This is a genomic window from Thauera sp. 2A1 (genome assembly GCF_009469595.2).
GTDB lineage: Bacteria > Pseudomonadota > Gammaproteobacteria > Burkholderiales > Rhodocyclaceae > Thauera.
On the sequence record NZ_SSXV01000015.1, the window covers coordinates 56,697 to 113,592 of the forward strand.

The 56,896-nt window shown below is 66.5% G+C and carries 49 protein-coding genes (2 of these 49 only partly in view); 36 read left to right on the forward strand and 13 right to left on the reverse strand.

All coding sequences use genetic code 11. The annotated features are described in order from the left end of the window. Both GH664_RS14260 and GH664_RS14265 read right to left on the reverse strand, forming a co-directional pair. A protein-coding gene (locus GH664_RS14260; protein WP_153168748.1) for a 2-hydroxymuconic semialdehyde dehydrogenase crosses the window boundary here: on the reverse strand, window positions 1-245 show its 5' end (the start). 1,216 nt of this gene lie to the left of the window's left edge; 245 of the gene's 1,461 nt are visible here — the first part of the coding sequence; it begins with the start codon at window positions 243-245; the stop codon falls past the left edge of the window. 153 nt (window positions 246-398) lie between these two features. Then, window positions 399-1,331, reverse strand: a complete 933-nt coding sequence (locus GH664_RS14265; RefSeq protein WP_153168749.1) for a catechol 2,3-dioxygenase — start codon at window positions 1,329-1,331, stop codon at window positions 399-401. A 941-nt stretch (window positions 1,332-2,272) separates the two neighbouring features. Here GH664_RS14265 and benA point away from each other — a divergent pair. From benA to GH664_RS14290, 5 genes are all read left to right on the forward strand, one after another. Then, window positions 2,273-3,622, forward strand: a complete 1,350-nt coding sequence (benA, locus tag GH664_RS14270) for a benzoate 1,2-dioxygenase large subunit (RefSeq protein WP_153168750.1) — start codon at window positions 2,273-2,275, stop codon at window positions 3,620-3,622. 19 nt (window positions 3,623-3,641) lie between these two features. Next, window positions 3,642-4,130: a benzoate 1,2-dioxygenase small subunit gene (gene benB / locus GH664_RS14275; protein WP_153168751.1), complete on the forward strand. Its 489-nt coding sequence runs from the start codon at window positions 3,642-3,644 to the stop codon at window positions 4,128-4,130. Between the two features lie 137 nt (window positions 4,131-4,267). Beyond that, window positions 4,268-5,278, forward strand: a complete 1,011-nt coding sequence (benC, locus tag GH664_RS14280; protein WP_153168752.1) for a benzoate 1,2-dioxygenase electron transfer component BenC — start codon at window positions 4,268-4,270, stop codon at window positions 5,276-5,278. A gap of 43 nt (window positions 5,279-5,321) precedes the next feature. After that, window positions 5,322-6,104, forward strand: coding sequence for a 1,6-dihydroxycyclohexa-2,4-diene-1-carboxylate dehydrogenase (locus GH664_RS14285; protein WP_153168753.1), 783 nt, complete (start codon window positions 5,322-5,324; stop codon window positions 6,102-6,104). Window positions 6,105-6,553: 449 nt separating this feature from the next. After that, complete coding sequence (locus GH664_RS14290; RefSeq protein ID WP_153168803.1) at window positions 6,554-8,407, forward strand: MFS transporter; 1,854 nt, start codon at window positions 6,554-6,556, stop codon at window positions 8,405-8,407. A 196-nt stretch (window positions 8,408-8,603) separates the two neighbouring features. Here the strand turns inward: GH664_RS14290 and GH664_RS14295 are convergent, their stop codons facing one another. After that, window positions 8,604-9,560: an AraC family transcriptional regulator gene (locus tag GH664_RS14295; RefSeq protein WP_153168754.1), complete on the reverse strand. Its 957-nt coding sequence runs from the start codon at window positions 9,558-9,560 to the stop codon at window positions 8,604-8,606. Between the two features lie 330 nt (window positions 9,561-9,890). On the opposite strand from GH664_RS14295, the gene GH664_RS14300 reads away from it, so the two are divergent. From GH664_RS14300 to GH664_RS14310, 3 genes are all read left to right on the forward strand, one after another. Beyond that, on the forward strand, window positions 9,891-11,180 hold the full coding sequence (locus GH664_RS14300; protein WP_153168755.1) for an OmpP1/FadL family transporter: 1,290 nt from the start codon (window positions 9,891-9,893) through the stop codon (window positions 11,178-11,180). Window positions 11,181-11,258: 78 nt separating this feature from the next. Continuing rightward, window positions 11,259-13,640, forward strand: coding sequence for a 3-hydroxyacyl-CoA dehydrogenase/enoyl-CoA hydratase family protein (locus GH664_RS14305; protein ID WP_153168756.1), 2,382 nt, complete (start codon window positions 11,259-11,261; stop codon window positions 13,638-13,640). Window positions 13,641-13,653: 13 nt separating this feature from the next. Continuing rightward, complete coding sequence (locus tag GH664_RS14310; protein WP_153168757.1) at window positions 13,654-14,853, forward strand: acetyl-CoA C-acyltransferase; 1,200 nt, start codon at window positions 13,654-13,656, stop codon at window positions 14,851-14,853. A gap of 45 nt (window positions 14,854-14,898) precedes the next feature. On the opposite strand, the gene GH664_RS14315 is transcribed toward GH664_RS14310, so the two are convergent. Continuing rightward, the gene (locus GH664_RS14315; protein WP_153168758.1) at window positions 14,899-15,672 is read right to left on the reverse strand and encodes a YdcF family protein; all 774 of its coding nucleotides are present in this window, start codon (window positions 15,670-15,672) and stop codon (window positions 14,899-14,901) included. Between the two features lie 134 nt (window positions 15,673-15,806). Between GH664_RS14315 and GH664_RS14320 the strand changes: the two genes are divergently transcribed. The 9 genes from GH664_RS14320 (at window position 15,807) to GH664_RS14360 (ending at window position 24,162) form a co-directional block, all read left to right on the forward strand. Then, window positions 15,807-16,388 carry a DUF2802 domain-containing protein gene (locus GH664_RS14320; RefSeq protein WP_153168759.1) on the forward strand — a complete coding sequence of 194 codons (582 nt, stop codon included), beginning with the start codon at window positions 15,807-15,809 and terminating at the stop codon, window positions 16,386-16,388. 43 nt (window positions 16,389-16,431) lie between these two features. Next, window positions 16,432-16,812 carry a RidA family protein gene (locus tag GH664_RS14325; protein WP_153168760.1) on the forward strand — a complete coding sequence of 127 codons (381 nt, stop codon included), beginning with the start codon at window positions 16,432-16,434 and terminating at the stop codon, window positions 16,810-16,812. A gap of 67 nt (window positions 16,813-16,879) precedes the next feature. Continuing rightward, a complete protein-coding gene (gene recG, locus GH664_RS14330) occupies window positions 16,880-19,012 on the forward strand; it encodes an ATP-dependent DNA helicase RecG (protein ID WP_153168761.1) in 2,133 nt (710 codons plus the stop codon). A gap of 198 nt (window positions 19,013-19,210) precedes the next feature. Then, on the forward strand, window positions 19,211-19,780 hold the full coding sequence (locus tag GH664_RS14335; RefSeq protein ID WP_153168762.1) for a chorismate lyase: 570 nt from the start codon (window positions 19,211-19,213) through the stop codon (window positions 19,778-19,780). Next, window positions 19,777-20,658, forward strand: a complete 882-nt coding sequence (gene ubiA, locus GH664_RS14340; RefSeq protein WP_153168763.1) for a 4-hydroxybenzoate octaprenyltransferase — start codon at window positions 19,777-19,779, stop codon at window positions 20,656-20,658. The genes GH664_RS14335 and ubiA overlap by 4 nt, the downstream gene beginning before the upstream one ends. Before the next feature lie 72 nt (window positions 20,659-20,730). Next, entirely contained in the window at window positions 20,731-20,982 is a 252-nt protein-coding gene (locus GH664_RS14345) for a hypothetical protein (protein ID WP_228111527.1), read from the forward strand. 86 nt (window positions 20,983-21,068) lie between these two features. Beyond that, window positions 21,069-21,905, forward strand: a complete 837-nt coding sequence (gene pyrF, locus GH664_RS14350) for an orotidine-5'-phosphate decarboxylase (RefSeq protein WP_153168764.1) — start codon at window positions 21,069-21,071, stop codon at window positions 21,903-21,905. 182 nt (window positions 21,906-22,087) lie between these two features. Next, window positions 22,088-23,578 carry a 4-hydroxy-3-polyprenylbenzoate decarboxylase gene (gene ubiD, locus GH664_RS14355; protein ID WP_153168765.1) on the forward strand — a complete coding sequence of 497 codons (1,491 nt, stop codon included), beginning with the start codon at window positions 22,088-22,090 and terminating at the stop codon, window positions 23,576-23,578. 170 nt (window positions 23,579-23,748) lie between these two features. After that, entirely contained in the window at window positions 23,749-24,162 is a 414-nt protein-coding gene (locus GH664_RS14360) for a YccF domain-containing protein (protein ID WP_153168766.1), read from the forward strand. 7 nt (window positions 24,163-24,169) lie between these two features. Here the strand turns inward: GH664_RS14360 and dacB are convergent, their stop codons facing one another. Continuing rightward, the gene (gene dacB, locus GH664_RS14365; RefSeq protein ID WP_153168767.1) at window positions 24,170-25,624 is read right to left on the reverse strand and encodes a D-alanyl-D-alanine carboxypeptidase/D-alanyl-D-alanine-endopeptidase; all 1,455 of its coding nucleotides are present in this window, start codon (window positions 25,622-25,624) and stop codon (window positions 24,170-24,172) included. 205 nt (window positions 25,625-25,829) lie between these two features. Here dacB and GH664_RS14370 point away from each other — a divergent pair, with 205 nt between their 5' ends. After that, window positions 25,830-26,174, forward strand: a complete 345-nt coding sequence (locus GH664_RS14370) for a hypothetical protein (protein WP_153168768.1) — start codon at window positions 25,830-25,832, stop codon at window positions 26,172-26,174. 48 nt (window positions 26,175-26,222) lie between these two features. On the opposite strand, the gene lysA is transcribed toward GH664_RS14370, so the two are convergent. Both lysA and GH664_RS14380 read right to left on the reverse strand, forming a co-directional pair. Beyond that, on the reverse strand, window positions 26,223-27,485 hold the full coding sequence (gene lysA, locus GH664_RS14375; RefSeq protein WP_153168769.1) for a diaminopimelate decarboxylase: 1,263 nt from the start codon (window positions 27,483-27,485) through the stop codon (window positions 26,223-26,225). Next, a complete protein-coding gene (locus GH664_RS14380) occupies window positions 27,482-27,676 on the reverse strand; it encodes a lipoprotein (RefSeq protein WP_153168770.1) in 195 nt (64 codons plus the stop codon). Before GH664_RS14380 ends, lysA begins: the two co-directional genes overlap by 4 nt. A 45-nt stretch (window positions 27,677-27,721) precedes the next feature. Between GH664_RS14380 and cyaY the strand changes: the two genes are divergently transcribed. Next, on the forward strand, window positions 27,722-28,048 hold the full coding sequence (gene cyaY, locus GH664_RS14385; protein WP_153168771.1) for an iron donor protein CyaY: 327 nt from the start codon (window positions 27,722-27,724) through the stop codon (window positions 28,046-28,048). A 12-nt stretch (window positions 28,049-28,060) separates the two neighbouring features. Here the strand turns inward: cyaY and GH664_RS14390 are convergent, their stop codons facing one another. Beyond that, window positions 28,061-30,469 carry a penicillin-binding protein 1A gene (locus GH664_RS14390; protein ID WP_153168772.1) on the reverse strand — a complete coding sequence of 803 codons (2,409 nt, stop codon included), beginning with the start codon at window positions 30,467-30,469 and terminating at the stop codon, window positions 28,061-28,063. Between the two features lie 172 nt (window positions 30,470-30,641). On the opposite strand from GH664_RS14390, the gene GH664_RS14395 reads away from it, so the two are divergent. From GH664_RS14395 to GH664_RS14445, 11 genes are all read left to right on the forward strand, one after another. Further along, the gene (locus tag GH664_RS14395) at window positions 30,642-31,718 is read left to right on the forward strand and encodes a pilus assembly protein PilM (RefSeq protein ID WP_153168773.1); all 1,077 of its coding nucleotides are present in this window, start codon (window positions 30,642-30,644) and stop codon (window positions 31,716-31,718) included. Further along, the gene (locus GH664_RS14400; protein WP_153168774.1) at window positions 31,715-32,317 is read left to right on the forward strand and encodes a PilN domain-containing protein; all 603 of its coding nucleotides are present in this window, start codon (window positions 31,715-31,717) and stop codon (window positions 32,315-32,317) included. Before GH664_RS14395 ends, GH664_RS14400 begins: the two co-directional genes overlap by 4 nt. Further along, window positions 32,314-32,991, forward strand: a complete 678-nt coding sequence (locus tag GH664_RS14405) for a type 4a pilus biogenesis protein PilO (protein ID WP_153168775.1) — start codon at window positions 32,314-32,316, stop codon at window positions 32,989-32,991. The genes GH664_RS14400 and GH664_RS14405 overlap by 4 nt, the downstream gene beginning before the upstream one ends. Then, complete coding sequence (locus GH664_RS14410; protein WP_153168776.1) at window positions 32,988-33,506, forward strand: pilus assembly protein PilP; 519 nt, start codon at window positions 32,988-32,990, stop codon at window positions 33,504-33,506. Before GH664_RS14405 ends, GH664_RS14410 begins: the two co-directional genes overlap by 4 nt. Further along, a complete protein-coding gene (gene pilQ, locus GH664_RS14415; RefSeq protein ID WP_153168777.1) occupies window positions 33,503-35,668 on the forward strand; it encodes a type IV pilus secretin PilQ in 2,166 nt (721 codons plus the stop codon). Before GH664_RS14410 ends, pilQ begins: the two co-directional genes overlap by 4 nt. A gap of 109 nt (window positions 35,669-35,777) precedes the next feature. Then, complete coding sequence (locus tag GH664_RS14420) at window positions 35,778-36,311, forward strand: shikimate kinase (RefSeq protein WP_153168778.1); 534 nt, start codon at window positions 35,778-35,780, stop codon at window positions 36,309-36,311. Continuing rightward, complete coding sequence (gene aroB / locus GH664_RS14425) at window positions 36,299-37,381, forward strand: 3-dehydroquinate synthase (protein ID WP_153168779.1); 1,083 nt, start codon at window positions 36,299-36,301, stop codon at window positions 37,379-37,381. Before GH664_RS14420 ends, aroB begins: the two co-directional genes overlap by 13 nt. 45 nt (window positions 37,382-37,426) lie before the next feature. Further along, complete coding sequence (locus GH664_RS14430) at window positions 37,427-38,551, forward strand: deoxyguanosinetriphosphate triphosphohydrolase (protein WP_153168780.1); 1,125 nt, start codon at window positions 37,427-37,429, stop codon at window positions 38,549-38,551. 264 nt (window positions 38,552-38,815) lie between these two features. Then, the gene (locus GH664_RS14435; RefSeq protein ID WP_153168781.1) at window positions 38,816-43,498 is read left to right on the forward strand and encodes a glutamate synthase-related protein; all 4,683 of its coding nucleotides are present in this window, start codon (window positions 38,816-38,818) and stop codon (window positions 43,496-43,498) included. Continuing rightward, window positions 43,499-44,962: a glutamate synthase subunit beta gene (locus GH664_RS14440; RefSeq protein ID WP_153168782.1), complete on the forward strand. Its 1,464-nt coding sequence runs from the start codon at window positions 43,499-43,501 to the stop codon at window positions 44,960-44,962. It begins immediately after the preceding gene. Window positions 44,963-45,039: 77 nt separating this feature from the next. Continuing rightward, window positions 45,040-45,789 carry a sulfite exporter TauE/SafE family protein gene (locus GH664_RS14445; protein WP_228111530.1) on the forward strand — a complete coding sequence of 250 codons (750 nt, stop codon included), beginning with the start codon at window positions 45,040-45,042 and terminating at the stop codon, window positions 45,787-45,789. An 86-nt stretch (window positions 45,790-45,875) separates the two neighbouring features. Here GH664_RS14445 and GH664_RS14450 read toward each other — a convergent pair whose 3' ends face one another. Both GH664_RS14450 and GH664_RS14455 read right to left on the reverse strand, forming a co-directional pair. Further along, window positions 45,876-47,066, reverse strand: a complete 1,191-nt coding sequence (locus GH664_RS14450) for an acetate/propionate family kinase (RefSeq protein WP_153168784.1) — start codon at window positions 47,064-47,066, stop codon at window positions 45,876-45,878. Beyond that, a complete protein-coding gene (locus GH664_RS14455; protein ID WP_153168785.1) occupies window positions 47,063-48,475 on the reverse strand; it encodes a bifunctional enoyl-CoA hydratase/phosphate acetyltransferase in 1,413 nt (470 codons plus the stop codon). The genes GH664_RS14450 and GH664_RS14455 overlap by 4 nt, the downstream gene beginning before the upstream one ends. A gap of 194 nt (window positions 48,476-48,669) precedes the next feature. Here GH664_RS14455 and glmU point away from each other — a divergent pair, with 194 nt between their 5' ends. The 5 genes from glmU to GH664_RS14480 all read left to right on the forward strand — a co-directional run bounded on the left by glmU (window position 48,670) and on the right by GH664_RS14480 (window position 53,996). Then, window positions 48,670-50,031 (forward strand): bifunctional UDP-N-acetylglucosamine diphosphorylase/glucosamine-1-phosphate N-acetyltransferase GlmU, encoded by a 1,362-nt coding sequence (gene glmU / locus GH664_RS14460; RefSeq protein WP_153168786.1) that lies wholly within the window; start codon window positions 48,670-48,672, stop codon window positions 50,029-50,031. Window positions 50,032-50,133: 102 nt separating this feature from the next. Continuing rightward, window positions 50,134-51,960, forward strand: coding sequence for a glutamine--fructose-6-phosphate transaminase (isomerizing) (glmS, locus tag GH664_RS14465; RefSeq protein ID WP_153168787.1), 1,827 nt, complete (start codon window positions 50,134-50,136; stop codon window positions 51,958-51,960). A gap of 71 nt (window positions 51,961-52,031) precedes the next feature. Further along, the gene (locus GH664_RS14470) at window positions 52,032-52,460 is read left to right on the forward strand and encodes an antitoxin Xre/MbcA/ParS toxin-binding domain-containing protein (protein WP_153168788.1); all 429 of its coding nucleotides are present in this window, start codon (window positions 52,032-52,034) and stop codon (window positions 52,458-52,460) included. Further along, window positions 52,460-52,915 (forward strand): RES family NAD+ phosphorylase, encoded by a 456-nt coding sequence (locus tag GH664_RS14475; RefSeq protein WP_153168805.1) that lies wholly within the window; start codon window positions 52,460-52,462, stop codon window positions 52,913-52,915. The genes GH664_RS14470 and GH664_RS14475 overlap by 1 nt, the downstream gene beginning before the upstream one ends. A 379-nt stretch (window positions 52,916-53,294) precedes the next feature. Further along, complete coding sequence (locus tag GH664_RS14480; protein WP_153168789.1) at window positions 53,295-53,996, forward strand: PEP-CTERM sorting domain-containing protein; 702 nt, start codon at window positions 53,295-53,297, stop codon at window positions 53,994-53,996. 22 nt (window positions 53,997-54,018) lie between these two features. On the opposite strand, the gene GH664_RS14485 is transcribed toward GH664_RS14480, so the two are convergent. Together GH664_RS14485 and GH664_RS14490 are read right to left on the reverse strand one after the other, a co-directional pair. Further along, window positions 54,019-54,357, reverse strand: coding sequence for a zinc ribbon domain-containing protein YjdM (locus GH664_RS14485; protein ID WP_153168790.1), 339 nt, complete (start codon window positions 54,355-54,357; stop codon window positions 54,019-54,021). 196 nt (window positions 54,358-54,553) lie between these two features. Beyond that, on the reverse strand, window positions 54,554-55,087 hold the full coding sequence (locus GH664_RS14490) for a hypothetical protein (RefSeq protein ID WP_228111528.1): 534 nt from the start codon (window positions 55,085-55,087) through the stop codon (window positions 54,554-54,556). Between the two features lie 77 nt (window positions 55,088-55,164). Between GH664_RS14490 and GH664_RS14495 the strand changes: the two genes are divergently transcribed. Further along, window positions 55,165-55,791, forward strand: a complete 627-nt coding sequence (locus GH664_RS14495) for a ParA family protein (protein WP_153168791.1) — start codon at window positions 55,165-55,167, stop codon at window positions 55,789-55,791. An 18-nt stretch (window positions 55,792-55,809) separates the two neighbouring features. Here GH664_RS14495 and GH664_RS14500 read toward each other — a convergent pair whose 3' ends face one another. After that, window positions 55,810-56,896: the 3' portion of a D-serine ammonia-lyase gene (locus tag GH664_RS14500; RefSeq protein WP_153168792.1), read on the reverse strand. It continues 254 nt past the right edge of the window; the window shows 1,087 of its 1,341 coding nt (coding positions 255-1,341); its start codon lies off the right edge, out of view — the gene reads right to left on this strand; it ends in the stop codon at window positions 55,810-55,812.

The window sequence follows — 56,896 nt, forward strand, 5'->3', positions numbered from 1 at the left end:
TCGAAGCGGCGGTTGATCTCATCGACGACGGCGTCGAGCATGGAACAGCGCTCGACCACGGAAAGCTTGCCCCACGGGCCCTTCAGCGCCGCCTTGGCCGCGGCGACGGCCGCATCCACTTCGGGTTTGCCCGCCTCATGAACCACCCCGATCAGGGAGTTATCGACCGGGTTGCGTTTCTCGTACGTCTTTCCGCTGACGTTGGTGACGTACTCGCCGTTAATGAAGTTCTTGATGTCTTTCATGCTCAGGTTTCCCAAAGTTGATGTTTAAGGCGGCATCGCAGGCTGCGGCCGATTGGACGCCGCGGCCTTCCTTCGGAACTCCGCGGCGTCGTGGTCGGGCAGCCGCAGGACACCACGTGAAGCGTTGGTGCCCAGGGTCGCCCGTGGCGTGAATCAGGAGAATACGGACAGGAACTTCTCGTTCAGTACGCGATCGTGATAGAAAATTGCCTTGCCGAGCTGGTCATCGGTCCAGGTGATCGTCGGCTTGTCCGGGTACCAGTGGTAGCCGCCGGCGAACACTTCGTTGCGGTTGCCGCTCGGATCGAAGAAGTAGATCGTCTCGCCGCGGGTGATGCCGTGGCGGGTGGGGCCGATGTCGATGGACACATCCTTCTTGGAGATGATGTCGCCGGCACGCAGCACTTCGTACCAGTTGTCGAGCAGGAAGGAGGCGTGGTGCAGCTTGCCCTTCACCGGCTGGCGGATGAAGGCGACGTCGTGGGCCTTGTTCGAGCAGGTCAGGAAGGCACCGATGGGGAACTTGTCCGGGCCGGCTACCACCAGCTCGGCGATGCCGAAGCCGAGGACTTCGGTAAACAGCTTCATGGTGCCATCGAGGTCGTCGCCGTACAGCAGGCAGTGGTCGAAGCGCGACGGCGCCATGCCCTTGAGGCCGTCCGGCCAGGCATCCGGGTTGGTGTCGGGCATACCGTTGCCAACCTTTTCCTTCTCGGCATACAGCTCCATCACGTGGCCGGTCGGGATCGTGAAGCGGAAGCGCTCTCCGGTCTTCAGGTGCTCGCCAGCGGGGATCCAGCTCATGTCGGTGGCCAGGCCGGACGCTTCGACATCGGCGGCCAGCTTCTTCAGCGTGGCGGGCGAGTCGACACGCCAGCCGAGGTAATCCATGCCGGCTTCGTCGGCTTCACGCAGCACCACGCTGTGGTGGTCGTGTTCGTCCCAGGCCTTCAGGTAGACGCGGCCCTTGTCGTCACGGCCGGTTTCGATCAGGCCGAGAACCTCGACGTAGTGATTGAGTGCCGCAGCCATGTCCAGCACGCGTATGACGATGTGGCCGGGGCGGAGAACGCCAGTGAGTGCCATTTTCAACTCTCCTCTCTGATGGTGGGCGGTCGGTCCGTGTGGGCCGCCGCCAATGAATCGACATCCCCGGGCGAGGGGCTTGTCGCGAAACGCTGCAAATCGAAATCCTTCGCCATCTTCCCTGAGCTGCCGGGGTCGATGTCGATCTGGGGGAACGCGCGGCACGGAAGAACCATGAACCCGGCTTCCTGCTGGCGGGCCGCGCACAAGCGGTTCAACTCAAGCTGTGCCCATGACGTAAGCCGGAGCTGAGCTCGAGGCCGCGCGGCAGCCGGCATGAATGCACCCCGGTCCGGCACTCCCGATTTTCCTTGACGAATACCCATTTCGGGGCATTCTCCAAACTTGGCGGAACTGGCAATCGGGAACAGGAATTGCCGCGAGCGTGCAATTCTTCCCGAACCGATTTCGCGTTTTCCCCCAAGCCACATCTTTTTCCATTGCCGCAGCCCCGGCTCCTCTTAATGAGAGTCGATGCAGAAATGCACTGGTTTTTATTTGATAAGTGAAAGACTGCTAATTCAATCCGAGTCCTCACAGCTATCCGAGCATACTCCTGCCTTGACGTCAGTTGTCATGGGTATCCTCTTGGGGTGAACCCTTACGAGCCTGTGCGATTTCCGCAAATTTGCGAAATTTCATGCGCTTACGGCTTCTGACGTCTGCCTCAACGGCAATATCTCGAGATTTTATACTTGAGAACCGGGTGCTCCGCAAGAGATTTCTGCATAAAAAAATTCCATGCTTCCGGCTCTTCCTTGCGCTCCTTGTCGAATCGCATTTCTTTATTGCTTGTTCTTTACGTTTGCGTTAACTGGACATTCCATTTCTTCATCGATCGCATGCAAAAAACGGATATTGATCGTGCAGGAAATGGATATCATCCGACCTCAGGTGGCACTAATCTGCCGACCTGCCAGACAACGAAGGAGACTCCGGCCATGCACGTAACGAACGAGTATTTGGATTCCCTGCTCGAGAAGAACAAGGAAGAGGGCCTTTTCCGCTGCAAGCGGGAAATGTTCACCAACGAAGAGCTGTTCGAGCTCGAGATGAAGCACATCTTCGAGGGCAACTGGATTTATCTCGCCCACGAAAGCCAGTTGCCGAAGGTGAACGACTACTACACGACCAAGATCGGTCGTCAGCCCATCTTCATCACCCGTAACAAGGACGGTCAGCTCAACGCCTTCATCAATGCCTGTGCCCACCGCGGCGCAACGCTGGCCCGCTTCAAGCACGGCAACAAGGCGACCTATACCTGCCCGTTCCACGGCTGGACGTTCAACAACTCGGGCAAGCTGCTGAAGATCAAGGATCCGAGCGAAACCGGTTATCCCGACAGCTTCAACACCGACGGTTCGCACGACCTCAAGAAGATCGCGCGCTTCGAGTCGTATCGTGGCTTCCTGTTCGGCAGCCTGAATCCCGACGTCGCGCCTCTGGAAGAGCACCTCGGCGAGTCGAAGAAGATCATCGACATGATCGTCGATCAATCGCCGGAAGGTCTGGAAGTGCTGCGCGGTTCTTCCACCTATGTGTATGAAGGCAACTGGAAGCTGCAGGCCGAGAACGGCGCTGACGGTTACCACGTGACCGCGGTGCACTGGAACTACGCCGCGACTCAGGCTGCGCGCAAGGAGCGTGACGCCGGCGGTGATGGCATCAAGGCGATGAGCGCCGGCGGCTGGGCGAAGAAGGGCGGCGGTTCTTACTCGTTCGAGAATGGCCACATTCTCCTCTGGACGCGTTGGGACAACCCGGAAGACCGCCCGCTGTATCCGGTGCGTGAGCAGCTCGCCGAGCGCGTGGGTGCGAACACGGCCGAATGGATGATCAACAACTCGCGCAACCTGTGCCTGTACCCGAACGTCTACCTGATGGATCAGTTCAGCTCGCAGATTCGCGTGCTTCGTCCGCTGTCGGTCAATAAGACCGAAGTGACGATCTACTGCATTGCGCCCAAGGGTGAGAGTGCCGAGGCCCGCGCCCGCCGCATCCGCCAGTACGAGGACTTCTTCAACGCCTCGGGCATGGCTACGCCGGATGACCTGGAAGAGTTCCGCGCGTGCCAGGAAGGCTTCAATGGCAGCTACTTCGTCTGGAACGACATGTCCCGCGGCGCCGAGCACTGGGTCGAAGGTGCGGACGACGAAGCCAACAAGATCGGCCTGAAGCCCATCCTCAGCGGTGTCAAGACGGAAGACGAAGGCCTGTACGTTGCCCAGCACACCTACTGGCTTGAGCAGATGAAGAAGGCGCTGGCGGCTGAAGAAGCTGCCGCCAAGTAATCCTGAGGAGACGAATTAAATGAGTATTTCCTACGAGACCGTTTGCGCCTTCCTGTATCGCGAAGCCCGTCACCTCGACGAATGCGATTGGGATAGCTGGCTGGCATGCTACGACGAGAAGGCCACCTTCTGGATGCCGGCGTGGGACGACGACGGCCAACTGACGGAGGATCCGCAGAGCGAGATCTCGCTGATCTATTACCCGAACCGTGGCGGCCTGGAAGACCGCGTGTTCCGTATCCGCACCGAGCGCTCGAGCGCGACGATTCCGGATACGCGGACGTCGCACAACATCTCCAACGTGGAAGTGGTCGAGCAGAGCGGCAACGTCGTCAAGGTCCGCTTCAACTGGCTGACGTCGAGCACCCGCTACAACCACACGGACATGTTCTTCGGCTCCAGCTTCTACACGATCGACTTCTCCGGCGCGAATCCGCTGATCAAGGACAAGAAAGTCGTGTTGAAGACCGACTACATCCGTCACGTCATCGACGTCTATCACATCTGACGCAAGCGCCGGGGCTCAGGCTCAGGCCAAGTCAGCGACCGGCGACAGCTCTCACCCGGGGTTGTCGCCGGTTTTCGCCTGAACCACACCATGATTGCGGTGTCGCTTCGGGCTCATCTCCAGCAGAGGGGGTTAACATGACTCACAAGATCGCACTGAACTTTGAAGACGGTGTCACCCGCTTCATCGATTGCAAGTCGACCGAGACCGTTGCCGACGCAGCGTATCGTCAGGGCGTCAACGTTCCGATCGACTGCCGCGACGGCGCCTGTGGCGCCTGCAAGAGCTTCGCCGAATCGGGCAAGTTCGAAATGGGCTTCTACATCGAGGACGCGCTCAGCGAAGAAGAAGCCGGCCTCGGCTATGTGCTGACCTGCCAGATGCATCCGAAGAGCGACTGCGTGGTGCGCATTCCCGCTTCGTCCGAAGTGTGCAAGATCAAGCAGAGCAGCATCACCGCCACCGTCAAGGAAGTTCGCCAACTCTCGCCCAGCACGATCAACCTGACGGTGCAGGGTGAAGGCATCGACAAGCTGTCCTTCCTGCCGGGCCAGTACGCCAACCTCGGCGTGCCCGGCACCGAACAGCACCGCGCCTATTCGTTCAGCTCGATGCCGAAGGGCGGTGAAGTGTCGTTCCTGATCCGCAACGTGCCCAACGGCCTGATGAGCGGCTATCTCACCGGCAAGGCGCAACCGGGCGACGAGATCAAACTGGCCGGCCCGCTCGGCAGCTTCTACCTGCGCGACATCCAGCGTCCGGTGCTGATGCTCGCCGGTGGTACGGGCCTTGCGCCCTTCCTCGCCATGCTCGACAAGGTCGTGGCTGCCGGTGGCAGCGCGCACCCCATTCACCTGATCTACGGTGTCAATACCGACGCCGACGTGGTCGAGATCGAGAAGCTCGACGCCTTCGCCAAGCTGCTGCCCAATTTCACCTATGCGGTGTGCGTGGTGGCCGAGGACAGCGCCTACCCGAAGAAGGGCTACGTCACCGCCCACATCGAGCCGACGCACCTGAACGAAGGCAACGTGGACATCTACCTGTGCGGCCCGCCGCCGATGGTCGAGGCGGTCGCCCACAACCTGCGCGAACGCAAGGTCGAGCCGGTGAGCTTCCACTACGAGAAGTTCGCCGCCAGCGTCTGAGCAGGTGCCGATCCACGCAACCCAACCATTCAGGTGATTCGTCATGCAGCAGAACAAGCGTTTTGACAACAAGGTCGCGGTCATCACCGGCGCGGCGCAAGGCATCGGCCTGCGCGTGGCCGAACGCATGGCCGACGAAGGCGGCCTGCTGGTGCTGGTCGACCGCGCCGAGTTCGTCCACGAGTTGAACGACACGCTCGGCAAGGTCACCCAGGTGCTCACGCTGACGGCCGACCTCGAGCAGTTCGCCGACTGCCAGCGCGTGATGGACGAGGCGGTCAAGCGCTTCGGCCGCATCGACATCCTGATCAACAACGTTGGCGGCACGATCTGGACGCGGCCCTTCGAGCACTACGACGAGAAGCAGATCGAGGCCGAAGTGCGCCGCTCGCTGTTCCCGACGATGTGGTGCTGCCGCGCGGCGCTGCCCTACATGCTCGAGAAGGAACAGGGCGTCATCGTCAACGTGTCCTCGGTGGCCACGCGCGGCGTCAACCGCGTGCCGTATGGCGCCGCCAAGGGGGGCGTCAACGCGCTCACCGCCTGCCTGGCATTCGAGAACGGTGAGCGCGGCATCCGCGTCAATGCGGTGTCGCCCGGCGCGACGGAGGCCCCGCCGCGTCGCGTGCAGCGCAACACCTCCAAGCAGACCCGTCAGGAAAAGACCTGGTACAAGCAGATCTACACCCAGTCGATCGACACCAGCCTGATGAAGCGCTTCGGCACCACCGACGAGCAGGCGGGAGCGATCCTGTTCCTCGCCTCGGACGATGCCTCCTACATCACCGGCGTGGTGCTGCCGGTGGGCGGCGGCGATCTCGGTTGAGGCTGGGCACCTTCGAAATCGATTCATTACAGGCAGCGCGGATGCCCCGGACCTAGGAACGGGGCCTCAACGTAGGGCTGCACGGTTTCCGGTGCGCGATGCGCACTGGAGGGGAAACTGTGCGTGAAACGCGCAGCCGGGCATCTGCAGGCTTGTTTTCGGTTCTTCGCGCGAGTTGCGGAAATTGAGATCGACCGGGCGAATGTCTGTAGCTCGGCAATCGCCGCTCAAGACCGATGCCCTTCGACTTGTACGTCATGCGAGGGGCGCCGTTGGCGATGGTCTTCCGGGAAGACCATGTCGCGGATCCATCCCGGGATCGAGCCGAAGGCTTGCTTGCGGTATCTCTGTTTGAAGAGCTTCCGAGTCGTCGCACGACTCGAATCATTTTTACCTGAGGAGACATGATGTCAAATTCAACTGCTGTTCCCGCTGTGGACAGCCCGGAGATGTTGCGCAAGCGGCGCAGCACCATCATCTGGGTGATCGCCATCTGCTTCGTCGGGCTGATCTTCGACGGTTATGACCTCGTCGTCTACGGCGCCGTCCTTCCCGGTTTCATGGGCCCGGACTCCGCCAAATGGATCGGCGACCATGCCCTGACACCGAAAGACGCCGGCGTGCTCGGCTCGTACGCGATGATCGGCATGATGCTCGGCGCGCTCGTCGCCGGCACGTTGGGCGACCTGATCGGCCGCCGCAAGGTCATGCTCGCTTCGATCGCCTGGTTCTCGATCGGCATGGCCGTTACCTCGATGGCCGAGACGCTCACCGCCTTCGGCATCTGGCGTTTCATCACCGGTCTCGGCGTAGGCGCGCTGGCCGGCACCACGGGCGCGATGGCAGCCGAATTCGCCCCTCCCGGCAAGAAGAACCTGGCCACCGCCTTCACTTACACGGGCATTCCGCTCGGTTCGCTGCTGTCGGCCCTGCTGGCGATCTTCCTGTTGCCGATCATCGGCTGGCGGGGCATGTTCCTGATCGGTGCGCTGCCGCTGGTCACCCTGCTGCCGCTCGCCTTCTGGAAGCTGCCCGAGTCCGTGGCGTGGCTGGCCTCCCGCGGCCGGCTGGACGAGGCTCGCCGCGTCTCCGCGCGCACGGGCGTTCCCATCCCCGAGGCGGAGATCAAGCCGCAGCAAAGCGTGGTGGCCAAGTCGTCCGACGAGCGCGCGGGTTGGGCCGGTCTGTTCACCGTCTATTTCGTCCCCGCCATCATCATCGGCTTCATCTCGGCGTTCTGCCTGCTGCTGGTCTATTCGCTGAACACCTGGCTGCCGAAGATCATGCTCCCGATCATGGGGCCGAAGGGTTCGCTGGCCCTGCTGCTGGTCCTCAACGCCGGCGCCATCTTGGGCACGCTGATCGGTTCCCGGCTGGCCGACAAGCACGGACCGCCGCGCATCGTGGCGCTTGGCTTCGTGGTCGGCGCGCTCGCCATGGGTGCCGTCGGTCTGATCGCGGCGAACATCAATGTCCCGCCGGTTGCCAAGCCGGGCGAGGTCCAGCAGCTCGCCGAGGTCAGCACGGTGGTGGTGGTGCTGCTCCTGTCCACGATCGCGATCGTCGGTCTGGGTACCTCGGGCACGCAGTGCCTGATCTACGGCCTGGCCGCCAACTATTACCGCACCAACGTCCGCGGTGCCGGTGTCGCCTGGACCGCAGCGTTCGGCCGTATCGGCGGCATCGTCGGGCCGGTCTTCGGCGCCTTCCTGGCGGTCACGTTTGCCGGCGAGTTGCACAGCATCTTCTACGTGCTGGGTGGCATCAGTCTCGTCGGTCTGATCCTTACCGTGATCCTGCCGAAGAGCAAGGCCGCAGCGGTTGCACAGACGATGGCGCCGACCACCGCGCCTGCGGCTGCCGTGCCCGCCGGCAAGTCCCGTCTCTACGGCACCATCATGGCGGTGGTCGACCAGACCGGAAACAAGCTGACCCGCGCGCGGATCTCGGAGTTCGTGTCCCTGACCGGCCAGAAGGTTCACCTGGTGTACCTCGCTCCGGAGCATGTCATGGCTGCCGAGGTCGGCGACACCGACAAGGCCGTCGATCCGAAGCACGTCGCGAACCTGCAGCAGTATGTGAACGAGGTCAACGCGCAAGGTATCCCGGCCGAAGGCCGGATTCTGACGGCGACGCTGTTCGACCGCGGCAGAGCCGTGGTCGACCTGGCCGAGCAGCTGCGGACCGACCTGATCATCCTCAATACCGAGGAAGGTGGCCAGCGCGCCAAGGCCGAGCTTGCGCAAGAGGTCGCCAAGCAAAACCCGCAGATGGCGGTGCTGGTCGCGCGCTCGACGCAGTAGTTGCACTGCATCACCAAACCTGCCCCGGTCGTTGCGGTCGGGGCAGGTTGCGGTGTGCCTGGCGTCGGTGCGAGCCTGGAGAACGACGTCCTCCCGAAACCCGACAGCGGGAACAAGAAAGAAGAGCGACGCACGCCGATGGGCGAAGCGTCGCTTTTTTTTATGCGGCAGCCGGTGCTCGAGGAGGGGACGCCTTTCAGCGACGCTTGAGGGTGTCGGACGGCAGGACGCCGAAAGTCGCCTTGTAGAACTCGGAAAAGCGGCCCAGATGAGTGAAACCGTAGTCGAGAGCGACCGCGGTGACGCTGCGCACCGGATTCGCGGGGTCGATCAGCGTGGCATGGATGCGCTCGAGCTTGCGTCGCTTGATGTAGTTTTTCGGCGTGGTGTCGGTGTAGCGCTCGAACAGCAGATACAGCGAGCGCAGGCTCATGTGAGACACGCGCGCGAGCTCCTCCACCGAGATATCGCGCTTGATGTTTTCGTCGATGTACTGGACCAGGCGCTCGAAGGAGCAGGACTGAAGCGTCGGGAATTCGCGCCGGATGTTGTGCTTGAGCAGCGTCAGCAGCTTGTTGGCGACGATCCAGTTGTAGTGCCCGAAGACCTGCGCCGGCGATCCAGCCTCGGATTCCGCCTCCTGGCACAGCAGCACCAGCAGGTTCATCAGGCTTTCGATCTCATGCAGCTGGTAGCGGATCGGAATGAACTTGATGCCTTCGCGCGGCCTGAGCCAGCCCTGTTCGATGCAGACGTCGTCGAGCAGCGAGGCCGGGATCTTCAGGATGAACTTCTCGCAGTCGTCCGAGTAGGTGAGGTCGATCGGATCGTCCGGATTGAGCAGCAGGATGTCGCCCGACGAAAAGTCGTGGCTCTCCCGCGAGATCTCGTAGCGGCAATGGCCGCGCAGGATGATCTGCAGGTGGTAAACGTCGGCGAGTCCGGTCGATACGACGCGGACGGGACCGCCGTAGGTGATGCGGCACAGGTCGATCAGGCCCGCCTTGCGATGGCGCAGCCCCGCCACCCGGCCCGCGCTTCCCGGCAGCCGGATCCGATGCACTCCCACATGGCGATTGACGTAATCGGAGACTTCGAAGGGGTCCGCCCCGTCGAAGACCAGGCTCCTTTCGTCAAGCAGGCGATATTTCATTGGGCTCCACCGCGTCTCCTCCCGTCCCGGAAGCCGCGCGTGCCGGTAACGAAAGCAGCGCGTAGCTCAGGAAAGCGACAGGATTTTTTTCTTACACTTATATCACTATAAGCTGCTGGACGGATCATTTCGATACCTGTGCCGGAGGCCTGCATCGGTCCCGCTTTCGGGCATCCCCGCGCGCCCGTGGGGGGCGCTGGCGTCTGTCGGGCGGGCATCCTTCGGGGAAACCCGGATTGGCGCAGACGGCATGCTGCCTGATGGTTCCACGTCACGCAGCGCGGAGCTGCTGCCTTTTTCGAAGAAGAAACAGATAGCGAGGGATGACAGATGCAGCGATTGACAATTTTCGGCCGGGTGGCCGGCGTGCTGGCGCTGGCCGCGTCCGGCGCCGCCTCGGCAGCGGGTTTCCAGCTTCTCGAACAGAATGCGAGCGGGATCGGGAATGCCTACGCGGGGTCGGCCGCAGTCGCCGAGAACGCCAGCACGATCTTCTTCAATCCGGCCGGCATGACGCAGTTGCCCGCGCGCGCGCTGTCGATCGGGCTCGCCGCAGTCAAGCCGAGTTTCAAGTTCAGCAACGACGGGTCGCAGACCGGCGTGCTGACCGGCAACACCAGCGACGCGGGCGGCTGGGCGGCGATTCCCAACGCCTACTTGTCGTGGGCGCTGAACAAGGACGTCTATGTAGGCGTCGGCCTGGGCGCACCTTTCGGCCTGATGACCGAGTACGACAACGACTGGGTGGGCGCGGCGCATTCGACCAAGTTCGACATCAAGACCTACAACATCAATCCCTCGATCGCCTGGCGGGTGAGCGAGCTGGTGTCGCTCGGCGCGGGGGTGAGCTGGCAGCGCATGGAGGTGGAGTACGTCAGACGGGCGGGAACTATCGTTCCTCCGACACAGCCTCTCCCCCTTCCGTTGACCTTTGCCACCCTGGATGCTGCGAATGACGCCTGGGGCTGGAACGTCGGCCTGCTGCTGAAATTGAGCGCCGCGACCAAGGTCGGTCTGTCGTATCGATCCAGCATCGATCACGAACTGAAGGGCGAGCTGACATTGAAGGGGCCGTCGCCCGCCTTCAATGCTGCGCGCAGTTCGCACGCGAAGGCGGATGTCGAACTGCCCGACACCTTCATCCTGAGTGCGACGCATAAGCTCGACAGCCGCTGGGAGCTGTTGGGCGACATCTCGCGCACCGGCTGGAGCAGCATCAAGGAGGTCGACATCGTCCGCAGTTCAGGGGGCAGCAGCGGCGAGGTCGCTCAGATCCTGGGAACCGACTTCAGGGACACCTGGCGCTATGCCCTGGGCGCGAACTACCAATACAACGATGCCTGGAAGCTGAGGTTCGGCGTCGCCTATGACGAAACGCCGGTCAGAGATGCGCGTCGGCGCCTGACGTCATTGCCTGACAACGATCGCACCTGGTTTTCCGTCGGCGCGCAATGGCGCGCAACGAAGGACTCCACGCTGGATCTTGGCGTCGCGTATTTGTACATACCGGACACCAGGATCGAGAACCGCGACGCTAAGGATCGACTCAAGGGGCTCGTCAAGGGCAATTACGATTCAAGCGTCTGGATTCTCGGCGCACAATATTCCATGTCGTTCTGATCTGTCGCGCAGCTTCCGCGCTGTCGTGGAGCGGGGCCCGGGGCCCTGGCGGGCCCCGTTCTTCATCTGGAGGGCAGCATGAGTCGTTTCATGATTCGCAAGGTCGCCGTTCTCGGCGCCGGCGTGATGGGGGCGCAGATCGCTGCGCATTGCGCCAACGCCGACGTGCCGGTGCTCCTCTTCGACCTGCCGGCGAAGGAGGGGCCGCCCAACGGCATCGTGACGAAATCGCTCGCCACGCTCGCCAAACTGGATCCGGCGCCGCTCGCCGCGAAGGACAGGGCGCAACATATCGAAGCGGCCAATTACGCCAGCGACCTGGGGCGGCTGGGCGAATGCGACCTGGTGATCGAGGCCATCGCCGAGCGCATGGACTGGAAGCTCGATCTGTATGCCAAGGTTGCGCCTCACCTGAAGCCCGGCGCCGTGTTTGCCTCCAATACTTCGGGCCTGTCGATCGAGGCGCTCGCTGCCGGCATGCCGGCCGACCGGCGCGTGCGCTTCTGCGGCATCCATTTCTTCAACCCGCCGCGCTACATGCCGCTGGTGGAACTGATCCCCGCCGCCGCCACCGACCCCGCCATGCTCGACGCGCTGGAGGCCTGGCTCACCACCCGGCTGGGCAAGCACATCGTGCGCGCCAAGGACACGCCCAACTTCGTCGCCAACCGCGTCGGCGTGTTCTCCATCCTCGCGGTGCTGCACCATACCGCGCGGCTGGGGCTCGGTTTCGACGAGGTCGATCTGCTCACCGGGCCGCGCATCGGCCGGCCCAAGAGCGCGACCTTCCGCACCGCCGACGTCGTCGGGCTCGACACCGTCGCGCATGTCATCGACACCATGCAGGCGACGCTGGCCGACGATCCGTGGAGCGGACATTTCCGCACGCCCGACTGGCTGCGTGCGCTGATCGCGCGCGGCGCGCTCGGCCAGAAGGCGGGCGCCGGCATCTATCGCAAGGAAGGCAAGCGCGTCCTGGTGCTCGACCTGCACCGCCAGGACTACGTCGACAGCGGCGGCGAAGTCTTCCCGGATATCGAGGAGATCCTCAAGCTGCGTGATCCGGCGGAGAAGTTCGCCGAACTGGCGGCGCATCCGCATCCGCAGGCGCAGTTCCTGTGGTCGATCTTCCGCGATGTCTTTCACTATTGCGCGGTGCATCTGGGCGACATCGCCGACAATGCGCGCGACATCGACCTGGCGATGCGCTGGGGCTTCGGCTGGGCGGTGGGGCCGTTCGAGACGTGGCAGGCCGCCGGCTGGCAAGACATCGCCCGGTTGATCCAGGAGGATATCGACCACGGCCGTGCGATGGCGAGGGTGGATCTTCCCGCGTGGGTGCGGGAGCGTGAGGGCGTTCACGCGCCCTCGGGATCGTGGAGCGCGGCCGAGGGCGTGCTCAAGCCGCGCACCACGCTGCCGGTGTACCAGCGCCAGTTCTACCCTGACCGCGTGCTCGGCGAAGCACCGGCCGATCGCGGCGAAACCCTGTGGGAGAACGGCGGCGTGCGCCTGTGGCGGCGCCCGGATCAGGACAGGGGCATCGGCATCCTGTCCATCACCTCGAAGATGCACGCCATCGGCGACGAGGTCATGGACGGCATCCTGGAGTCGATCGCGCGCGCGGAGGTCGAACTGGATGGTCTGGTGATCTGGCACGAGGCGCCGTTCGCCGTCGGCGCCAACCTGCAGCAGGTGGCGCAGGCCTGCCACGCGCACCAGTTCGACCTGCTCGAGCGCATGGTGGCGCGCTTCCAGCACACCGCCCTGCGCATCCGCCACGCGCAGGTGCCGGTAGTGGCAGCGGTGCAGGGCATGGCGCTGGGCGGCGGCTGCGAATTCCTGATGCATGCGGCGCACCGCGTGCTGGCGCTGGAGAGCTACATCGGGCTGGTGGAGGCGGGCGTGGGCCTGATCCCGGCCGGTGGCGGCAGCAAGGAGTTCGCCCTGCAGGCCCACGCGATGGCGCAGCGCGCCGCCGGCGGCGACGTCTTCCCCTACATCCAGAATGCCTTCCAGACCATCGCCATGGCCACGGTGGCCAAGAGCGCGCTGGAGGCGGTGCAGCTCGGATTCGCCCGCGCCAGCGACGACATCGTGTTCAATGCCGGCGAACTCTTGTACGTGGCGATGCGCCGCGCCCGCGCGCTCGCCGAGGCGGGCTGGCATCCACCGCTGCCGCAGCGCGCGGTGACGGTCGCCGGTCGCAATGGAATCGCCACCTGCGAGCTGATGCTGCTCAACATGGCCGAAGGCGGCCAGATTTCGGCGCACGACTACCGCGTCGCCCGCGCCGCTGCCACCGCGCTGTGTGGCGGGGAGGTCGACAGCGGCACCCAGGTCAGCGAGCAGTGGATCCTTGACGTGGAGCGCGCGCAGTTCGTCGAACTGCTGAAGACCGAGAAGACGCAGCAACGCATCGTGCACATGCTCGAGACCGGCAAGCCCTTGCGCAACTGAGACGGAGACGACCATGAGCAGACAGATCCAGGAGGCCTACATCGTCGCCGCGTTGCGCACGCCGGTGGGCCGGCGCAACGGTGCCTTCCGCCATGTGCGCCCTGACGACATGCTGGCGCATGTGCTGCGCGCCGTCGTCGCCCAGGTGCCGGAGCTCGACCCGCGCGAGATCGGTGACGTCATCGCCGGCTGCGCGATGCCCGAGGCCGAGCAGGGCATGAATGTCGCCCGCATCGGCCTGCTGCTGGCCGGCCTGCCGGCGGGTGTGCCGGGAATGACGATCAACCGCTTCTGTGCCTCCGGCCTGCAGGCGGTCGCCGATGCCGCGGCGCGCATCCGGCTCGGCGAGGCCGACGTCATGATCGCGGCCGGCACCGAGAGCATGAGCGCCATGCCGCAGATCATGGGCAACAAGGTGAGCATCAACCCCGAGATCTTCTCCCGCGACGAGAACCGCAGCATCGCCTTCGGCATGGGCCTCACCGCGGAAAAGGTCGCGACGCAGTGGAAGGTCAGCCGCGAGGACCAGGACGCCTTCGCCCTCGAATCACACCGTCGCGCCTGTGCGGCGATCGCCGCCGGGCAGTTCGCCGGCGAGATCGCGCCCTACACCGTACGCAGCCATGTGCCCGGCGAGGGCGGCGTGGTGCGCATCGTCGAGCGCGTGGTGCAGCAGGACGAGGGGCCGCGCGCCGACGCCTCTGCCGCAGGCCTGGCGAAACTGAAACCCGTCTTTGCCGCGCGCGGCTCGGTGACCGCCGGCAACAGCTCGCAGATGTCAGACGGCGCCGCTGCGGTGCTGCTGATGAGCGAAGCGGGGCTCAAGCGCAGCGGGGCGAAGCCTATCGCGCGCGTTGCCGCCCATGCGGTGGCCGGTGTGCCACCGGAGGTCATGGGCATCGGCCCGGTGGAGGCGATCCCGCGCGCGCTCGCACGCGCCGGGATCACGCAGGACGACGTGGGTTGGTTGGAGCTGAACGAGGCCTTCGCTGCGCAGGCGCTGGCGGTGATGCGGCAGCTCGGGCTGGACCCGGCGCGCGTCAATCCGCAGGGCGGCGCGATCGCGCTCGGCCATCCGCTGGGCGCCACCGGCGCGATCCGCGTCGCCACCCTGATGGCGGCGATGCAGCGCGATGCTAGCCTGCGCTACGGCATGATCAGCATGTGCATCGGCACCGGCATGGGGGCAGCTGGGGTCTTCGAGCGTGTCTGAACTCGACGCGAACAGGAGGCACGTGGCAGGCCGAGAGCATCCTGTTCAGCGTGTCAGGCGGTAGGCGATCAGGCCCAGCCATTCGTGCACGGCATACCAGCCGGCATAGGCGGTATTCTGGTTGGGCAGCAGCGCCAGCATGCGGTCCTTCGATTCGTGGCTGCCCAGCCAGGCGGTCGGAGCGGGCACCACGTCCAGGCCTTGGGCGGCGAATTCGGCAAGCGCGCGCGGCATATGTACCGCGTGGGTGACCAGCAGCACGCGGTGCACGCCCGCTGTCTTCAACTGCAAGGCCGACAGCCGGGCGTTGTCGCGCGTGTCGAGCGAAGCCGCCTCGACCCAGCGCGGTGTGATGCCGAAATCCTCGACCAGGCTCTGCTTCATCAGCAGCGCTTCGGCGACGTCGCCGGTCGGCGCGCCGCCGCTCACCAGCACCGGCAGGTCCGTTTCGCGCGCCAGGCGTGCGCCGTAGCGCAGACGCTCGAGCGCGAGCCGGTTCACCGTCTCGCCGCCGAACTCCGGCGCGTAGTCGCGCTTGCCGGCGCCGAGGATGACGATGGCCTGGGCGCTGCGGGCGACGTCCGGTGACAGCGGCGGCGCCGTCTCCAGCGGGCCGAGCAGCAGGCCGACGGCCGGCGGGAACGCCAGCAGCAACTGCAGCGCGATGCCGGACCAGGCCAGCCTCAGGCCCAGGCGCGGTCGGGGGCGCAACAGCAATAGCCCCGCCATGATGACGAGGAGGGGCAGCAAGGGCGGCAGCAGGGCCAGCGCGACGAGCTTCTTGAGCCAGAACAGCAGCAGCGAGGGGTCAAACGGCATCGGGTTTGTCCGGGCAGGGGGCGGCCGCTATTATCGGTGCGTTCCGTTTTCCTCTCGCATCCGATGAGTCTACCTGTCCGCATCTGCCGCTCGTCCATGTCGCGCGCAGGCTGTTCCCGCACCGGGCGGGGCGCATGACGGCGAGTCTTCTCGCCGCCGCCGGAGTGTTGCTGGCGCTGGCTGCGGCGTTCGGCGCGTGGTGGTATGCGCGGGCGCGCGGCCTGGTGCCGACGGCCGCCCGATCGCCGGGCACCGCCGGGAGCTCGCCGCCGGCCGGCAGCGAACCGGAAGACCCTGTCCGGGAGCACGGTCAGGGGGATGACAAGGGGGGTGACGAGGGCTTCGACTACGCCCCTGAGCTGAGGCCGCGACCGGCCCCGCAGGCCGACGAGGCCACGTTCCGCAATGCTTTCGACTGGCAGCACGTGCGGCGCGAACTGGAGCGGCTGAAGGCCCGCTGCGATGCGCAGGATCGAGTCATCGCCGGCCTGCGCGCCGAGGTCGAAGACTTGCGCGATCGCCTCGCGTCGCCGGCGCCCGCCGCGACGCCGGCGGTCGTTTCGACCGCGATTTCGCCCGAGTACGATGCGCCCCTGGTATATGCGCGCCAGGGGCTGGATGCCGCGGCCATCGCCGAGCGATGCGGCATCACCCTGGCGGAAGCCCAACTGGTGTGCGCAATGGCGGGCGCGCGTCCGCAGACGGGCAAAGGTTAGAATCCCGCATTCCCCAAACTCCCTAACTCCCGAGGACGAATCCATGAGCCGCAGCATCGTATCCACGCCCAACGCCCCGGCCGCCATCGGCACCTACTCGCAGGCGGTCAAGGCGGGCAGCACCGTCTATATTTCCGGACAGATCGGCCTCGATCCCGCCTCCATGCAGATGGTCGAAGGCTTCGAGGCGCAGACCGTGCGCGTTTTCGAGAACCTCAAGGCGGTCGCCGAAGCGGCTGGCGGCTCGCTCGCCGACGCGGTCAAGCTGACGATCTTCCTCACCGACCTGTCCAACTTCGCCAAGGTCAACGAAGTGATGTCGCGCTATTTTGCCGAGCCCTATCCGGCGCGCGCCGCCGTCGGCGTGAAGGAGCTGCCGCGCGGCGCAGTGGTCGAGGCGGACGCCATTCTCGTGCTGGGCTGAGGCAGCCTACGGCGGATGGCGCCATGCCTGCCTGCCGCCCGTCCGCCGATCGACCTTCCGCTCCACTTTGCCGTCCGCGCTCGATCTCCCGTCTGCCAGCCAGGCGTCGCCGCCGGCCGCCTCCAGGCCGGCCGCGCACGGCTGGGCCGGCGTCGGCGAGCAGCTTGCCGGCCGCCTGGCCAGGCTCGACATTCACCGGGCGGAAGACCTCGTCCTGCACCTGCCGTTGCGTTACGAGGATGAGACGCGGCTGACGCCGATCGCCGTCGCCCGCCCCGGCTTCCCGGCGCAGGTCGAGGGTGAGGTGGTGTCCTGCGAAGTGACGCTGCGCCCGCGGCGTCAGCTCGTCGCCCGTGTGCGCGATGCTTCCGCGACGCTGGTGGCGCGCTGGCTCAACTTTTACCCGTCGCAGCAGAAGCTGCTTGCAGTCGGCAGCCGCGTGCGCCTGTTCGGCGAGGTGCGTGGCGGCTTCTTCGGCGACGAGATGGTGCATCCGCGCGTCAGGCGGGTGGAAGCGGACGAGGGCCTGCCCGAGGCGCTGACCCCGGTGTATCCGACGACGGCAGGGTTGGGCCAGGGCACGCTGCGCAAGCTGATCGACCGCGCGCTGGCGTCGTCGCCGCTGGACGACCTGCTGCCGCCGGCGGTGTGCGCCGCGCTGCACCTGCCGTCATTCGCCGATGCCCTGCGCGCGCTGCATCATCCGGCGCCGGACGCCGATCCGGTGGCGCTCGAGCAGCGTGAGCATCCTGCCTGGCGTCGCATGAAGTTCGAGGAACTGCTGGTGCAGCAGCTCTCGCTGCGCCGCGCCTACAACGCCCGCCGTGCGCGCGGTGCCGTGTCGCTGCAGCCACGCGACGAGCTGACGGCCGCCTTGCTGGCACAGCTTCCCTTCCGACTGACGGGCGCCCAGGCGCGCGCCGCCACCGAGATCGCCGTTGATCTGGCCGCGGTACACCCGATGCAGCGGCTGCTGCAGGGCGACGTCGGCAGCGGCAAGACCATCGTCGCCGCGCTGGCGATGCTGCAGGCAGCCGAGAACGGCTATCAGGCGGCGCTGATGGCGCCCACCGAGATCCTCGCCGAACAGCACTGGAAGAAGTTGGCTGGCTGGCTGACGCCGCTCGGGCTGCATGTGGCCTGGCTGTCGGGCAGCCGCAGGAAGCGCGAGCGCGAGGCCGAACTCGAACGCCTGCGCAGCGGCGAAGTGCTGCTGGCGGTCGGTACGCACGCGCTGATCGAGGACCCGGTGACGCTGCCGCGACTCGCGTTGGCCGTCGTGGACGAACAGCACCGCTTCGGCGTGCGCCAGCGCCTGGCGCTGCGCGAGAAGGGAGCCGCCGGTGCGGGCGGCGCCGGCGAAGGCGGGCCTGGCCTGCGCCCGCACATGCTGATGATGTCGGCCACGCCCATCCCCCGCACGCTGGCGATGACGCACTATGCCGACCTCGACGTGTCCATCCTCGACGAGCTGCCGCCGGGCCGCACGCCGATCCGCACCCGGCTGGTGTCCGACGCGCGTCGTGACGAAGTCGTTGCCCGGCTGCGCACGGCCTGCCGCGAAGGCCGCCAGGCCTACTGGGTGTGCCCGCTGATCGAGGAATCCGAGGCGCTGCAGTTGCAGACCGCGCTCGACACCTTCGAGACGCTGACCGCCGCGCTGCCCGACCTGCGCATCGGCCTGCTGCACGGCCGGCTGAAGGCCGACGAAAAATCGGCGACCATGGCCGCCTTCGCGGCGCATGAGCTGGACGTGCTGGTCGCCACCACCGTCATCGAAGTCGGTGTCGACGTGCCCAACGCCAGCCTGATGGTCATCGAGCACGCCGAGCGCTTCGGCCTGGCGCAACTGCACCAATTGCGCGGCCGGGTGGGGCGCGGCAGCGCCGAGTCGGTGTGCATCCTGCTGTACGCCCAGCCGCTGTCGCAGACCGGGCGCGAGCGCCTGAAGGTGATCTACGAGAACACCGACGGCTTCGAGATCGCCCGCGCCGACTTGCGCATCCGCGGCCCCGGCGAGTTCGTCGGCGCGCGCCAGAGCGGCCTGCCGCTGCTGCGCTACGCCAGCCTGGAAGACGACGTCGATCTGATCGAGCCGGCACGCGCGCTCGCCGGGCAGATGCTGCGCGACATGCCGCAGGCGGCCGATCGGCTCATGGCGCGCTGGCTGGGTGGGCGGGAAGCCTTGCTTCGAGCCTGACGCAGAGTGCAGCGCCCACTGCGAGTTGCGCCGTGGCGGGTGATCGTGGAGAGGGCGAGGACTGTCTGAGCGACCGCAGGGAGCGAGTTCCGCAGCCCTCGGAACGAACACCCGCCATGGCGCAACGGCGATGAGGCGAGGAGTCCGTGCCCCTGCGTTGCGCTTGATAGAATGCCGCACCCCGAATTCAAGCCTCAAATGCGACCCAGCCTTCATCGTGAAACCTGGCTGCCGACGCCGCCGCGCGCCTCCGTGCCGCCGTCGCTGTGGCCCTGGCTCACCGACCCCGCTTCGCTGACCTCACGCATCCGCGCGCGCTGCACCCGCTTCTCCGTTCGCGTGCTCGAGCAGCGCCTTGGCGCCGCGCGGCTCGACGAGGCAGCCTTGCTCGGCCTGCGCCCCGGTGAGCGGGTCTGGGTGCGCGAGGTGCTGCTGCTTGCCGACGGCCGCCCGGTGGTGTTCGGCCGCTCGCTGCTGCCGCGCCGCAATGTGCGCGGCGCCTGGAACCTGTTCCACGGCATGGGCGCCCGCCCGCTGGGGGCGGCGCTGTTCGCCGATCCGGCGATCAGTCGCTCGCCGCTCACCTGCAAGCGCTTCGATGCGCGCGATGCGCGTTATCATCGGGCCCGTTCCGCGCTCTCCCTGCACGCAGCGTCGGCTTCCCTGCCGTGCGACCTGTGGGCGCGCCGCTCGCTGTTCCGCCGACACGACCGCGCGCTGATGGTGAGCGAATTCTTCCTCCCCGCGATATTCGACCTGCCCCGATGACCAACACCATGACACTCAGCGCGAAATTGCCTCTTTACGCACGCCTGATGCGGATCGACAAGCCGATCGGCACGCTGCTGCTCCTGTGGCCGACCCTCTGGGCGCTGTGGATCGCTGCCGACGGCTGGCCGCCGCTGCACGTGCTGGTGATCTTCACCCTCGGCACCTTCCTGATGCGCTCGGCCGGCTGTGTGATCAATGACTATGCCGACCGCGACTTCGACGGCCACGTCGAGCGCACGCGCAGCCGCCCGCTGGCGACGAAGTCGGTCAGCACGCGCGAGGCCCTGCTGCTGGCCGCCGGCCTGTCGCTGGTCGCTTTCGTGCTGATCCTGCCGCTGAAGCCGCTGGTGATCTGGCTGTCGCTGCCGGCGCTGTTCCTCGCTGCGAGCTATCCCTTCACCAAGCGCTTCTTCGCCATCCCGCAGGCCTATCTCGGCATCGCCTTCGGCTTCGGCATCCCGATGGGTTTTGCCGCGATCCTCGGCGAAGTGCCGGCGATCGCGTGGGTCATGCTGCTGGCCAACATCTTCTGGGCGGTGGCCTACGATACCGAGTACGCGATGGTCGACCGTCCCGACGACCTCAAGATCGGCATCAAGACCTCGGCGATCACCTTCGGACGCTTCGACGTCGCCGCGGTGATGCTGTGCTACGCGGCAAGCTTCGGCCTGCTGGCCGCAGTCGGTGTCGCTGCCGCGCGCGGTCCGTGGTATTTCGCGGGCCTGCTCGTCGCGGCCGCCATCGCCGGTTACCACTACACGCTGATCCGCGAGCGCGATCGCGCAAACTGCTTCAAGGCCTTCCGCCACAACAACTGGGTGGGCGCGGCGATCTTCGCCGGCGTATTTCTCGACGACCTGATACGCGGTATGTGAGTGTCGTGCAACGATGACGCGCGTGGCCGGTCAACCGCTAGCGGGCATGTGCCCGCCTCCGAGGAGATCGCCATGAACACGAAGATGCGCATGGTGGCAGGTGCCTTCGCTGCCCTGCTGTCGTCAGCCGCGTTTGCCTTCCACTGCCCGCAAGAGATGAAGAAGATCGACGATGCCCTGGCGAAAAATCCACCGCTCAGCGCGCAGCAGCTCGCTGAGGTGAAGGAGTACCGCATCAACGGCGAGGTATACCACAAGGCCGGCGAGCATCAGAAGTCGCTCGACACGCTGGAAAAGGCGAAGAAGATACTAGGTATCCAGTGAGTTGCAGCCGGGGCGTGCCCGCTGCAACGAGCGTGTCCGGGGGCGTTCCGGCTTATCATGGCGGCCGCATTCAACCAGGAGCTCGCATGCACTTCATGACCGCCCTGACGGCCGCCTGGCAGCAGCGCAACAGCCTGCTGTGCGTCGGCCTCGACCCCGACCCCGCCAGGTTTCCGGCCCACCTGCAGGGTCGCCAGGACGCCATTTTCGAGTTCTGCAAGGCCATCGTCGACGCGACGGCCGATCTCGTGTGCTGCTTCAAGCCGCAGATCGCCTATTTCGCCGCCCGTGGCGCCGAGGACCAGCTCGAGGCGCTGATCGAGCACATCCACGCGAAACACCCCGCGATTCCGGTGATCCTCGACGCCAAGCGTGGCGACATCGGCAGCACCGCCGAGCAGTACGCCATCGAGGCCTTCGAGCGCTTCAAGGCCGACGCGATCACGGTCAATCCCTACATGGGCCGCGACTCGATCGATCCCTACCTGGCCTACCCGGACAAGGGCGTGATTCTGCTCTGCCGCACCTCCAACCCGGGCGGCTCCGACCTGCAGTTCCTCGAGGTCGAGACGCCCAGGGGCCGGATGAAGCTGTATGAGCACGTCGCCCGCACCGTCGCCGAGGACTGGAACGCCAGCGGCAACTGCGGCCTGGTGGTCGGCGCCACCTTCCCGGCGGAGATCGCGCGCGTGCGCGATCTCACCGGTGACATGCCGCTGCTGGTGCCCGGTATCGGCGCCCAGGGCGGCGACATCGCCGCGACGCTGGCCGCCGGGCGCACGGCGAACGGCAACGGGCTGATGATCAACTCCTCGCGCGCGATCCTGTACGCAGGAGTCAAGGCGAATGAGGGCGAGGACTTCGCCGAGGCCGCGCGCAAGGTGGCGCTCGACACCCGGGATGCGATCAACGCGCACCGCTGAATGCGGCGGAATCGGCCGCGACCTTTCGTGCCACGAACGCAGCCGCGGGAGCGGGCTTGACCGCGAAGCCTCCGTGCTCAACCGCCGCCGTCACGACCAGGCCCCACCCATCGACCGACCCTGCCGCCGCAGGGGGCGTGGCAGTCATGCGCTGGACGCGGCCAACTTCTGGAAATCCCTGAATGAAATACGATGACCTGCGCGACTTCATCACCCAGCTCGAAGCCCGCGGAGAACTCAAGCGCATCTCGATGCCAGTGGACACGCATCTCGAGATGACCGAGATCGCCGATCGTGTGCTGCGCGCCGGCGGCCCGGCGCTGCTGTTCGAGAAACCGGTCACCAAAGGCGTGCCGCAGGCGATCCCGGTGCTCGCCAACCTCTTCGGCACGCCGCAGAGGGTGGCGATGGGCATGGGTGAGGACGTCGCCGACGGCAACTGGAGCACGCCGCTGCGTGAGGTCGGCAAGCTGCTCGCCTACCTGAAGGAGCCCGAGCCGCCCAAGGGTCTGAAGGACGCCTGGGACAAGCTGCCGGTGCTGAAGCAGGTGCTCAACATGGCGCCCAGGGAGGTCCGCTCCGCACCCTGCCAGCAGGTGGTGTGGCAGGGCGATGAAGTCGACCTCGCCAAGCTGCCGATCCAGCACTGCTGGCCGGGAGACGCCGCGCCGCTGATCACCTGGGGCCTGGTGGTGACGCGCGGGCCTCACAAGAAGCGCCAGAACCTGGGCATCTACCGCCAGCAGGTGATCGGCCGCAACCGCGTGATCATGCGCTGGCTGGCGCATCGCGGCGGCGCGCTGGATTTCCTCGAGCACCAGCGCGCGCATCCGGGCGAGCCTTTCCCGGTGTCGGTGGTGCTGGGCTGCGACCCGGCGACCATCCTCGGCGCGGTGACGCCGGTGCCGGACACGATCTCCGAATACCAGTTCGCCGGCCTCTTGCGCGGGGCCAAGACCGAGCTGGTGAAGTGCCTCGGCAACGATCTGCAGGTGCCGGCCTCCGCCGAGATCGTGCTCGAAGGTGCGATCCAGCCCAATGACATGGCGCCCGAAGGCCCCTACGGCGACCACACCGGCTACTACAACGAAGTCTCCGACTTTCCGGTGTTCACCATCGAGCGCATCACCATGCGGCGCGATCCGATCTATCACAGCACCTACACCGGCAAGCCGCCCGACGAGCCGGCGATGCTGGGCGTGGCGCTCAACGAGGTCTTCGTGCCGCTGCTGCAGAAGCAGTTCACCGAGATCGTCGATTTCTACCTGCCGCCGGAAGGCTGCTCCTACCGCCTCGCGGTGGTGAGCATCCGCAAGCAGTACCCCGGCCACGCCAAGCGGGTGATGTTCGGCATCTGGAGTTTCCTGCGCCAGTTCATGTACACGAAGTTCATCATCGTGGTGGATGATGACGTGAACATCCGCGACTGGAAGGAAGTGATCTGGGCGCTCACCACCCGCATGGACGCCACGCGCGACACCACGCTGGTCGATAACACGCCGATCGACTACCTCGACTTCGCCAGCCCGGTTGCCGGGCTGGGCAGCAAGATGGGGCTCGATGCGACCAACAAGTGGCCGGGCGAGACCAGCCGCGAGTGGGGTCGCCCGATCGTCATGGATACGGCGGTGAAGCAGAAGGTCGATGCGATGTGGAGCGAGCTCGGTCTGTAGCAGGGGGCTCGAGCTCGGGCGGGCACTATTCGAGCCCAAGCGCGCTCCTACGGCAACCCCTGCCTCGGTGGTGCGGGTCGGAGCGCGCTCGAGCGCGACCGGTACGTCGAATCGCGGTCAGGCCCTCCCCTGAAGGCCACCGCAGCCTCCCAATGAACAAAGGAAAACCGATGAGCAACCCCCATCCCGCCCCGCTCGAGGCCGGCCAGCCGTCCGAGAACATGGTGACCCTCACCCATCTGATCTACGCGCTGCATGCCTTCGCGGTGTTTTCCGGCGTGGTGGGATCGGCGACCATCATCGGCAGCTTCGTCGCCAGCCTGCCGTCGATCGCGGCCATCGTGCTGAACTACTGGAACCAGTCGGCGGTGCGCGGCACCTGGCTGGAGAGCCACTTCCGCTGGCAGATCCGCACCTTCTGGTTTGCGGTGCTGTGGATCCTGGTGTCGGTGCTGATGATGGTGACCATCATCGGCATCCCGTTTGCCCTGCTGCTGATCGGCCTGGCTGGCCTGTGGGTGCTCTACCGCGTGGTGCGCGGCTGGCTGGCGTTGATCAACCGCGGCACGATGCCGATGGATTGAGCAGTGATCAGGGCGAGGGTCGCAGGCCGCGGGCCCACACCCATTCGAGCAGCGCGTCCTGCGCTGCGGCGGAGTTCGCCGCCTCAGGGTGGTTGACCATCATGACCACTACATGGCGTTCGCCGCCGGCGTCCAGCACATAGCCGGCCATCGCGCGCACGCCGTTCAGCGTGCCGGTCTTGATGTGGGCCTGGCCGTTGGCCGGGCTGCCCGCCAGCCGCTTGCGCGCGGTGCCGTCGACGCCGGCGACCGGCAGCGCGGCGATGTATTCTGGCATCCACGGTCGTCGCCATGCAGCCTGCAGGAGCTGGCCCAGGCTCGCGGCGCTGGCGCGGGCGATGCGTGACAGGCCGGAGCCGTTTTCGATCACCAGGCCGCGGGTGTCGATGCCTGCCGTATCGAGCGTGTCGGCAGCGATGCGTGCGCCGCGCGCCACCATGTCGCCCGCCGCCCGCCCGTCGGCCGCAGGCGCGGCGCCCAGCGTCGCTAGCAATTGGCGCGCGATGACGTTGCTCGACCACTTGTTCATGTCGCGCACAATCTCCGCCAGCGGGGGTGATTCTTCCGTCAGGCGCGTCTCGGCCTCGCTCGGCGTGCTCCCCGCACGTACCTTTCCGTTCAGCGTGCCGCCGATTTCCTGCCACAGGCCGGCGACCAGCGCCGTGCCGAAATCGGCCGGTGGCAACGGCGCTGCGCTCCAATCGCGCGGTCCGCAACTGGCCGGCAGGCTGCCTGCCAGCACCAGGCGCGGGCCGGGCTCGAGGCGGGCGTCGAGGTCGCGATACCAGACGACGCACGGCCCGTCGGACGTGACCAGGCGGTTATCGATCACCAGCCCGGCGAGCGGCGGCTCGGTCGCGACGGATACTGCCTCCGAGGCGCGCGTTGCCGGGGTGAGCGCGAGCTGCAGCGTGTTCCAGTTCAGCAGCAGGCCGTCCGGGCCGCTGTTGTAGGGGCGCAGGCCACGGCCGTCGAAGGCGGCGGGGTCGTGCGGCGGCAGTGACAGGGCCGACGCGTCGAGCACGATGTCGCCCTTCACCGAACGGATGCCGAGCGCGCGCACGCGGCGCAGCATCTTCCACAGGCGGTCGTAGCCAAGCACCGGGTCGGCGCCGCCGACGATGTACAGGTCGCCGTCGAGGACGCCGCCATTCACCCGTCCGTGGCTGGCGATGCGCGTGCTCCAGGTGCGCGCGGGTCCAAGGCGCTCGAAGGCGGCGAAGGCGGTCACCAGCTTCATCACCGAGGCCGGGTTCATCGGCTGCGCCGCATTCACGGCCAGTGCTGGACGGTCGCTGCCGACGGGCTGAACCCAGATCGACACCGCGTCGATGGGCACCTTCGCCTGCTCCAGCGCGAGCCTGACGGTCGGAGGCAGCGGCTCGGCGGCAGCGAGCAACGTGACGCACGCCAGCAGTGTCGCGGTCAAATGGCGGAACAGGTGGGCGGTGCCGCGGAGCATGGGGAAAATCATCGCGAGGCGGGGGGCAAATATGGCCGCAATTGTGGAGGATGCCTCGATTCAGGGATGCTGCGGTGCCGCAAACGGCTTCCCATGCGCAATACTATACGGCATGGAAAACCGCGACGGACGAGCAGGCCGTCCGGCGCCCGCCCGGTGTTGGAGCTTCTGGCTTTTCGTCGGGCGCCTTGAGGATGTGGACATCATGAGCGGCTTCGGGCACTACGATCGCACGGCACGGGAAGTGGAACAGGAGATGATCAAGCGCGGCATCGCGCTGGGGCTCGATTGGGACAACGTGGCGACGATGCGCACGCTCGCCCGCGAGGCGCTTTCTTGCACTAGCGAATGCCGCCTGGGGCTGCTGCGCCATCCGGACTACGCGCAACGCGGCAAGGGCGAGCTGTTCGCGCTGTCCGAGCTGATGCTCAACACCATGCGCCAGAGCGCCCTGATCGGCGTGCACACCAGCGGCGGTCCGGTGTGGAAGGCGTTCGGGCGGGCCCTGTACGAGGAGGCGGCGCGCAGCAAGGAAGGCGCTGACGCGTGACGCGGGGGCCGGCTACTCGGTCCGGCCCGCAGTCGGGTGAGATTGCGCTCAGGGCAGCGGCTGTTCTGCGGCGAAGAGGTTCTCGACCGTTTCTCGTTCGCGCACGAGGTGGACCCGATCACCGTCCACCATGACTTCCGCCGCGCGTCCGCGGGTGTTGTAGTTCGAGCTCATCGTCATGCCGTAGGCCCCGGCCGAAAGGATGGCGAGCAGGTCGCCCTCGGCCACGGCCAGGCTGCGATCGTGGGCCAGGAAGTCGCCGCTCTCGCAGATCGGGCCGACGATCTCGTAGCGCTGCGGCGGCAGGGTGCGCTCATGCACGGCGACGACCTCGTGATAGGCGTCGTACAGCGCCGGTCGCGCAAGGTCGTTCATGGCCGCATCGACGATGGCGAAGTTCTTCTCCTCGCCCGGCTTCAGGTACTCGATGCGGGTCAGCAGCAGCCCGGCGTTGCCGACCAGCGAACGCCCCGGCTCGAAGCACAATTCCTCCTTGCGGCCTTCGAACGCGGCCAGTAGCGGCGCCAGGTATTCGGCCACCGCAGGCGGGGTCTCGTCCCTGTAGCGGATGCCCAGCCCGCCCCCAAGGTCGATGTGGTCCAGCGCGATGCCTTCGGCCGCGAGCTGGTCGACCAGGGCGAGCAACTTCTGCGCTGCCTCGACCATGGGCGCGGCATCCAGAAGCTGCGAGCCGATGTGGCAGGCGACGCCGTGGATGCGCAGGTGCGGCAGTTGCGCTGCGCGCCGGTAGAGCGCCGGCGCGTCATCGAAGGCCACGCCGAACTTGTTGCTCTTGAGGCCGGTGGAGATGTAGGGGTGAGTCTTGGGGTCGACGTCGGGATTCACCCGCAGCGCGATCGGCGCCGTTCTTCCGGCATCACCCGCCACTTCGTTCAGGCGCTCGAGCTCGGCCGCCGATTCGACGTTGAAGCAGCGGATGCCGGCTGCCAGCGCCTGGCGCATCTCCGCACGGCTCTTGCCCACGCCGGAGAACACCACCTTGCCGGCGTCGCCGCCGGCAGCGATCACGCGCGCCAGCTCGCCGCCCGAGACGATGTCGAAACCGGCGCCCAGCCGTGCAAACACCGACAGCACGCCGAGGTTGGAGTTGGCCTTCACCGCATAGCAGACGAGCGAGCGGCGGCCGCCCAGGGCCTGGCGATAGGCCTCGAAGGCGGCCGTCAGCGCAGCACGTGAATACACGTAGGCGGGCGTACCGTAGCGGGTCGCGATGTCCTGCAGCGCGACGTCCTCGAGGGCCAGCGCGCCATTGACGGCGTGGAGGGTGGGCGTGGGGTAGGGGTGGCTCATCGGGGTCTCAACGCAGGCGGAAGCCCGTCCTCCGGCGTGACGAAGCGTTTGCTATCATCAGCGCCCGCCTGCGGAGCGGCCGTGCCGGCCTGCCCCCTGGACGCAGGCGCCGGCATGTACAGCGGGCCCTTGATGCCACAGGCGGAAAGCAGCATGCAGCCGAGCACGATCACCAGAAACTTCGCTTGCATCGCCGTTCTTCGGGAAAAAGCGGAATGCTAACAGAAGGAGCCAGCATGGATGAGTCCGCATTCAACGCCCTCGCCGAGGCAGAACTCGCGCGCATCGAGACCGCGCTCGAGGACTGCGGCGCGGACATCGATATCGAACCCAAGCCCGGTGGCGTGCTCGAGATCGAGTTCGACAACGGCAGCAAGATGATCATCAACCGCCACACGGCGGCGCGCGAGATCTGGGTTGCGGCGCGCTCGGGCGGGTTCCACTTCCGGCCCGAGGCGGGGCAATGGCTCAACACGCGTGACGGTGCCGAGCTCTACGCGATGTTGTCGAAGCTGGTCAGCGAGCAGGGCGGCACCGCGATCAATGTGAGCCGCGGCGCCTGAGTCCGAGCGGGCTCAGCGCCCGATCGGCACCGGCACGCGGTCGACAACCGGTGCCGGCGCCTGCATTGCCGGCACGTCGCGCCGCGGCGCGGAATGCGCGGCCGGCGCCGGCGGTATCGCCTCTTCGGGCGCCTCCGTCGCCGGCGTTTCGTCGGTGAACATGTCCTTCAGCCAGTCCGGCACGGGCGGCGGCGCGGGCGGCTTGTTCTCGGCATAGATGTAGTCCTGCCGGCTGCCGTCGCCCGAGGGTACGGCCAGCAGGCCGCTGGGAAGTGGATGCTCGCGCTGCGGAACGTCCTGCAGCGCGACGCGCATGTAGTCGATCCAGATCGGCAAGGCCGCGGCGCCGCCGGTCTCGCCGCGGCCGAGGTTGCGCGGCTGGCTGTAACCCATCCACGTCACCGCCACGATGTTGCCGCCGTAGCCGCAGAACCAGGCGTCGAGATAGTCGTTGGTCGTGCCCGTCTTGCCGGCGAGATCGCTGCGGTTGAGGACGCGGGCGCGTGTCGCGGTGCCGGAGCGGACGACGTCCTGCATCATCGAATCGAGCAGCCAGGCGTTGCGCTCGTCGATCACGCGCGGTGCGCTCTCGCCGGCGATCGGCGGATCGGTGCGCGCGATCACGCGGCCATTGCCGTCGTGGATCTCCTTGATCACGAAGGGCTCGACGCGATATCCGCCATTGGCGAACACCGCATAGGCCGAGGCCATCTCCCATGGCGTGACCGAACCCGCGCCCAGCGCCATCGTCAGGTAAGGCGGATGCTTGGCCCCATCGAAGCCGAAGCGGGTGATGTAGTCCTGCGCGTAGTCGGGCGAGATCGCCTGCAGCAGCCGGATCGACACCATGTTCTTGGAACGCGCCAGGGCGCTGCGCAGCGTCATCGGGCCGCTGTACTTGCCGTCGTAGTTCTTTGGCTCCCAGGCCTGGCCGCCGGTGGTGCCGGCGGGGAAGGAGATGGGTTCGTCCCTCATCACGCTGCCCGGGCCGAAGCCGCGCTCGAACGCCGCGGAATAGATGAAGGGCTTGAAGCTGGATCCCGGCTGCCGCTGGGCTTGGGTGACGTGATTGAACTTGCTGCGGTTGTAGTCGAAGCCGCCGATCAGCGCCCGCACCGCGCCGCTGCTGGCGTCGATCGACACCAGGGCGCCCTGCGCCTCGGGCAGTTGCGTGATCTCCCAGCCCTTGCCGCCATTCACCGCGTGGATGCGCACGATCGCGCCGCGGCGGATGCGCCGGGTCTGCGGCGCCTTGTCGGCGAGCATCGGCGCAACAAAGCGCAGGCCGGTGCCCGAGATCGTGATGCGTTCGCCATGGCGGTACAGCGCGACCTGCTTCGGTGATGCCTCCAGCACCAGCGCGGCAAGCAGCTCATCGTAGTCGGCAGCGTCGCCCATCAGGTCGTCGAGCTGCTCGTCGTCGAGCTTGCCCGCAGGCAGGTCGACGAAGCTTTCGGGCCCGCGGTAGCCGTGGCGGCGGTCATAGTCGGCGACGCCCTCGCGCAGCGCGGCATAGGCCGCTTCCTGGTCCTTGCGCGTGATCGTGGTGATGATGCTGATGCCCAACTCGTAGGCGCGGTCGCCGAACTGCTCGACGGCGATCTGGCGCGCCATCTCGGCGACATAGTCGCCATGCAGCACCGGTTCGCCGCCATTGTTGGTCGCGCGGCGGCTGGTGACGGGCTGCGCTATAGCGTGGCGGAAAGCCGCCTCGTCGATGAAGCCGGCCTCGACCATGCGGCGCAGCACATAACGCTGGCGCAGCGTCGCGCGCGCAGGGTTGACGATCGGGTTGAAGGCCGATGGCGCCTTGGGCAGCCCTGCCAGCATCGCCGCCTCGGGCAGCGTGATCTCGCCGAGCGATTTGCCGAAGTAGGTCTTTGCGGCGACCGCGAAGCCGTAGGACCGCTGGCCGAGATAGATCTGGTTGAGGTAAAGCTCGAGGATCTCGTCCTTCGACAGGCTGCGCTCGATCTTCAGCGCGAGCAGGATTTCATAGAGCTTGCGATTGAAGGTCTTCTCGCGCGACAGGAAGAAGTTTCGCGCCACCTGCATGGTGATCGTCGAGGCGCCCTGGCCACGTCCGCCCGAGGTCACGTTGGCGATCGCTGCGCGCACGATGCCGAGCGGGTCGATGCCGGGATGTTCGTAGAAGCGCTCGTCCTCGGCCGCGAGGATGGCCTGCTTGAGGACGGGCGGCACGTCGGCGATATGCACCACGCTGCGGCGTTCCTCGCCGAATTCGCCCAGCAGGTAGCCGTCGGCAGTGAGCACCCGCAGCGGCACACGCGGGCGATAGTCGGTGAGGGTTTCGAGCGACGGCAGGTTGGGCCACGCGAACAGCGAGATGGCGACCAGCGTGGCGATGCCGAGGATCGCGAGCGAGATCAGCGCCGCAACCGGATAGAGGACCCAGCGCATTGGCAGTCCACAAGAAAAATCGGGTCGCTAGTATAAAGGAAGCCTTGCGGCGAGCCGTTACAGAACTCTGGCCGTGAAGTGTTGCGCTTTACACCCATGGTGGTTGTTGTTAGCATCCGACAAAAATGATTACAAATTGCGCGTAACATAAAGAAATTTAAGGGTTTTCTTTGTGATTGAGCTCTCCCTCTTCGGTTCCAGGGCGCACCAGCTTGCCGGACTCGATATCTCATCTTCATCGGTCAAGCTTGTCGAGCTGTCCGGAGGGGACAAGGACGGTTACAAAGTCGAGCGCTACGCGATCGAGACCCTGCCGCGCGATGCGGTGGTGGACGGCAACATCGCCAATCTCGAAGCAGTCAGCGAAGCGGTGGTGCGGGCGCTGCGTCGCTTCGGCCCGGGCGTGCGCAACGTCGCGATGGCGCTGCCGGCATCCTCGGTCATCACCAAGAAGATCATCCTGCCCGAGGGTCTGCGCGAGCAGGAAATGGAACTGGCGGTCGAGTCGGAGGCCAACCAGTACATTCCTTTCGCGCTCGATGAGGTGAACCTCGACTTCCAGGTCATCGGGCCCGCGCCCGGCAGCCCCGGCGAGGTCGAGGTGCTGATCGCCGCCTCGCGCAAGGACAAGGTCGAGGACCGCGTGGCCATCGCGCAGGCGGCCGGGCTGAAGGCAACGGTCGTCGATGTCGAGTCGCTCGCGATCGAATCGGCGCTCGAGCTCGTCAGCGCGCAGTTGCCCGGCGGCGGGCGCGACAAGGTGATCGCGCTCATCGATGTCGGCGCCAGCGTCATGAACGTGACCATGCTGCGCAACCGCGTCCCGGTGTACTCGCGCGAGCAGGCCTTTGGCGGTAATCAGCTCACCCAGGACATTTCCCGCCAGTACGGCATGAGCGTGGACGATGCCGAGGCGGCGAAGCGCGCGGGCACGCTGCCCGAAGCCTATGCGCGAGATCTCATGCGCCCCTTCATGGACAGCCTTGCGCTCGAGGTCTCGCGTGCGCTGCAGTTCTTCTTCACGTCCACCCAGTACAACCAGATCGACCATCTCGTGCTCGCCGGTGGCTGCGCCATCATGCCCGGGCTGGCGCAGGTGGTCGGTGCCCGCACGCAGATCGAGACCGTCATCGCGAACCCCTTCGCGAAGATGACCCTGTCTTCCAAGGTGCGGCCCAAGAACCTGCTTGCGGATGCGCCCTCGCTGATGGTGGCTTGCGGCCTGGCCTTGCGGAGATTCGACGCATGATACGGATCAACCTCCTCCCGCACCGCGAGGAAAAGCGCCGGCAGCGACGCAAGCAGTTCTATTCGCTGTCCGCAGCGATGGTGGTGCTGGGCGCGCTGATCGGCTTGCTGGTGCACACGATCTACGCGCAGTACATCGGCGCGCAGGAAGAGCGCAACGCCTTCCTCAAGTCCGAGATCGTCATCCTCGACCAGCAGATCGCGGAAATCCGCCGCCTGCGCGAGCAGATCGATGCGCTGCTGGCGCGCAAGCAGGTGATCGAATCGCTGCAGAGCACCCGCGCCGAGACGGTGCATCTGTTCAACGAACTCGCGCAGGTCATGCCGGAAGGCGTGTACCTCAAATCGGCCAAGCAGAACGGCCCGCGCATCACCCTGGTGGGTTACGCGCAGTCGAACGCGCGCGTCTCGCATCTGATGCGCAACGTCGATGGCTCGGCCTTCCTCGAGCAGCCGGCGCTGGTCGAAGTCAAGTCTGCTACGGTGAACAATCGTCGCGTGAGCGAATTCACCCTCAACGTCAGCATCAAGCAACCCAAGCAGGAACAGGCGGCGGCGAAGACCGCTGCGCCAGCGGCGGGCAAGGGAGTGGCGAAATGAACGCGAACGCCGCGCGGGGCAGTTTGCGCAACCTCGACCTGAAGCGCCTGGCGCAGGACTTTCGCGGGCTGGATGCAAGGGACCCAGGCGTTTGGCCGCTGGCGCCGCGCGTCGCCGTCTTCGTCGGCTTGCTGGTGGCCACTCTCGCTGCCTTCTGGTGGTTCGACTGGCGCGAACAGGCGCTGACGCTGGAGCAGCGCCAGGCCGAGGAACTCAGCCTGCGCGAGGAATGGGTCAACAAGAAGCGGCAGGCGGTGAACCTCGATGAACACCGCCGTCAGCTTTCCGAGATCGACCGTCAGTTCGGCGCGCTGCTCAAGCAACTGCCGAACCGGGCCGAGATGGACTCGCTGCTGTCGGACATCAACCAGGCAGGGCTGGGGCGCGGCCTGCAGTTCGATCTGTTCAAGCCGGGCTCGGATGTCATCAAGGATTTCTACGCCGAGATGCCGATCGACATCAAGGTGATCGGCATCTATCACGACCTCGGGGAGTTCGCCAGCGACGTCGCGCAAATGCCGCGCATCGTCACGCTCAACAATGTGGCGCTGGAGGCGGACAAGGACGGCAGGCTCAAGCTGGACGCCAAGGCGATCACCTACCGCTATCTCGACGAAGAAGAACTTGCGAAGAAGCGGGCAGCCGAGAAGGCTGCCAAGGGGAAGAACAAGTGAGGCGCACCGTGACCATCCTGGCATGCTGCCTTGGCCTGGGAGCGTGTTCGGGCGACGAACAGCAGGACATCCGGGCCTGGATGGACGAGCAGGCCAAGACCATGCGTGGCAGCGTCAAGCCGCTGCCCGAGATCAAGCCCTATGCGGTGGTGGCGTATTCCGCCTCGACCCTGGTCGAGCCATTCCGCGCCAGTCGCATCGAGCCGGAGAAGGCGCCCGGTGGGGTGCGGCCGGACACGCAGCGGCGCAAGGAGCCGCTCGAGGCCTATCCGCTGGAATCGCTGAAGATGGTCGGGGTCATGCGGCAGAACAAGGCGGTGAATGCGCTGATCATGGCGGACAAGAGCCTGTATCAGGTCAAGGTGGGGAACTATATGGGCCAGAATTTCGGCATCGTCACGAGCATCTCCGACACGTCGATGGCGCTGCGGGAACTGGTCGAGGACGTCAACGGCGACTGGGTCGAGCGCACGAGTACGCTGATGCTGCAAGAGCGCCAGGAGGGCAGGAAATGAAGAACCGCATCGGAGTGCTGGTGGCGGCGCTATGTGTCGCATTTGCGCCGGCTCAGGCGGCTCGCGCGCAGCAGGTTGCACAGCAGACGCAGTCGCTGCCCAACCAGATCGAATCGCTCGAGGTCGCCGAGCAGGGCGGTACGCTCTACGTCAAGCTCGGTCTCAAGCAGCCGCTCGCCGCGGTGCCGGCAAGTTTCAGCGTGGCCAACCCGGCCCGCATCGCGTTCGACTTCCCCGCCACCGGCAACGGTCTGGGCCGCACGCTGCAGAGCATCGAGCAGGGCGACCTGCGCAGCGCCAACATCGTTCAGGCCGGCGACCGCACGCGCCTGGTGTTGAACCTGGTGAAGGTCAGCCCGTACGAAACGCGCATCGACGGGCGCAATCTGATCATCGCCATTGCGCCGGCCGGTGCGAGCGCGGCCCCGGTCACCGCGGTTGGCCAGTCGTACGGCAATTTCGCCGAAGCGCGGGCCGCAGCGGTTGACGGCAGCAATGTCCGCGACATCAACTTCCGCCGTGGCAAGAATGGCGAAGGTCGCGTCGTGGTTGACCTGTCGCGCCCGGACGCCGGTATCGACATCCGCCAGCAGGGCGGCAACCTGGTCGTCGAGTTCCTCAAGACCTCGCTGCCGGAGCACCTGCGCCGCCGCTCGGACGTCACCGACTTCGCCACGCCGATTACTTCGATGGTGGCGCAGCAGCAGGGCGAGAATGCCCGCCTGGTGGTGACGCCCAACGGCATGTGGGAGCACAACGCCTACCAGAGCGACAACCAGTTCGTGCTCGAGGTCAAGCGCATCGTCGAGGACCCCAACAAGCTGGTGCAGGGCAACCGCGGTCAGTACCAGGGCGAGAAGCTGTCGCTGAACTTCCAGAACATCGACGTGCGCTCGGTGCTGCAAGTCATCGCCGACTTCACCAATTTCAACATCATCACGTCCGACTCGGTGCAGGGCAACCTGACGTTGCGCCTGAAGGACGTGCCCTGGGACCAGGCCCTCGACATCATCCTGCAGGCCAAGGGGCTGGACAAGCGCAAGGACGGCAATGTGATCTGGATCGCGCCGAGCGACGAGCTCGCTGCGCGCGAGAAGATGCAGCTCGAGGCCAAGGCGCAGATCGGCGACCTCGAGCCGGTGCAGACCGAGAGCTTCCAGATCAACTACCACAAGGCCAAGGAGATCGAGGACTTCATCACCAAGCGCAAGGACCAGTCGCTGCTGTCCAAGCGTGGAAGCGTGACGCACGACGACCGCACCAACAAGGTCTTCGTCAGCGACGTCAGCGGCCGGCTGCGCGAGGTGCGCAAGCTGATCTCGGAGATCGACGTGCCACCGCGCCAGGTGCTGATCGAGGCGCGCATCGTCGAGGCGAACAAGACGTTCGCGCGCGACTTGGGAGTGCGGTTGGGCTTTGGCAAGAGCACCCCGGTCAACCTTGGCGGCGGCGGCCGGCTGGGTTTCGGCAAGTCCGAGTTCGCGAGCGTCGATCCGACCACCGGGAAGATCAGCACCGCGACCGACCAGGCGCTCAATGGCATGGTTCAGCGCATAGGTGAGACCGCCACCAGTGGCGCAGCGGTTCCTGTCTCGGGCGCCTATGGTTCGGTTGCGCTGACGCTGTTCAACAAGGGGCTGACCCGTTTCCTGAACCTCGAGCTGCAGGCGCTCGAGTCCGACGGCCGCGGCCGCGTGGTGTCGAGCCCGCGAGTGCTCACCGCCAACCAGGTCGAGGCCTCGATCGAGCAGGGTACCGAGATTCCCTACCAGCAGGCGACGAGTTCCGGCGCCACCAGCGTGTCGTTCAAGAAGGCGGTGCTGTCGCTGAAGGTCACGCCGCAGATCACGCCGGACGGACGGCTGCAGTTGAAGGTCGAGGTCAACAAGGACCGTCCGCTGTTCGAGAACGCGCTGCTCGGCGTGCCGCCCATCGAGACCAAGAACGTCAAGAGCGAGGTGCTGATCGACAATGGCGGCACGGTCGTGATCGGCGGCATCTACGAGGAAGAAGAGACCACCAACATCGACCGCGTGCCGGTGCTGGGCGAACTGCCGGTGGTGGGCGGCCTGTTCCGCACCACGCGCAAGGACTCCAACCGCAAGGAGCTGCTGGTGTTCATCACGCCGCGCATCGTTGCCGACGCGCTGACGCTGCGCTGAGCGGCCTGATGCGGGCGCGCCGTTCGGCGCCCCGCACTGCTGATACAATGCCGGGCGGGCACCCCACGGGTGCCCGCCCCTTTTTTGATCACCTTCCGGCGAATCTGGCGTGAGTTGTCTGATATTGATCGGCATGATGGGAGCCGGGAAAACCACCGTCGGCAAGGAACTGGCGCGCCGCCGCGGCGTGCGCTTTGCCGATGTCGATCACGAGATCATCGCCCGCACCGGGGTCAGCATCCCGACCATCTTCGAGATCGAGGGCGAGGTCGGTTTCCGCAGGCGCGAATCCCAGGCGCTGGACGAACTGACACGCGAATCGGAGATCGTCATCGCCACCGGCGGCGGTTCGGTGCTCGACCCGGCCAACCGTGCGCTGATGTCGCAGCGCGGCGTGGTGGTGTACCTCAACGTGCCGCCGCAGATCCTGTGGGAGCGCACGCGCAACGACCGCAACCGCCCGCTGCTGCAGGTGGAAGACCCGCGTGCGCGCATCGAGGAGCTGCACCGCGCGCGCGATCCGCTGTATCGCGAGGTCGCCGACATCGTCATCGATGGCGGGCGCGGCAACCCCGGCACGATGGTGCGACAGATCGAGAAGGCCGTGCTCATGCTGGACAAGAAATTCCCATGCGAACCCTGAACGTAGCCCTCGGCGATCGGGCCTACCCGATCCACATCGGCCCGGGCCTGCTGACCCGCGCTGACCTGCTGCTGCCGGCGCTGAAGACGCCGCGTGCGATCATCGTCACCAACGACCTCGTCGGCCCGCTTTACCTGCAAACACTGCGCGCCACGCTGGAAGGCGCCGGCGTGCGCGTGTCATCGGTGGAACTGCCCGATGGCGAGTCGCACAAGGACTGGATGACGCTGAACCTGATCTTCGACGCCCTGCTCGAAGGGCGGTGCGAGCGCTCGACCACCCTGATTGCGCTGGGCGGTGGCGTCGTCGGCGACATGGGTGGTTTCGCCGCGGCGACCTACCAGCGCGGCCTGCCTTTCATCCAGGTGCCGACGACGCTGCTGTCGCAGGTGGATTCGTCGGTCGGCGGCAAGACGGCGATCAATCACCCGCTGGGCAAGAACATGATCGGCGCCTTCTACCAGCCGAGACTCGTGCTGGCCGACACCGCGACGCTGGGCACGCTGCCGCCGCGGGAGCTGGCGGCGGGCGCGGCCGAAGTGATCAAGTACGGGCTGATCCGCGATCGCGAGTTTTTTGTCTGGCTCGAGGCCAACCTCGAGCGCGTCATGGCGCGCGACCCGGAGGCGCTGGCCCATGCCATCGAGCGCTCCTGCCGCAACAAGGCGGAGGTGGTGGCTGCCGACGAGACCGAGCAGGGTGAGCGCGCGCTGCTCAACCTCGGCCACACCTTCGGCCATGCCATCGAGACGGGCATGGGTTACGGTGAATGGCTGCATGGCGAGGCGGTGGCCGCCGGCACGATGATGGCCGCCGAACTGTCGCGCCGCCTGGGCTGGCTGGGCGAGGCGGACGTCGCGCGCATCGGCGCCTTGTTCGAGCGCGCCGGGCTGCCGGTGTGGGGCCCGGTGCTGGGCGTCGACCGCTACCTCGACCTGATGTCGCACGACAAGAAGGTCGAGGCCGGCCGCCTGCGCCTGGTGCTGCTGCGGTCGATCGGCCAAGCGGTGCTCCATGCCGACGCACCGCGCGAGGACATTGCCGCGGCGATTGCGGCGCGCTGCCGCTGAACCCGGATTGCGGCGCCTGCCGCACCCACGCTGGAGGATGGCCGCATGATGCAGCTTGCCCCGTACGCGGTGACCGAAGCGAATTCTCGCGGCCGCCTGCATGACGAACCCGCGCCGGTGGCGCGTGGTCAGTTCCAGCGCGATCGCGACCGCATCGTGCATTCCACTGCCTTCCGCCGGCTGGAGTACAAGACGCAGGTTTTCGTCAATCACGAAGGCGATCTGTTCCGCACCCGGCTCACGCACAGCATCGAAGTCGCCCAGCTCACTCGCGGCATCGCGCGCGAACTGGGCCTGAACGAGGACCTCGCCGAATCCATCGCGCTGGCCCACGACCTTGGCCATACGCCCTTCGGCCACGCCGGCCAGGAGGCGTTGAACGCCTGTATGAAAGATCACGGCGGTTTCGAGCACAACCTGCAGTCGCTGCGTATGGTGGACCTGCTCGAGGACCGCTACGCCGCCTTCGACGGGCTCAACCTGATGTTCGAGACACGGGAGGGCATCCTCAAGCACTGCTCGCGAGGAAGTGCTGCGCAGTTGGGCGAGCTGGGCCGGCGCTTCCTGGAGGGCACGCAGCCCTCGCTCGAGGCGCAGCTTGCCAACCTCGCCGACGAGATTGCCTACAACAACCACGACGTGGACGACGGCCTGCGCTCCGGACTGATCACGCTCGAGCAACTCGAGGCAGTACCCATCTTCGCCGCCAAGCGGCGCGAGGTGGAGGCGCTGTGGCCGGGCCTCGGCGGGCGCAGGCTGATCAACGAGACGGTGCGCCGCATGATCCACACCATGGTGATCGACCTCATCGGCCAGACGCGCGTGAACATCGCCGCCGCGGGCGTGCACAGCCTCGCCGACGTGCGCGCCGCGGAGCGCCTCGTCGCCTATTCGGATGCGCTGCTGCCGCGCCTGCGCGAACTGAAGGTCTTCCTGCGTGACGAGCTGTACCGCCACTACCAGGTGCTGCGCATGACCAACAAGGCGCGTCGCATCGTCAGCGACCTGTTCGTCGCCTTCATGGACGACCCTCACATCCTGCCCCCGCAATACCAGGCCAAGGCGCGCGACGACAAGCCGCGGGCGATCGCCGACTACATCGCCGGCATGACCGACCGCTACGCGATGAAGGAGCACCGGCGGCTGTTCGCGGTGGGTGAAATTCACTGATGCGGGGTTTGTGTTTCAGGAAGATTGCCGCAATGCAAAAAAATCTTGAACCCTGCCCGGGTCGGGCGTATAGTTTTTTTGTCAACAGTCAGCGCGTCGGCGCTTCTTTAAAAGCCCGATGGCCTCTTCTGTTATGCACCACTGTGGTGCAGCCATAAAGCCGGTGCGCGCGCGCCCGGCTTTTTTGTGCGCGTTCGGTTTTGTTTTTTTCGGTCCCTCGGGGCCCCTGCGCGTGATCTTGCGTGTCGTTTGAGGAAGAAAGAGATGGATCTGCCCCAAAAGCAGGGTCTGTACGACCCCGCCAATGAACACGATGCCTGTGGCGTGGGTTTCATCGCCCACATCAAGGGCGAGAAACGTCATGACATCATTCTCCAGGGCCTCGAGATCCTGAAGAACCTCGACCACCGTGGCGCCGTCGGTGCCGACCCGCTGCAGGGCGATGGCGCGGGCATCCTGATCCAGATTCCCGATCAGCTCTTTCGCGAGGAAATGGCGAAGCAGGGCGTGGCCCTGCCGCTATCCGGCGAGTACGGCGTCGGCATGGTCTTCCTGCCCAAGGAGGCCGCTTCGCGCCTCGCCTGTGAAGAAGAGATCGAGCGCGCGGTCGTCGCCGAAGGCCAGGTCGTGCTGGGCTGGCGCGACGTGCCCGTCAACCGCGACATGCCGATGTCGCCGACGGTGAAGGCGATGGAGCCGGTGATCCGGCAGATCTTCATCGGCCGCGGCGCGGACGTCATGGTCACCGAAGCGCTCGAGCGCAAGCTCTATATCGTGCGTCGTCGCGCCGCGAACGCCATCGCCGAGCTCCAGCTCAAGCACGGCAAGGAGTTCTACATGGTCTCCATGTCGGCCCGCACCGTGAACTACAAGGGGCTGCTGCTGGCCAACCAGGTCGGCGAGTACTACGCCGACCTGCTCGACCCGCGTGCCGCTTCGGCGCTCGCGCTGGTGCACCAGCGCTTCTCGACCAACACCTTCCCGAAGTGGGACCTGGCGCACCCGTTCCGCTACATCGCTCACAACGGCGAGATCAACACCCTGCGCGGCAACTACAACTGGATGCGCGCGCGCGAGAAGGGCGTGCATTCGCCGCTGCTCGGTGACGACCTGCAGAAGATCTGGCCGCTGATCTACCCCGGCCAGTCCGACTCGGCCTCCTTCGACAACGCGCTCGAGCTGCTGGTGATGAGCGGATACTCGCTCGCCCACGCGATGATGATGATGATCCCGGAGGCCTGGGAGTCGCACACGCACATGGACGAGAAGCGTCGCGCGTTCTATGAATACCACGCGGCGATGATGGAGCCGTGGGACGGCCCCGCCGCGGTGGCGTTCACCGACGGCCGCCAGATCGGCGCCACGCTGGACCGCAACGGCCTGCGCCCGGCGCGCTACCTCGTCACCGATGACGGCCTGGTGGTGATGGCGTCCGAATCCGGCGTGCTGCCCATCCCCGACAGCAAGATCGTCAAGAAGTGGCGCCTGCAGCCGGGCAAGATGTTCCTGATCGACATGGAGCAGGGCCGCATCATCGGCGACCAGGAGCTCAAGGAGTCGCTCGCCAACGCCAAGCCCTACGCCGACTGGCTGCGCCGCATCAACATCAAGCTGGACACCCTGGAAGCGCCGGCCATCCTCGACGCTGCCGCAGCGGACGAGCGCGTCGCGCCGCTGCTCGACCGCCAGCAGGCCTTCGGCTACACGCAGGAAGACATCAAGTTCATCCTCGAGCCGATGGGCAAGTCCGGCGAGGAGGGCACCGGCTCGATGGGCAACGACTCGCCGCTGGCGGTGCTGTCGTCCAGGAACAAGCCGCTGTACAACTACTTCCGCCAGTTGTTCGCGCAGGTCACCAACCCGCCGATCGACCCGATCCGCGAGCAGATGGTGATGTCGCTGGTGTCGTTCATCGGCCCGCGCCCGAACCTGCTCGAGATCAACGAGATCAACCCGCCGTTCCGCCTCGAGGTGAGCCAGCCAGTGCTCGATTTCGAAGGCATGGCCAAGATCCGCAACATCGCGCGCTACACGCAGAACAAGTTCCGCTCCGCCGAGCTGGACATCTGCTACCCGGCCGAATGGGGCAAGGAAGGCGTCGAGGCGCGCCTCGCTTCGCTGTGCGCCGATGCCGAGAACGCGGTGCTGGGCGGCACCAACATCCTGATCGTGTCGGACCGCAAGCTGACGGCCGACCGCGTCGCCATTCCCGCGCTGCTCGCGCTGTCGGCGATCCACCAGCGCCTGGTGGAAAAGGGCCTGCGTACCCGCACCGGCCTGGTGGTCGAGACCGGTTCGGCGCGCGAAGTGCACCACTTCGCCGTGCTTGCCGGCTATGGCGCGGAAGCGATCCACCCCTACCTCGCGCTCGAGACCCTGGCGCACCTGGCCGACGACGCGGAGGCCGCGGCCAAGTACGTCAAGCACTTCGTCAAGGCGATCGGCAAGGGCCTCATGAAGGTCATGTCCAAGATGGGCATCTCGACCTACATGTCCTACACCGGCGCGCAGATCTTCGAGGCGGTGGGCCTCAAGCAGGCGCTGCTCGACAAGTACTTCACCGGCACCACCAGCCAGGTGGAGGGCATCGGCGTGTTCGAGGTGATGGAGGAGTCCATCCGCCTGCACAAGGCCGCGTTCAGCGCCGACCCGGTGCTGCACGACATGCTCGACTCCGGCGGCGAGTACGCCTTCCGCATCCGCGGCGAAGAGCACATGTGGACGCCGGATGCCATCGCCAAGCTGCAGCACGCGACGCGCTCGGGCAAGTCCGACACCTACAAGGAATACGCCAGGATCATCAACGACCAGAGCCGGCGGCACATGACGCTGCGCGGCCTGTTCGAGCTCAAGCCCGCCGGCGCGCCGGTGCCGCTGGACGAAGTCGAACCCGCCAAGGAGATCGTCAAGCGCTTCGCCACCGGCGCGATGTCGCTCGGCTCCATCTCCACCGAGGCGCACACCACGCTGGCGGTGGCGATGAACCGCATCGGCGGCAAGTCGAACACCGGCGAGGGCGGCGAAGACCCGATGCGCTTCAAGCCGCTGACCCAGGCGATCAAGCTGTCGCAGGTGATCGGCGAGCAGCGCGTCGCGCGCGACCTGGAGCTCTCCGCGGGTGACTCGCTGCGTTCGGCGATCAAGCAGGTGGCCTCCGGGCGCTTCGGCGTCACCGCCGAATACCTGGTCAACGCCGACCAGATCCAGATCAAGATGGCCCAGGGCGCCAAGCCCGGCGAGGGTGGTCAGTTGCCCGGCCACAAGGTGTCGGAATACATCGGCTTCCTGCGCCACTCGGTGCCGGGCGTCGGTCTCATCTCGCCGCCGCCGCACCATGACATCTACTCGATCGAGGACCTGGCGCAACTCATCCACGACCTGAAGAACACCAACCCGGCGGCCAGCATCTCGGTCAAGCTGGTGTCGGAGATCGGCATCGGCACGGTGGCGGCCGGCGTGGCCAAGGCCAAGGCCGATCACATCGTCGTCGCCGGCCATGACGGCGGCACCGGCGCCTCGCCGTGGAGCTCGATCAAGCACGCCGGTTCGCCGTGGGAGCTCGGCCTCGCCGAAACCCAGCAGACCCTGGTGCTCAACCGCCTGCGCGGCCGTGTGCGGCTGCAGGTCGACGGCCAGATCAAGACCGGTCGTGACGTCCTCATCGGTGCGCTGCTCGGCGCCGACGAGTTCGGCTTCGCCACCGCGCCGCTGGTCGTCGAAGGCTGCATCATGATGCGCAAGTGCCACCTCAACACCTGCCCGGTGGGCGTCGCCACCCAGGACCCGGTGCTGCGCGCGCGCTTCTCCGGCCAGCCCGAGCACGTGGTCAACTACTTCTTCTTCGTCGCCGAAGAAGTGCGCGAGCTGATGGCCCAACTCGGCATCCGCAAGTTCGCCGACCTGATCGGCCGTGCCGACCTGCTCGACATGAAGAAGGGCATCTCGCACTGGAAGGCGCAGGGCCTGGATTACTCGCGCATCTTCTACCAGCCGCGCGTGCCGGCCGATGTGCCGCGCCTGCACGCAGAAACGCAGGACCACGGGCTCGACAAGGCGCTCGACCACCAGTTGATCGCGCTGGCGAAACCGGCGCTGGAGAAGGGCGAGAAGGTCAACATCGACCTGCCGGTGCGCAACATCAACCGTACCGTCGGCGCGATGCTGTCCGGCGAGGTGGCGGCGCACTACGGCCATGCCGGGCTGCCCTCCGACACCATCCACATCCGCCTGAACGGCACCGCCGGGCAGAGCTTCGGTGCCTTCCTGGCGCGCGGCATCGCGCTCGAGCTGGTGGGTGAGGGCAACGACTACGTCGGCAAGGGCCTGTCGGGCGGTCGCATCATCGTGCGTCCGAAGGCCGAGTTCCGCGGCGCCACGCCGGAGAACATCATCGTCGGCAACACCGTGCTCTACGGTGCGACCGAAGGCGAGGTCTATTTCGCCGGTGTCGCCGGCGAGCGCTTCGCGGTGCGCAACTCCGGCGCCACCGCGGTGGTGGAAGGTGTGGGCGACCACGGCTGCGAATACATGACCGGCGGCACCGTCGTCGTGCTCGGCCAGACCGGCCGCAACTTCGCTGCCGGCATGTCGGGCGGCGTGGCCTACGTGCTGGACGAGGACGGCAGCTTCGAGCGGCGCTGCAACATGGCGCAGGTCGCGCTCGAGCCGCTGCCCGACGAGATCGCCGCGCGCAAGGGCTCGGAGTCGGGCGACGAGCTCGAATCCCACGGCCGTGTCGACATCGACCACCTGACGATGGGCGACGAGCTCATCCTCAAGGGCCTCATCGAGCGCCACGTCCGCTTCGCCGGCAGCGTGCGCGCCCGCGAGATCCTGAACAACTGGAGCGTCTGGCGGAAGAAGTTCGTCAAGGTGTTCCCGCACGAGTACCGCCGCGCGCTGGCCGAGATGGCGCAGCAGCGCGATGCAGAGAAGGAGGCCGCATAAATGGGCAAGCCCACTGGATTTCTGGAATATCAGCGCCTGTCGGAGGCCTACGAGCCGGTCGACAAGCGCCTGAAGACCTACAAGGAATTCGTCGTCCGCCTCACCGATGAGCAGGCGTCGGTGCAGGGCGCACGCTGCATGGACTGCGGCATCCCGTTCTGCAACAACGGCTGCCCGGTCAACAACATCATCCCCGACTGGAACGACCTCGTGTATCGCGGCCACTGGCGCGAGGCGATCGAGGTGCTGCACTCCACCAACAACTTCCCCGAGTTCACCGGCCGCATCTGCCCCGCGCCCTGCGAGGCCGCGTGCACGCTGAACATCAACACCGAGGCGGTGGGCATCAAGTCGATCGAGCACGCGATCATCGACAAGGCCTGGGAAGAAGGCTGGGTGGTGCCGCAGCCGGCCGATGTGCGGACGGGCAAGAAGGTCGCCGTCGTCGGCTCCGGCCCGGCGGGCCTCGCCGCTGCGCAGCAACTGGCGCGCGCCGGCCATGACGTCACCGTGTTCGAGAAGAACGACCGCATCGGTGGCCTGCTGCGCTACGGCATTCCCGACTTCAAGATGGAAAAGTCGCTGATCGATCGCCGAGTCGAGCAACTGCAGGCGGAAGGCGTCGTCTTCCGCACCGGCGTGCTGGTGGGCGCCAAGGAAGTGCCGGCCGGCATCGTCAATGACGCGAAGCAAGTGATCAGCGCCGAGCAATTGCAGCGGGAGTTCGACGCGGTGGTGCTCGCCGGCGGCTCGGAAGTGCCGCGCGACCTGCCGGTGCCGGGCCGCGAGCTCGGCGGCGTGCATTTCGCGCTCGAGTTCCTGATCCCGCAGAACAAGCAGGTCGCCGGCGACAAGCCGAACCCGATCTCGGCCAAAGGCAAGCACGTGGTGGTGATCGGCGGTGGCGACACCGGCTCCGACTGCGTTGGCACCTCCAACCGCCACGGTGCGGCGAGCGTGACCCAGTTCGAGCTGATGCCGATGCCGCCCGAGCAGGAGAACAAGCCGCTCGTCTGGCCGTACTGGCCGACCAAGCTGCGCACCTCGTCGTCGCACGAGGAAGGCTGCGAGCGCGACTTCGCCGTCGCCACCAAGGAGTTCATCGGCAAGAACGGCAAGGTCAAGGCGCTCAAGGCCTGTCGCCTGGAGTTCAAGGACGGCAGGATGTCCGAAGTGCCGGGCTCCGAGTTCGAGATCAAGGCCGACCTGGTGCTGTTCGCGATGGGCTTCACCAACCCGGTGGGCGGCGTGCTGGAAGCCTTCGGCGTCGATAAGGACGCGCGCGGCAACGCCAAGGCGACCACCGACGGTGCCGGCTGCTACACGACCAACGTGCCCAAGGTGTTCGCCGCCGGCGACATGCGCCGCGGGCAATCTCTTGTCGTGTGGGCGATCAGAGAGGGGCGCCAGTGCGCGCGCGCTGTGGATGAGTTCCTGATGGGCGAGAGCCTGCTGCCGCGCTGATCAGCCGGTTGTGGGCGATGTGTGGGGCGGTCCTTGGGCCGCCCCAAGTTTTTTGAGCGGGAGCGTTGCGCGTGGAAATGGATGCCGTCGGATGGTTCGTCACCGCCGTGGCGGTGCTGCTGACCGGCATCTCCAAGTCGGGGCTGGGCGGCGCGCTCGGCGGGCTGGCGGTGCCCTTCATGTCGATGTGGATCTCGCCGCGCGACGCAGTGGCGGTGATGTTGCCCATCCTCATCGCCATGGACTTCGCCGGCATCCGCGCCTGGCGCGGCAAGGCCGACTGGGCCGAGTTGCGGCTGCTGATTCCGTCCGCGCTGGTCGGCATTGCGCTCGGGACGCTGGCTTTCGGCGTGCTGCCCGACCAGGTGGTGAAGGGCGCGGTCGGGCTGATCGCCGTCGCCTTCGCGCTCGACCGCGTGTTGCGGCGGGGGCGGGCGGCGTCGGCCGTGGCGGGTGATCGCAAACGGGGCTTCGCCTGGCTGTGCGGCGCCGGCGCGGGTTTCACCAGCACGCTGGCGCATGCCGGCGGGCCGCCAGTGATGATCTACCTGCTGAGCCGCAAGTTGCCCAAGCAGGCCTTCGCCGCCACCTCGGTGTTCTTCTTCGCGGTGATCAACCTAGCCAAGCTGCCGTTCTATCTTGGTCTCGACCTGTTCAATCGCGACACCTTGCTGATGTCGGCGATGCTGCTGCCGCTGGTGCCGATCGGCGTGTTTGCCGGCATGCGCTTGCTGGCGCGCATTCCAGAAAAGCCCTTCTATCTGTTCGCGACCGCGGCGCTGGGACTCTCAGGCGCCAAACTGTTGTGGGATGCGCTGATGGGGTGACGCGGGAGGGATCTGCGAATCGCGGTCAAGCCCGCTCCCACGACGGATGCAGTGCCGTGGGAGCGGGCTTGACCGCGATCCTTGCCTTACAGCAGCCCCAGTTGCTCCACCGTGTAGCGCGCGATCATCAGCTCCTCGTTGGTCGGCACCACCGCCACTGCGACGCGACTGTCGCGGCTGTCGATGCGCGCGGCGTCCTTCGCATTGGCGTCGGCGTCGATGTGCACGCCCAGCCAGGCCGACTGCGCGGCGACCTTCTGGCGTACCAGGGCCGCGTGCTCGCCGATGCCGCCGGTGAACACCAGCACGTCCAGCCCGCCCGCGGCGGCGGCCAGCGAGCCCAGCTCGCGGGCGATGCGGTAGCAATAGAGGTCGACCGCCTCACGCGCCTCGGGCGCTTCGGAGGCCAGCAGCGTGCGCATGTCCTGGCTGATGCCCGACACGCCCAGCAGGCCCGACTCCTTGTACAGCAGCTTCGTCAGCGCCTTGGCGTCCATGCCCTTCTGCTCCATCAGGTAGAGCATCACGCCGGGGTCCAGGCTGCCGGTGCGGGTGCCCATCATCAGGCCCTCGACTGCGGTGAAGCCCATCGTCGAGGCGACGCTCCTGCCCTCGCGCAGTGCGCAGGCCGACGAGCCATTGCCGAGATGGCAGATCACCACCGCGCCATGGGCGCGCTCGCCGACCACATCGGGCAGCGCGCGCGCCACGTAATCGTAGGACAGGCCGTGGAAGCCGTAGCGCTTGACGCCTTCCGCGGTGAGCGCGCGCGGCAGCGCATAGATCTGTGCCAGCACCGGCTGGGTGCGGTGGAAGGCGGTGTCGAAGCAGCCCACCTGGCGGATGCCGGGCATCAGGCTGGCGACCGCGCGCACTGCACGCAGGTTGTGCGGCTGGTGCAGCGGCGCCAGCGGCACGAAATGGTCGAGCTCGGCGAGCACTTCGGGTGTCAGTTCCACCGGCGCGCTGTAGCGCTCGCCGCCATGCACCACGCGGTGGCCGGCGGCGACGATGTCGAGGTCCGGGTTGTTGGCCGTCAGCCAGCGGAACAGGTGCGTCAGCGAGTCGCGGTGCTGCTGCTCGAGCTGGGTGCTGGAGGTGTCCACCGCGACCGTGTTCCTGCTGCCGTCGGCGGTCTTGGTGGTCAGCTCGGGCGTGGCGCCGATGCCTTCGACCTGGCCGGAAATGGCGGGGGTGGTACCGAGCGCGCCGTTCAGCGGATACAGCGCGAACTTCAGGCTCGACGAGCCCGCATTGAGGATAAGTACGGCTTTCATGCCTTCACCGCCTCCCGGCGCCTGTGGGCCATCAGTTGCACGACCGCGCACGACGCGGCGCGGGTTTCGGCGGTGTCGGCACGGCTGGTGAGCACGATGGGCACGCGCGCGCCCAGCACCACGCCGGCCATCAGTGCATCGGCCAGGTATTCGAGTTGCTTGGCGATCATGTTGCCGGCTTCGAGGTCGGGCACCACCAGGATGTCGGCGTTGCCGGCCACCGCCGAGCGGATGCCCTTGGTCTTGGCCGCGACCAGCGACACCGCGTTGTCGAAGGCCAGCGGCCCGTCGAGCAGGCCGCCCTTGATCTGGCCACGGTCGGCCATCTTGCACAGCGCCGCAGCTTCGATGGTGGAGCGCATCTTCGGATTGACGGTTTCCACCGCGGCGAGGATCGCCACCTTGGGCTCGGCCAGGCCCAGCACATGGGCGAGGTCGATCGCGTTCTGGATGATGTGCACCTTGTCCTCGAGCGTGGGCTCGATGGTGATCGCCGCGTCGGTGATCATCAGCGGATGCGGGTAGGTCGGCACGTCGGCGAGGAAGACGTGGCTGATGCGGCGGCCGGTGCGCAGGCCGGTCTCACGCGCCACGACGGCGCTCATCAGCTCGTCGGTGTGCAGCGAGCCCTTCATCAGCGCCTCGGCCTTGCCATTGCGGCACAGCGCCACCGCGGTGGCTGCGGACTCGTGGCTGTGGGCGGTGTCGACGATCTCGAAGCGGCTGATGTCCAGGCCATGTTCCGCGGCCACCGCGCGGATCTTCGCTTCCGGGCCGACGAGGATGGGCGTCACCAGGCCGGCTTCGGCCGCCTGCACCGGGCCGGCGAGCGACTCCTTGTCGCACGGGTGCGCCACCGCGATGGGGATGGGCGACAGGCCGGCGGAAATCGACAACAGGTGGCTGTAGCGCAGCTCGCGGTCGGAGATCGTCACGTCGGGCAGATGCACGCGCGCACGCTTGATCTTCTCGGTGGGAGCGGCCACCTCGGCGGTGCCATCGATGACCTTGAGCCCATCCTGATTGACCGCCAGGCAGTCGAACACGATGTGGTGGTTGTGCTCGTACTTTTCCTTGCAGGTGACGGTGATCGTCAGCGTGTCGCCAATGGTGATCGGGCGCCAGAAGTTGAGGTTCTGCGAAACGTAGACCGTGCCCGGGCCGGGGAACTCGGTGCCGAGCACGGAAGAGATCAGCGTGCTGCCCCACATGCTGTGGCCCACCACCTCGCGAAACTGGCTGGAGCGCGCGAATTCGGGGTCGACGTGCGTCGGATTGACGTCGCCGGACATCGCCGCGAACAGGTGGATGTCTTCCGGACGCAGCGTGCGCATCAACTGGGCGAAGTCGCCGCGCTGGATCTCGTCGAAGGTGCGGTTCTGGATGTACTGCTGGGTCGAGCGTTCCATGGCGGAGTTCTCTGAGTGCATTGCAACATGAGGATTTTATTCGTTAGCGGCCCGAAGCATGATGAACTGAACAACAATTTTGTGCATCGCATCATCAATTTGTTTCAGGCCGTTGCCATGAAAGCATTCACGGATCCGGGGCGAGGCTGCGTGCTACCATCGCGCCGAAATCGTCTCCTTTCTGGAAGAGTTGCATGGAAGTCGTGATCCTCGCTGCCGGCCAGGGCAAGCGCATGCGTTCGGTTCTGCCCAAGGTCCTGCAGCCCATCGCCGGCAAGCCGATGCTGGCGCATGTCATCGATGCTGCGCGCGCGCTCGAAGCGAAGCGCATCTGCGTGGTGTACGGCCATGGCGGCGAGGTGGTGCGCGAACGCCTCGAGGCGCCCGGCCTCGCCTGGGCGCGGCAGGAGCCGCAACTGGGCACCGGTCATGCGGTGCAGCAGGCGCTGCCGCACCTGGCGGACGGCGACCGCGCGCTGGTGCTGTATGGCGACGTGCCGCTGATCGGCGTGCCCACGCTGCGTCGGCTGGCCGATGCTGCCGGCGCGGATCGCCTCGCGCTGCTCACCGTGGAACTCGACAACCCCACCGGCTACGGCCGCATCCTGCGTGATGGCGCCGGCCGCGTCACCCGCATCGTCGAGGAAAAGGACGCCACCGACGCCGAGCGCAAGGTGCGCGAGGTCAATACCGGCATCCTCGTCGCCCCGGTCGAGCGCCTGCGCAACTGGCTGGGCCGCATCGGCAATGACAACGCCCAGGGCGAGTACTACCTCACCGACATCATCGGCCTCGCGGTGGCCGAGGGCGTCGAGGTCGTCACCGTGCAGCCGGATGCCGTGTCCGAGACGCTGGGCGTCAACAGCAAGCCGCAACTGGCTGAACTCGAGCGTATCCACCAGGGCAACATCGCCCGCCGCCTGATGGATGAGGGCGTCACCCTGATCGACCCGGCGCGCATCGACGTGCGCGGCGAACTGGTGTGCGGTCGCGATGTCGAGATCGACGTCAATTGCGTGTTCGAAGGCCGCGTGGAGCTGGCCGACGGCGTGCGCATCGGCGCCAACTGCGTGGTGCGCGACGCGCGCATCGGTGCTGGCACGCGCATCACGCCGTTCTCGTTCATCGACGGCACGACGATGGACGCCGACTGCCTGGTCGGCCCCTACGCCCGCACCCGTCCCGGCACCACGCTGGGCAAGGGTGTGCATCTGGGCAACTTCGTCGAGATCAAGAACAGCACCATCGCCGACGGTTCCAAGGCCAACCACCTGGCCTACATCGGCGACGCCGACATCGGCCGCAAGGTCAACATCGGCGCCGGCACCATCACCTGCAACTACGATGGCGTGAACAAGCACCGCACGGTGATCGAGGACGAGGTCTTCATCGGCTCCGACACCCAGCTCGTCGCGCCAGTGCGTGTCGGCCGCGGCGCCACGCTGGGCGCGGGCACCACGCTGACCAAGGACGCGCCCGCCGAGCAACTCACCGTGTCGCGCGCCAAGCAATTGAGCATCGCCGGCTGGAAGAAGCCGGAAAAGAAGAGCCGCTGAAGTTACTGTAGGAGCGGGCTCGACCGCGACCGCACGCGCCTTGTCGCGGTCGAGCCCGCTCCTGCATGGCAATACCGCAGACCTAACGAAGGAATCCCCGCCATGTGTGGCATCGTCACCGCCATCTCCACGAACAATGTCGTGCCTGTGCTGCTCGAGGGCCTGCGCAAGCTCGAATACCGCGGCTACGATTCGGCCGGCCTGGCCGTGCTGTCGGGCGAGCTGGTGCGGTTGCGGTCCGCCGGCCGCGTCGCCGAGTTGGCCTCGCTGGCCGATGCCCGCCGCCTGACGGCCAACATCGGCATCGCCCACACGCGCTGGGCCACGCACGGCGTGCCGTCGGAGCGCAACGCGCATCCGCACATCTCGGGCGGCCTCGCCGTGGTGCATAACGGCATCATCGAGAACTTCGAGGCCATCAAGCACAGCCTCCAGGCGCGCGGCTACGTGTTCGAGTCCGAGACTGACACGGAGGCCATCGCCCACCTGGTGCACAGCAAGCTCGACGCCACGCCCGACCTGTTCGAGGCGGTGCGCCTGGCCACCAACGAGCTGGTGGGCGCCTACGCCATCGGCGTCGTCGCCGAGGCCGACCCCTTCCGCGCCATCGTCGCGCGCCGCGGCTCGCCGCTGCTGCTGGGCGTCGGCGAGGACGGCATGTACGCCGCCTCCGACACCGCGGCGCTGCTGCAGGTCACGCGCAAGGTGGTGTATCTGGAAGACGGCGATCTGGCCGAATTGCGCCTCGACAGCTACCGCATCGTGCGCCAGGACGGCACGCCGGTGGAGCGCGAAGTGCATATTTCCAGCCTGTCGGCCGATGCGGTCGAGCTGGGCCAGTTCCGCCACTACATGCAGAAGGAAATCTTCGAGCAGCCGCAGGCGTTGGGCAACACGCTGGAGATGATTGCAGGCGGCGCCGGCATCAGCCCTCAGCATTTCGGCGCACGTGCCGCCGAAGTGTTCGACGGCGTAAGGCGCGTGCTGGTGCTGGCCTGCGGTACCAGCTACCACGCTGGCCTCGTGGCGCGCTACTGGATCGAAGCGATCGCCAGGATCCCGGTCACCGTCGAGATCGCCAGCGAATACCGCTACCGTGAATCCGTGCCGGATGCCGACACGCTGGTCGTCGTCATCTCGCAGTCGGGCGAGACTGCCGACACGCTGGCCGCGCTCAAGCACGCCAAGGCGCTCGGCATGCAGCGCACGCTCGCCATCTGCAACGTGCCCGAATCCGCCATCGTGCGCGAAACCGCGCTGCGCTTCGTCACCCGCGCCGGCCCCGAGATCGGCGTCGCCTCCACCAAGGCCTTCACCACCCAGCTCGCCGCCTTCGCGCTGCTCACGCTGTCGCTCGCCAAGCTCAACGGCCGCCTGTCCGAAGCCGACGAAACGCGCCACCTCGTCGCGCTGCGCCACCTGCCGGTGGCGGTGCAGAAGGTGCTGGAGCTCGAACCCGAGATCGAGAAGTGGGCGCAGCGCTTCGCCGGCAAGGAGCACGCGCTCTTCCTCGGCCGCGGCAGCCACTGGCCCATCGCCATGGAAGGCGCGCTCAAGCTCAAGGAAATCTCCTACATCCACGCCGAAGCCTACGCCGCCGGCGAGCTCAAGCACGGCCCGCTCGCCCTGGTGGACAAGGACATGCCGGTGATCGCCGTCGCTCCCGCCGACGACCTGCTGGAAAAGCTCAAGTCCAACCTGCAGGAAGTCCGCGCCCGCGGCGGCGAGCTGTACGTCTTCGCCGACGCCGGCAGCGAAATCCCCGAGACCGAAGGCGTGCACATCCTGCACATGCCCGAGCACTACGGCATGCTGTCGCCCGTGCTGCACGTGATCCCGCTGCAGTTGCTGTCGTATCACGCCGCGCTGGTGAAGGGGACGGATGTCGACAAACCGCGAAATCTGGCGAAATCGGTCACAGTGGAGTAATGACGCGGCACTTGATATCCGGTATCACATGATCCATATTCAGCTCATCATGTGATACCGGAGTTCCGGCCGTGCAACTGGTCACCCCTGAACAGATCGCCGCAGTGATGGCGCTCGCACCCGCGCCGCACTCTTTTGCCGAACTCGACGAGCAAGTCGCCGAGGGGTTACCCAAGGCGGCGCTGAAGGCCGGTGTCGAGCGCCTGGGGCGCAACGCCGACGAGCGCCGCACACTGCTTCACCGCGTCGTGCCCGAGGCGACGTTCAAGCGCCGTCGCGACCGTCTCAGCCCTGCCGAATCCGAGAAAACCGAGCGTCTCGCGCGCGTGTATGCAAGCGCGCGTCACGTCTGGAACTCGGACGAGGGCGCGCTCGCCTTTCTGCACGCGCCGCACGCGATGCTGGGCGGGCAGCCTCCGCTCGAGGTTGCGATGACCGAGCTGGGCGCGCGCCGCGTCGAGACCCTGCTGTGGAGGCTGTTCTACGGTATCGCTGCGTGATGCGCATCTACCGCATCGCCGACAGGCGTCACCTGATCTGGGATGGAACCGGGGCCGCGCTGCTGGGCGGGCGATGGAACAGCCCGGGGCGTCCTGCCATCTATGGTTCGCTGAGTTTCGCCTGCGCGATGCTGGAGATCCTCGCGCATGCCGGTATCGGACGCATTCCCGACACTCAGCAGAGCGTAATCGCCGAGGTTCCCGACGAGGATGCGCTGATCGAGCGCCATGAGCAGGCGAGCTTGCCGGACGGCTGGGATGAAGAAGACAGCGGCGTGGCGCGCCTCTTCGGTGACGACTGGCTCGCGTCGCGGCGAAGTCTGGTGCTGATCGTGCCGTCCGTGGTCGCACGGCTGGAGTTCAACGCCGTCGTCAATCCGTCGCACCCGGATTTGTTCAGGCTGAGGGTGAGCACGCCAGAGCCGGTGGTGTGGGATCAGCGCTTGTTCAGCTGACTGAAGAGCGTGACAGGCCCAGCATAAACTGCCCGAACGATGGCTCCCCTCGCTGGCACCCCTTTTATTCCCCTCTATCCGGAAACGGACAATTTGCGGTTGACGCCCTTGAGCGAGCTATGGCGCGCATCGCAGGTCACCCTGCGCAGGGGCGACAGGTGCCAGGTCGTCCTGTCGGGCGAAATGCTCGTCGGATTTTTTTACACTTCGCGCTCATCAGTATCCACGCCGGATTCGTGCCCGGCGCGCAAGCTCAGGCGATACGCGGGCTTCATGCTTAAGGAATGAAATTTGCATGAAATCGAGCCGGCACAGCTACCCGCCTCGCGGGCTGGGCAGGTGCCGCTCCAGCGCTTCGTCATAAGGGATATCGCCGAACATGAACCTCGTCGTCCAAGCCTGCCGCACCGCCACCGCGTGTGCCGTCGTCACCCTTGCCCTCGGCGCCGCCGCCACCAGCGCGCACGCCATCACGCTCGCCATCGACCCCAGCCAGAGTTCGGTGACGTATACGCCGGGCGGCTTCAGCTTCGGCGGGCTGGATGGCGGCTCGACGTCCACCGCGCCGCAGACCTTCACCCTTTCCGGTCGCTTCGATGTCGCGCAGGAGACCGTGCCCATCACCCTCTCCTTCGACCCGCTCACGGTCGTGGACCGCGAGCAGATCCGCTTCGAGGCCATCGCGGTGAATAGCGGCGGGGCGGCGACGGCGGGCTTTGTCTTCCCCACTTATTTCGCGGTGCTGACAGGCCAGGCGTTCGCTGCCAGCGAAGACCCCTGCACCTGGTTCCCGTCCACCGGTTCCTGCAGCTCGATGGGCTCGTTCGGCAGCTATGCGGGCAGCTTCGACGGCACCACCCTGTCGATGACCGGCACCGACTACGCGGGCGACTTCTTCCCGAGCACGTTCGAGTTCACCGTCGTCGCCCGGGTCGCCGCCGTGCCCGAGCCCGGCACGCAGGCCTGTCTTGCGATCGGTGCATTTGGGCTGGGCGCTGCACGTCGCCGCCACGGCGGACGGACGGCGCGGCCAACACGGCCCGCGCTTGAATGCCATGTGGGAAGCGACAAAAGGGAATGAACGGCCGCGGGCTGGGGCCGCGTCAGGCCTTCCTTACAAACTCCGACTTCAACCCCATCGCGCCGATGCCGTCGATCTTGCAGTCGATGTCGTGATCGCCGTCGACCAGGCGGATGTTCTTGACCTTGGTGCCGACCTTCACCACCGCCGACGAGCCCTTGACCTTCAGGTCCTTGATGACGGTGACGCTGTCGCCGTCCTGCAGCACGTTGCCGACGGCATCGCGAACGATGCGCACCTCCTCCGCCGCAGCGGCCGCGGTTTTCGGCCACTCGTGCGCGCACTCGGGGCAGACGAACATCTCGCCGTCTTCATAGGTGTATTCGGAACTGCACTGGGGGCACTTGGGGAGGGCGTTCATGTATCCGTGTCTCGGAAGAATCTGATATCGAGCGCTAACGAGCAAATTCGAGCGAATTCGAGCGTGATCGAGGGATCAGCATCGTACATGAACGCCATGCCGGGGCTGAAGGATCGCCATCGACTGCACAGGCGGCACTGGCGTGATCGACGTCAGGCGCGGGCGCTGCGGCAGCCGGGCGATGCCCCGGGGCGAATCACTTCTTCGGCCGCCCGGTCTTGATCCGATCGACGAGTCCGATCGCCTTCATGAATGCCGCATCGTCGGCGCGTGCAAGCATCGCCAGCCCGGCTCGCACCAGCTCGCTCTTCTTGATCTCGGTCTTGCCGGCGAGCGCGCGTTTCTTCAGCGTGGCGAACAGCGCGTAGTCGTCGGCGGGCAGGGTGAAGCTGTCGCGCACGAGCTTCGGCTTGGCCGGCGCGTGCTTCTTCGCCTTGTCTGCCTTGGGCGCCTCCGCGGGTGCCGCGGCCTCGACGGCCGCGGCCTCGGCCGCTGCGGGCTTGCTGGCCGGGCGTGCGGGTGCCTTGGCGCGCGCTGGGGGCTTGACGGCGCTGGCCGGCGCCTTCGCGGTCCTGGCCTTGGGGCTCGACCTGGGGCTCGACTTGGGCGGGGGTTCGGTGGCAGGCTGGGGCGAGGGCGCGCTTTCGGCGGGCGTCTTCACCCCGGTGGTGGCTTGCTCGGCAGCGGATGCCGCGGCGGCGTTCGGCGTTGACTGGGCTTCATCGTGCATGTTGAGCTCCCGGGTGAGATGACAGGAAATAAACGGTATAAACAATTTATAACTTTATCGTGCCAGGAGCAATCAAGATGCGCAGGATCATGGTCGCCAATCCCAAAGGCGGGAGCGGCAAGTCGACTCTGGCGATACATCTGGCGAGCTGGTTCGCGAGGAACGATGAGCTTGTCTATCTGGCCGACCTCGACCGGCAGCAATCCACGCGCAACTGGCTCAAGGAGCGGCCGGGCCACCTGGCTCCGATCCATCACTGGGAGGTCGACAGCGACGAGTTCGACAAACCCCCCGCGAATTGCAACGTCGCCGTCCTGGACACGCCGGCGGGGCTGCACGGAAAGCGGCTGAAGCTCTTCCTGAACGAGATGGACAAGGTCTTGGTGCCGGTTTCGCCCTCGCGGTTCGACATGCTCGCGTGCCGTGAATTCTTCGAGGAACTCTCGGAAATGAAGGCGGTGCGCAAGGACCGGGTCGACATCGGAGTGGTCGGCATGCGCGTCGATCCGCGCACGATCGCATCCCGGCAACTGGTTGACTTCCTGCAGCAGTTCGATCTGCCGCTCATTGCATGCATCCGCCAGGCGCAGCGCTACGTCCATGCGGTCGAGACCGGCGTGACGCTGTTCGATGGCGGCACCGTCGACCCGGTCGACCAGATCCAGTGGAAGCCCTTGCTCGACTGGCTGGTCAGGCGGCGCTGAACCGCATGATGAGAGCGGTCAGATCTCCCTGAGGGCCGCCAGCGGCGTCGCAGCTTCACCCCCGCAGGCGGCCGCCTTGCGCAGGAAGCGCTCGTGCTCCTGCGCTGGCACGAAGGCGCCGCCGGTCGTCCAGAAGAGGTGGGTTGCGCGCTGCGCTTCGCTTCGCAGGTGTGGCGGACAACGCGGTTGGTGGAAGAGCGGCAGGCCGAGGAAGGCGGCAGATGAGGAAGGCTCGATACGGATGCCGCTGCGCTCGTCGAGCGCGGCCAGCACGCGGAAAAGGTCGTCGTCGCTGACGGTGTAGAGGCCGTCGAGCACCTCCCTGACCAGCAGGTAGACGCGCTCGGAGGCCTGCGCCACGGCGAGGCCGTCCGCCTCGGTGACGTTGTCGAGGCCGATGTCGTACACGGACGCAGGGCCGTCGGCAGACAGCATCCTCACCAGCATGGCCGGCGACGCGGTCGGCTCGGCGAAGAAGCAGCGCACGGCGTCGCCATACACATGCTTGAGGCCGAAGGTGATCCCGCCCGGTGCGCCGCCGACCCCGCAGGGCAGGTACACGAACAGTGGGTGTTCCGCGCTGGGCACGGCGCCGGCGGCCGCGAGCTGGTCGCGCAGGCGGAGGGCGGCGACGGCGTAGCCGAGGAAGAGGTCGAGCGAATTCTCGTCGTCAACGAAATGGCTGCGCGGGTCCTGTTCGGCTTCGGCGCGGCCGGCGGCGACCGCGGCCGCGTAGTCCCCCTCGTGCTCGATGACGATCACGCCGCGATCGCGCAGGCGGGTTTTCTTCCATTCCTTCGCGTCCCGCGACATGTGTACGATGGCGCGGAACCCGAGCGCGGAAGCCATCACGCCGATGCTGAGGCCGAGGTTGCCGGTGCTGCCCACCGCCACCGTGTGTTGCGCGAACAGGGCACGTGCCTCGTCCGCCAGCAGGGCCAGCTTGTCGCCTCCGGGCGCGATCAGTCCGTGCGCGGTGGCCAGCGCGGTGGCGTGGGTGAGGACTTCGAAGATGCCGCCCCTGGCCTTGATCGAGCCCGCGACCGGCAGCGCATGGTCCGCCTTCACGAAGCAGCGGCCAGCGAGCGGCTCCGGGCCGAACGCC

Bases quoted from the DNA above. Each gene is read 5' to 3' on its own strand.
- GH664_RS14265 (WP_153168749.1), bottom strand. From the start codon at position 1,331: ATGGCACTCACTGGCGTTCTCCGCCCCGGCCACATCGTCATACGCGTG.
- cyaY (WP_153168771.1), top strand. From the start codon at position 27,722: ATGGATGAGTCCGCATTCAACGCCCTCGCCGAGGCAGAACTCGCGCGC.
- GH664_RS14485 (WP_153168790.1), bottom strand. From the start codon at position 54,357: ATGAACGCCCTCCCCAAGTGCCCCCAGTGCAGTTCCGAATACACCTAT.
- benB (WP_153168751.1), top strand. From the start codon at position 3,642: ATGAGTATTTCCTACGAGACCGTTTGCGCCTTCCTGTATCGCGAAGCC.
- GH664_RS14300 (WP_153168755.1), top strand. From the start codon at position 9,891: ATGCAGCGATTGACAATTTTCGGCCGGGTGGCCGGCGTGCTGGCGCTG.
- GH664_RS14490 (WP_228111528.1), bottom strand. From the start codon at position 55,087: ATGCACGATGAAGCCCAGTCAACGCCGAACGCCGCCGCGGCATCCGCT.
- pilQ (WP_153168777.1), top strand. From the start codon at position 33,503: ATGAAGAACCGCATCGGAGTGCTGGTGGCGGCGCTATGTGTCGCATTT.
- GH664_RS14450 (WP_153168784.1), bottom strand. From the start codon at position 47,066: ATGAAAGCCGTACTTATCCTCAATGCGGGCTCGTCGAGCCTGAAGTTC.
- GH664_RS14455 (WP_153168785.1), bottom strand. From the start codon at position 48,475: ATGGAACGCTCGACCCAGCAGTACATCCAGAACCGCACCTTCGACGAG.
- glmU (WP_153168786.1), top strand. From the start codon at position 48,670: ATGGAAGTCGTGATCCTCGCTGCCGGCCAGGGCAAGCGCATGCGTTCG.
- GH664_RS14335 (WP_153168762.1), top strand. From the start codon at position 19,211: ATGCGACCCAGCCTTCATCGTGAAACCTGGCTGCCGACGCCGCCGCGC.
- GH664_RS14390 (WP_153168772.1), bottom strand. From the start codon at position 30,469: ATGCGCTGGGTCCTCTATCCGGTTGCGGCGCTGATCTCGCTCGCGATC.
- ubiA (WP_153168763.1), top strand. From the start codon at position 19,777: ATGACCAACACCATGACACTCAGCGCGAAATTGCCTCTTTACGCACGC.
- aroB (WP_153168779.1), top strand. From the start codon at position 36,299: ATGCGAACCCTGAACGTAGCCCTCGGCGATCGGGCCTACCCGATCCAC.
- GH664_RS14430 (WP_153168780.1), top strand. From the start codon at position 37,427: ATGATGCAGCTTGCCCCGTACGCGGTGACCGAAGCGAATTCTCGCGGC.
- dacB (WP_153168767.1), bottom strand. From the start codon at position 25,624: ATGCTCCGCGGCACCGCCCACCTGTTCCGCCATTTGACCGCGACACTG.
- GH664_RS14295 (WP_153168754.1), bottom strand. From the start codon at position 9,560: ATGAAATATCGCCTGCTTGACGAAAGGAGCCTGGTCTTCGACGGGGCG.
- GH664_RS14285 (WP_153168753.1), top strand. From the start codon at position 5,322: ATGCAGCAGAACAAGCGTTTTGACAACAAGGTCGCGGTCATCACCGGC.
- benA (WP_153168750.1), top strand. From the start codon at position 2,273: ATGCACGTAACGAACGAGTATTTGGATTCCCTGCTCGAGAAGAACAAG.
- lysA (WP_153168769.1), bottom strand. From the start codon at position 27,485: ATGAGCCACCCCTACCCCACGCCCACCCTCCACGCCGTCAATGGCGCG.
- GH664_RS14495 (WP_153168791.1), top strand. From the start codon at position 55,165: ATGCGCAGGATCATGGTCGCCAATCCCAAAGGCGGGAGCGGCAAGTCG.
- GH664_RS14305 (WP_153168756.1), top strand. From the start codon at position 11,259: ATGAGTCGTTTCATGATTCGCAAGGTCGCCGTTCTCGGCGCCGGCGTG.
- GH664_RS14435 (WP_153168781.1), top strand. From the start codon at position 38,816: ATGGATCTGCCCCAAAAGCAGGGTCTGTACGACCCCGCCAATGAACAC.
- GH664_RS14380 (WP_153168770.1), bottom strand. From the start codon at position 27,676: ATGCAAGCGAAGTTTCTGGTGATCGTGCTCGGCTGCATGCTGCTTTCC.
- GH664_RS14480 (WP_153168789.1), top strand. From the start codon at position 53,295: ATGAACCTCGTCGTCCAAGCCTGCCGCACCGCCACCGCGTGTGCCGTC.
- GH664_RS14475 (WP_153168805.1), top strand. From the start codon at position 52,460: ATGCGCATCTACCGCATCGCCGACAGGCGTCACCTGATCTGGGATGGA.
- GH664_RS14325 (WP_153168760.1), top strand. From the start codon at position 16,432: ATGAGCCGCAGCATCGTATCCACGCCCAACGCCCCGGCCGCCATCGGC.
- GH664_RS14445 (WP_228111530.1), top strand. From the start codon at position 45,040: ATGGATGCCGTCGGATGGTTCGTCACCGCCGTGGCGGTGCTGCTGACC.
- glmS (WP_153168787.1), top strand. From the start codon at position 50,134: ATGTGTGGCATCGTCACCGCCATCTCCACGAACAATGTCGTGCCTGTG.
- GH664_RS14400 (WP_153168774.1), top strand. From the start codon at position 31,715: ATGATACGGATCAACCTCCTCCCGCACCGCGAGGAAAAGCGCCGGCAG.
- benC (WP_153168752.1), top strand. From the start codon at position 4,268: ATGACTCACAAGATCGCACTGAACTTTGAAGACGGTGTCACCCGCTTC.
- GH664_RS14320 (WP_153168759.1), top strand. From the start codon at position 15,807: ATGACGGCGAGTCTTCTCGCCGCCGCCGGAGTGTTGCTGGCGCTGGCT.
- GH664_RS14315 (WP_153168758.1), bottom strand. From the start codon at position 15,672: ATGCCGTTTGACCCCTCGCTGCTGCTGTTCTGGCTCAAGAAGCTCGTC.
- ubiD (WP_153168765.1), top strand. From the start codon at position 22,088: ATGAAATACGATGACCTGCGCGACTTCATCACCCAGCTCGAAGCCCGC.
- pyrF (WP_153168764.1), top strand. From the start codon at position 21,069: ATGCACTTCATGACCGCCCTGACGGCCGCCTGGCAGCAGCGCAACAGC.
- GH664_RS14310 (WP_153168757.1), top strand. From the start codon at position 13,654: ATGAGCAGACAGATCCAGGAGGCCTACATCGTCGCCGCGTTGCGCACG.
- GH664_RS14345 (WP_228111527.1), top strand. From the start codon at position 20,731: ATGAACACGAAGATGCGCATGGTGGCAGGTGCCTTCGCTGCCCTGCTG.
- GH664_RS14360 (WP_153168766.1), top strand. From the start codon at position 23,749: ATGAGCAACCCCCATCCCGCCCCGCTCGAGGCCGGCCAGCCGTCCGAG.
- GH664_RS14405 (WP_153168775.1), top strand. From the start codon at position 32,314: ATGAACGCGAACGCCGCGCGGGGCAGTTTGCGCAACCTCGACCTGAAG.
- GH664_RS14370 (WP_153168768.1), top strand. From the start codon at position 25,830: ATGAGCGGCTTCGGGCACTACGATCGCACGGCACGGGAAGTGGAACAG.
- GH664_RS14290 (WP_153168803.1), top strand. From the start codon at position 6,554: ATGTTGCGCAAGCGGCGCAGCACCATCATCTGGGTGATCGCCATCTGC.
- GH664_RS14440 (WP_153168782.1), top strand. From the start codon at position 43,499: ATGGGCAAGCCCACTGGATTTCTGGAATATCAGCGCCTGTCGGAGGCC.